Annotated in this window: 52 protein-coding genes and 3 pseudogenes (1 of these 55 cut by a window edge); 39 read left to right on the top strand and 16 right to left on the bottom strand. The window is 58.4% G+C overall.

Going from position 1 to position 56389, the window contains the following annotated elements:
- The 18 genes from L6D74_RS12175 to L6D74_RS30330 form a co-directional block, all read left to right on the top strand.
- A protein-coding gene (locus tag L6D74_RS12175) for a head-tail joining protein (protein WP_236189315.1) crosses the window boundary here: on the top strand, nucleotides 1-82 show its 3' portion. Its footprint begins 251 nt before the window's first position; 82 of the gene's 333 nt are visible here — the last part of the coding sequence; its start codon lies off the left edge, out of view; it ends in the stop codon at nucleotides 80-82.
- A gap of 2 nt (nucleotides 83-84) precedes the next feature.
- Nucleotides 85-639, top strand: a complete 555-nt coding sequence (locus L6D74_RS12170; protein WP_236189314.1) for a hypothetical protein — start codon at nucleotides 85-87, stop codon at nucleotides 637-639.
- Nucleotides 636-830 carry a DUF2635 domain-containing protein gene (locus tag L6D74_RS12165; protein ID WP_236189313.1) on the top strand — a complete coding sequence of 65 codons (195 nt, stop codon included), beginning with the start codon at nucleotides 636-638 and terminating at the stop codon, nucleotides 828-830. Before L6D74_RS12170 ends, L6D74_RS12165 begins: the two co-directional genes overlap by 4 nt.
- Nucleotides 830-2302, top strand: a complete 1473-nt coding sequence (locus L6D74_RS12160) for a phage tail sheath subtilisin-like domain-containing protein (RefSeq protein WP_236189312.1) — start codon at nucleotides 830-832, stop codon at nucleotides 2300-2302. The genes L6D74_RS12165 and L6D74_RS12160 overlap by 1 nt, the downstream gene beginning before the upstream one ends.
- 23 nt (nucleotides 2303-2325) lie before the next feature.
- A complete protein-coding gene (locus L6D74_RS12155; protein WP_134786243.1) occupies nucleotides 2326-2694 on the top strand; it encodes a phage tail tube protein in 369 nt (122 codons plus the stop codon).
- Nucleotides 2694-2996: a hypothetical protein gene (locus tag L6D74_RS12150; RefSeq protein WP_134786244.1), complete on the top strand. Its 303-nt coding sequence runs from the start codon at nucleotides 2694-2696 to the stop codon at nucleotides 2994-2996. The genes L6D74_RS12155 and L6D74_RS12150 overlap by 1 nt, the downstream gene beginning before the upstream one ends.
- A 100-nt stretch (nucleotides 2997-3096) precedes the next feature.
- Complete coding sequence (locus L6D74_RS12145) at nucleotides 3097-4902, top strand: phage tail tape measure protein (RefSeq protein ID WP_236189311.1); 1806 nt, start codon at nucleotides 3097-3099, stop codon at nucleotides 4900-4902.
- Nucleotides 4903-4914: 12 nt separating this feature from the next.
- The gene (locus tag L6D74_RS12140) at nucleotides 4915-6180 is read left to right on the top strand and encodes a DNA circularization protein (protein WP_236189310.1); all 1266 of its coding nucleotides are present in this window, start codon (nucleotides 4915-4917) and stop codon (nucleotides 6178-6180) included.
- Complete coding sequence (locus L6D74_RS12135; protein WP_236189308.1) at nucleotides 6173-7300, top strand: phage baseplate assembly protein; 1128 nt, start codon at nucleotides 6173-6175, stop codon at nucleotides 7298-7300. The genes L6D74_RS12140 and L6D74_RS12135 overlap by 8 nt, the downstream gene beginning before the upstream one ends.
- Nucleotides 7293-7808: a phage baseplate assembly protein V gene (locus tag L6D74_RS12130; protein WP_236189307.1), complete on the top strand. Its 516-nt coding sequence runs from the start codon at nucleotides 7293-7295 to the stop codon at nucleotides 7806-7808. The genes L6D74_RS12135 and L6D74_RS12130 overlap by 8 nt, the downstream gene beginning before the upstream one ends.
- Entirely contained in the window at nucleotides 7808-8275 is a 468-nt protein-coding gene (locus L6D74_RS12125; protein ID WP_236189306.1) for a phage GP46 family protein, read from the top strand. The genes L6D74_RS12130 and L6D74_RS12125 overlap by 1 nt, the downstream gene beginning before the upstream one ends.
- Entirely contained in the window at nucleotides 8275-9339 is a 1065-nt protein-coding gene (locus L6D74_RS12120) for a baseplate J/gp47 family protein (RefSeq protein WP_236189305.1), read from the top strand. Before L6D74_RS12125 ends, L6D74_RS12120 begins: the two co-directional genes overlap by 1 nt.
- A gap of 9 nt (nucleotides 9340-9348) precedes the next feature.
- The gene (locus L6D74_RS12115) at nucleotides 9349-9939 is read left to right on the top strand and encodes a YmfQ family protein (RefSeq protein WP_236189304.1); all 591 of its coding nucleotides are present in this window, start codon (nucleotides 9349-9351) and stop codon (nucleotides 9937-9939) included.
- A 3-nt stretch (nucleotides 9940-9942) separates the two neighbouring features.
- Entirely contained in the window at nucleotides 9943-10884 is a 942-nt protein-coding gene (locus L6D74_RS12110) for a hypothetical protein (protein WP_236189303.1), read from the top strand.
- Nucleotides 10885-10893: 9 nt separating this feature from the next.
- Nucleotides 10894-11124, top strand: a complete 231-nt coding sequence (locus L6D74_RS12105) for a hypothetical protein (RefSeq protein WP_236189302.1) — start codon at nucleotides 10894-10896, stop codon at nucleotides 11122-11124.
- Nucleotides 11125-11217: 93 nt separating this feature from the next.
- On the top strand, nucleotides 11218-12396 hold the full coding sequence (locus tag L6D74_RS12100) for an acyltransferase family protein (RefSeq protein ID WP_236189301.1): 1179 nt from the start codon (nucleotides 11218-11220) through the stop codon (nucleotides 12394-12396).
- Nucleotides 12397-12457: 61 nt separating this feature from the next.
- The gene (locus L6D74_RS12095) at nucleotides 12458-12883 is read left to right on the top strand and encodes a cell wall hydrolase (protein WP_236189300.1); all 426 of its coding nucleotides are present in this window, start codon (nucleotides 12458-12460) and stop codon (nucleotides 12881-12883) included.
- A complete protein-coding gene (locus L6D74_RS30330) occupies nucleotides 12883-13386 on the top strand; it encodes a lysis system i-spanin subunit Rz (RefSeq protein WP_236189298.1) in 504 nt (167 codons plus the stop codon). The genes L6D74_RS12095 and L6D74_RS30330 overlap by 1 nt, the downstream gene beginning before the upstream one ends.
- On the opposite strand, the gene L6D74_RS12085 is transcribed toward L6D74_RS30330, so the two are convergent.
- The 3 genes from L6D74_RS12085 to L6D74_RS12075 all read right to left on the bottom strand — a co-directional run bounded on the left by L6D74_RS12085 (nucleotide 13376) and on the right by L6D74_RS12075 (nucleotide 16269).
- Complete coding sequence (locus L6D74_RS12085) at nucleotides 13376-14059, bottom strand: SOS response-associated peptidase family protein (protein WP_236189296.1); 684 nt, start codon at nucleotides 14057-14059, stop codon at nucleotides 13376-13378. The two genes, L6D74_RS30330 and L6D74_RS12085, sit on opposite strands and share 11 nt — an antisense overlap.
- A 22-nt stretch (nucleotides 14060-14081) precedes the next feature.
- Nucleotides 14082-14807 carry a hypothetical protein gene (locus tag L6D74_RS12080; RefSeq protein ID WP_236189294.1) on the bottom strand — a complete coding sequence of 242 codons (726 nt, stop codon included), beginning with the start codon at nucleotides 14805-14807 and terminating at the stop codon, nucleotides 14082-14084.
- A 556-nt stretch (nucleotides 14808-15363) separates the two neighbouring features.
- Nucleotides 15364-16269 carry a hypothetical protein gene (locus L6D74_RS12075; RefSeq protein WP_236189292.1) on the bottom strand — a complete coding sequence of 302 codons (906 nt, stop codon included), beginning with the start codon at nucleotides 16267-16269 and terminating at the stop codon, nucleotides 15364-15366.
- A gap of 212 nt (nucleotides 16270-16481) precedes the next feature.
- Here L6D74_RS12075 and L6D74_RS12070 point away from each other — a divergent pair, with 212 nt between their 5' ends.
- The 4 genes from L6D74_RS12070 (at nucleotide 16482) to L6D74_RS12055 (ending at nucleotide 24690) form a co-directional block, all read left to right on the top strand.
- Nucleotides 16482-19874 carry a TM0106 family RecB-like putative nuclease gene (locus L6D74_RS12070; protein WP_236189289.1) on the top strand — a complete coding sequence of 1131 codons (3393 nt, stop codon included), beginning with the start codon at nucleotides 16482-16484 and terminating at the stop codon, nucleotides 19872-19874.
- A 360-nt stretch (nucleotides 19875-20234) separates the two neighbouring features.
- Entirely contained in the window at nucleotides 20235-21113 is an 879-nt protein-coding gene (locus L6D74_RS12065) for a TIGR02391 family protein (protein WP_236189288.1), read from the top strand.
- Between the two features lie 102 nt (nucleotides 21114-21215).
- On the top strand, nucleotides 21216-23216 hold the full coding sequence (locus L6D74_RS12060; RefSeq protein ID WP_236189286.1) for a PIN-like domain-containing protein: 2001 nt from the start codon (nucleotides 21216-21218) through the stop codon (nucleotides 23214-23216).
- Nucleotides 23217-23568: 352 nt separating this feature from the next.
- On the top strand, nucleotides 23569-24690 hold the full coding sequence (locus L6D74_RS12055) for a hypothetical protein (RefSeq protein WP_236189284.1): 1122 nt from the start codon (nucleotides 23569-23571) through the stop codon (nucleotides 24688-24690).
- 477 nt (nucleotides 24691-25167) lie between these two features.
- On the opposite strand, the pseudogene L6D74_RS12050 reads toward L6D74_RS12055, so the two are convergent.
- The 3 genes and pseudogenes from L6D74_RS12050 to rtcR form a co-directional block, all read right to left on the bottom strand.
- Nucleotides 25168-25605, bottom strand: a pseudogene (locus tag L6D74_RS12050) (Arm DNA-binding domain-containing protein); the annotation flags it as partial.
- Nucleotides 25606-25898: 293 nt separating this feature from the next.
- Complete coding sequence (locus L6D74_RS12045) at nucleotides 25899-26156, bottom strand: hypothetical protein (RefSeq protein ID WP_236189282.1); 258 nt, start codon at nucleotides 26154-26156, stop codon at nucleotides 25899-25901.
- Between the two features lie 135 nt (nucleotides 26157-26291).
- A complete protein-coding gene (gene rtcR / locus L6D74_RS12040) occupies nucleotides 26292-27893 on the bottom strand; it encodes an RNA repair transcriptional activator RtcR (protein WP_236189279.1) in 1602 nt (533 codons plus the stop codon).
- Between the two features lie 205 nt (nucleotides 27894-28098).
- On the opposite strand from rtcR, the gene L6D74_RS12035 reads away from it, so the two are divergent.
- The 5 genes from L6D74_RS12035 (at nucleotide 28099) to L6D74_RS12015 (ending at nucleotide 33383) form a co-directional block, all read left to right on the top strand.
- Nucleotides 28099-29646, top strand: coding sequence for an RNA-binding protein (locus L6D74_RS12035; protein ID WP_236189277.1), 1548 nt, complete (start codon nucleotides 28099-28101; stop codon nucleotides 29644-29646).
- 238 nt (nucleotides 29647-29884) lie between these two features.
- On the top strand, nucleotides 29885-31111 hold the full coding sequence (locus tag L6D74_RS12030; RefSeq protein WP_236189275.1) for an RtcB family protein: 1227 nt from the start codon (nucleotides 29885-29887) through the stop codon (nucleotides 31109-31111).
- A gap of 39 nt (nucleotides 31112-31150) precedes the next feature.
- Complete coding sequence (locus L6D74_RS12025) at nucleotides 31151-31939, top strand: nucleotidyltransferase domain-containing protein (RefSeq protein WP_236189273.1); 789 nt, start codon at nucleotides 31151-31153, stop codon at nucleotides 31937-31939.
- 8 nt (nucleotides 31940-31947) lie between these two features.
- On the top strand, nucleotides 31948-32979 hold the full coding sequence (gene rtcA, locus L6D74_RS12020; protein ID WP_236189271.1) for an RNA 3'-terminal phosphate cyclase: 1032 nt from the start codon (nucleotides 31948-31950) through the stop codon (nucleotides 32977-32979).
- 74 nt (nucleotides 32980-33053) lie between these two features.
- The gene (locus L6D74_RS12015; protein ID WP_064595090.1) at nucleotides 33054-33383 is read left to right on the top strand and encodes a hypothetical protein; all 330 of its coding nucleotides are present in this window, start codon (nucleotides 33054-33056) and stop codon (nucleotides 33381-33383) included.
- Between the two features lie 195 nt (nucleotides 33384-33578).
- Here the strand turns inward: L6D74_RS12015 and L6D74_RS12010 are convergent, their stop codons facing one another.
- The 3 genes from L6D74_RS12010 to L6D74_RS12000 all read right to left on the bottom strand — a co-directional run bounded on the left by L6D74_RS12010 (nucleotide 33579) and on the right by L6D74_RS12000 (nucleotide 36918).
- Nucleotides 33579-34523 (bottom strand): alpha/beta hydrolase, encoded by a 945-nt coding sequence (locus tag L6D74_RS12010; RefSeq protein ID WP_039771538.1) that lies wholly within the window; start codon nucleotides 34521-34523, stop codon nucleotides 33579-33581.
- A gap of 112 nt (nucleotides 34524-34635) precedes the next feature.
- Nucleotides 34636-35634: an NAD(P)H-quinone oxidoreductase gene (locus L6D74_RS12005; protein WP_236189270.1), complete on the bottom strand. Its 999-nt coding sequence runs from the start codon at nucleotides 35632-35634 to the stop codon at nucleotides 34636-34638.
- A 63-nt stretch (nucleotides 35635-35697) separates the two neighbouring features.
- Nucleotides 35698-36918, bottom strand: coding sequence for a YbfB/YjiJ family MFS transporter (locus L6D74_RS12000; protein WP_236189269.1), 1221 nt, complete (start codon nucleotides 36916-36918; stop codon nucleotides 35698-35700).
- A gap of 111 nt (nucleotides 36919-37029) precedes the next feature.
- Here L6D74_RS12000 and L6D74_RS11995 point away from each other — a divergent pair, with 111 nt between their 5' ends.
- On the top strand, nucleotides 37030-37905 hold the full coding sequence (locus L6D74_RS11995; protein ID WP_236189268.1) for a LysR family transcriptional regulator: 876 nt from the start codon (nucleotides 37030-37032) through the stop codon (nucleotides 37903-37905).
- A gap of 64 nt (nucleotides 37906-37969) precedes the next feature.
- Here L6D74_RS11995 and L6D74_RS11990 read toward each other — a convergent pair whose 3' ends face one another.
- Nucleotides 37970-38692 carry a pirin family protein gene (locus tag L6D74_RS11990; protein ID WP_085612781.1) on the bottom strand — a complete coding sequence of 241 codons (723 nt, stop codon included), beginning with the start codon at nucleotides 38690-38692 and terminating at the stop codon, nucleotides 37970-37972.
- Between the two features lie 211 nt (nucleotides 38693-38903).
- On the opposite strand from L6D74_RS11990, the gene L6D74_RS11985 reads away from it, so the two are divergent.
- Together L6D74_RS11985 and L6D74_RS11980 are read left to right on the top strand one after the other, a co-directional pair.
- Nucleotides 38904-39854: a GlxA family transcriptional regulator gene (locus tag L6D74_RS11985; RefSeq protein ID WP_236189267.1), complete on the top strand. Its 951-nt coding sequence runs from the start codon at nucleotides 38904-38906 to the stop codon at nucleotides 39852-39854.
- 90 nt (nucleotides 39855-39944) lie between these two features.
- On the top strand, nucleotides 39945-41417 hold the full coding sequence (locus L6D74_RS11980; RefSeq protein ID WP_236189266.1) for an ATP-binding protein: 1473 nt from the start codon (nucleotides 39945-39947) through the stop codon (nucleotides 41415-41417).
- Here the strand turns inward: L6D74_RS11980 and L6D74_RS11975 are convergent.
- The gene (locus tag L6D74_RS11975; RefSeq protein ID WP_236189265.1) at nucleotides 41379-44162 is read right to left on the bottom strand and encodes an ATP-binding protein; all 2784 of its coding nucleotides are present in this window, start codon (nucleotides 44160-44162) and stop codon (nucleotides 41379-41381) included. The two genes, L6D74_RS11980 and L6D74_RS11975, sit on opposite strands and share 39 nt — an antisense overlap.
- A gap of 333 nt (nucleotides 44163-44495) precedes the next feature.
- On the opposite strand from L6D74_RS11975, the gene L6D74_RS11970 reads away from it, so the two are divergent.
- On the top strand, nucleotides 44496-45065 hold the full coding sequence (locus tag L6D74_RS11970) for a flavodoxin family protein (RefSeq protein WP_039771521.1): 570 nt from the start codon (nucleotides 44496-44498) through the stop codon (nucleotides 45063-45065).
- A 7-nt stretch (nucleotides 45066-45072) separates the two neighbouring features.
- On the opposite strand, the gene L6D74_RS11965 is transcribed toward L6D74_RS11970, so the two are convergent.
- Complete coding sequence (locus L6D74_RS11965) at nucleotides 45073-45474, bottom strand: helix-turn-helix domain-containing protein (RefSeq protein WP_064595111.1); 402 nt, start codon at nucleotides 45472-45474, stop codon at nucleotides 45073-45075.
- A 248-nt stretch (nucleotides 45475-45722) separates the two neighbouring features.
- Here L6D74_RS11965 and L6D74_RS11960 point away from each other — a divergent pair, with 248 nt between their 5' ends.
- From L6D74_RS11960 to ycaC, 7 genes are all read left to right on the top strand, one after another.
- Nucleotides 45723-46706 (top strand): MBL fold metallo-hydrolase, encoded by a 984-nt coding sequence (locus L6D74_RS11960; RefSeq protein ID WP_236189264.1) that lies wholly within the window; start codon nucleotides 45723-45725, stop codon nucleotides 46704-46706.
- Nucleotides 46707-46751: 45 nt separating this feature from the next.
- Nucleotides 46752-47675, top strand: a complete 924-nt coding sequence (locus L6D74_RS11955) for a LysR family transcriptional regulator (protein WP_011333412.1) — start codon at nucleotides 46752-46754, stop codon at nucleotides 47673-47675.
- Nucleotides 47676-48024: 349 nt separating this feature from the next.
- A complete protein-coding gene (locus tag L6D74_RS11950; protein WP_236189262.1) occupies nucleotides 48025-48402 on the top strand; it encodes a DUF6124 family protein in 378 nt (125 codons plus the stop codon).
- Between the two features lie 232 nt (nucleotides 48403-48634).
- Entirely contained in the window at nucleotides 48635-49051 is a 417-nt protein-coding gene (locus L6D74_RS11945) for a DoxX family protein (RefSeq protein ID WP_236189261.1), read from the top strand.
- The gene (locus L6D74_RS11940; protein ID WP_039771510.1) at nucleotides 49044-49670 is read left to right on the top strand and encodes an antibiotic biosynthesis monooxygenase; all 627 of its coding nucleotides are present in this window, start codon (nucleotides 49044-49046) and stop codon (nucleotides 49668-49670) included. Before L6D74_RS11945 ends, L6D74_RS11940 begins: the two co-directional genes overlap by 8 nt.
- 45 nt (nucleotides 49671-49715) lie before the next feature.
- On the top strand, nucleotides 49716-51554 hold the full coding sequence (locus L6D74_RS11935) for an amidohydrolase (RefSeq protein ID WP_236189260.1): 1839 nt from the start codon (nucleotides 49716-49718) through the stop codon (nucleotides 51552-51554).
- Nucleotides 51555-51624: 70 nt separating this feature from the next.
- Nucleotides 51625-52251, top strand: a complete 627-nt coding sequence (gene ycaC / locus L6D74_RS11930; protein ID WP_039771508.1) for an isochorismate family cysteine hydrolase YcaC — start codon at nucleotides 51625-51627, stop codon at nucleotides 52249-52251.
- Nucleotides 52252-52310: 59 nt separating this feature from the next.
- Here the strand turns inward: ycaC and L6D74_RS11925 are convergent, their stop codons facing one another.
- Complete coding sequence (locus L6D74_RS11925; protein ID WP_236189259.1) at nucleotides 52311-53738, bottom strand: mechanosensitive ion channel family protein; 1428 nt, start codon at nucleotides 53736-53738, stop codon at nucleotides 52311-52313.
- A gap of 63 nt (nucleotides 53739-53801) precedes the next feature.
- Entirely contained in the window at nucleotides 53802-54818 is a 1017-nt protein-coding gene (locus L6D74_RS11920; RefSeq protein ID WP_236189258.1) for an alpha/beta hydrolase, read from the bottom strand.
- A gap of 161 nt (nucleotides 54819-54979) precedes the next feature.
- Between L6D74_RS11920 and L6D74_RS11915 the strand changes: the two genes are divergently transcribed.
- Nucleotides 54980-55879, top strand: a complete 900-nt coding sequence (locus L6D74_RS11915; RefSeq protein ID WP_179695662.1) for a LysR family transcriptional regulator — start codon at nucleotides 54980-54982, stop codon at nucleotides 55877-55879.
- 127 nt (nucleotides 55880-56006) lie between these two features.
- On the opposite strand, the pseudogene L6D74_RS11910 reads toward L6D74_RS11915, so the two are convergent.
- Nucleotides 56007-56288, bottom strand: a pseudogene (locus L6D74_RS11910) (hypothetical protein); the annotation flags it as partial.
- Nucleotides 56263-56389 (bottom strand): annotated as a pseudogene (locus L6D74_RS30110) (condensation domain-containing protein); the annotation flags it as partial. The pseudogenes L6D74_RS11910 and L6D74_RS30110, both read right to left, overlap by 26 nt.

The raw sequence follows: 56389 nt of genomic DNA, 5'->3' as shown, positions 1-56389 counted from the left end.
GGCGCGGGGTGAATTGTTCACGATCAACGATGTTCAGCCCGATGGTGTTGCTGGCGTGACGATCATTCTCCGAAAGGCTTGAACATGGCCCATCCACGCGAACTCATCCGCAAGCAGGCCGTTGCGATGCTGCTGAATGCCACCAATGCAGGTGCAAGCGTTTACGCCAGCCGCGTGGCGCCGCTGATTTCCAACGGCTGGCAAAGCGAGCTTCCTGCGATCATTGTTTACACGATGGACGAGTCGGGCGAGATCTTTAACCAAGCGCCGCGAGAGTACCGGCGGCGGGTGGAGTTGGTGGTTGAGATCCACGCTGAAGGCAACGTAGCACTGGACGACACCCTCGACACACTGGCACGACAAGTCGAACGCCTGCTGCTCATGGACGACACCCTCGGCGGGACCGCCAACGATCTGCAGTATGTGCGTTCGCGCATGGTGTTGCTCGATCAGTCGGAGCAACTGACTGGCGCGTGCCGCCTCATCTTCGAGGCGGAGTACTTCGACCGCCACCCTGACGACTTATTCAACGAAAGCCTGCCCGATCTGGACACGGTCACTACCGAGTACAGCTTGGACAACGCCCAACCCAATCCGGCGGATCGTGCAAAAACGATCATTGAGGACCTGAACCCATGACCACCCGAGTGCTGGTTAAACCTGTCGAGGGACGCCTGGTGCGGATCCCCGGCAACTATGAGGCGCTGCCTGCTGAGGGCAAGACGCTGGAAATCAACAGCTACTGGATTCGCAAGGCTGCGGCCGGTGATGTCGTGATCGAAACAGAACAGCCTGTGGTTCAGGCCCAAACCCCAAAAGGTGAGAAATAATGGCTATCGGATTCGACACCATTCCAGGGCCTGGATCGCTTCGCAAGCCGGGCGCCTACAGCGAGATCGACAACAGCCAGGCTGTACGAGGCCCGCAGTCGGTTACTTATCGACGCCTGCTTATCGGACAGAAACTGTCCGGTGGTACCGCCATGGCAAACGCCCTGGTTCGTGTGACCAGTGCAGCGCAGGCCGATACGCTGTTCGGTGCTGGCTCAATGCTTGCCGGCATGGTGCGCGCGGCGCTGGCCATCGACACCTACACCGAGTTGCAGGTGATGCCGGTGGTCGACAACGCAGCCGGCGCTGCCGCTACAGGTACTATCGTCTTCACCGGCCCTGCCACTGCTTCTGGCACCATTGAACTGCTGATTGCAGGACGCCGCGTGTCGGTGGGTGTCATCAGTGGCGACACTGCTACCGCCATCGGCACCGCTGCCGCCGCAGCAATCACGGCTGCTGCCGACATGCCGGTGACCGCGGCTGCCACCACTGGCACTGTGACGCTGACCAGTCGACACAAGGGCGAGACGGGCAACAGCTTGAGCGCCATGGTCAACTACTACACGGGGCAGGTTCTGCCTGCCGGAGTGGGCGTTACCTTCACCGCGTTTTCCGGTGGCTCTGGCAACCCTGCTCTGGGTAGCGCCCTGGCCGCCCTTGGTGATGAGTGGCTGCAAACGTGGGGTGTGCCGTACTCCGATTCCGCGAGTCTGGCCACCATCAAGACCGAGTTGTCCAGCCGCTTCGCCTGGAATCGCGAGATCGAGGCGCATGCTTTCGTGGCTGCGCGCGGTACTCAGGGCACGCTGGGGGCAATCGGTGATAGCCACAACAGCCAGCACCTGACGATCATCATGGCCAACGATGAACCGATGCCTGCTTATGAAAAGGCGGCAGAGACCATGGCCATTGCGGCTTATTACGCGGCCATTGACCCGGCCCGCCCAATTCAAAATTTGGCCTACACCTGGTGCCTGCCGCCAGTAGCGGCTGATCGCTTCACCAACGAAGAGCGAAATCTGCTGCTGTTTGATGGCATCGCCACGAGCAAGGTGGCCACCGACGGCACGATGCAGGTTGAGCGGCTGATCACCACCTATAAAACCAATGCCGCCGGCGGCTCCGACATCAGCTACCTCGACAGTGAAACTCTGCTCACCCTGATGTTCCTGCGCCATGACTGGCGTGACTACATCCTGCGCAAGTACCCGCGTCACAAACTGGCGAACGACGGTACGCGCTACGGCGCTGGCCAGCCTGTAGTGACTCCAGTGGTGATGAAGGCAGAGGCCATCTCGAAGTTTCGCGAGTGGGAGCGCCTGGGTCTGGTCGAGAACATGGCTGACTTCAAGGCCAACCTCATCAGCGAGCGAAACGCGAGTGACCCGAACCGGCTCGACATGTTGCTGCCGCCGGACCTGGTCAACCAGTTTCGCATCGTCGGTTCCAAAATTCAGTTCCGCCTGTAACGGCGATCGCCAGGAGATAACACATGGCAGGCAAAAACCGTATCGGGGGAACCATCGCCCTGAAGGTCAATGGCGACATCTACTTCGCCAAAGGCAGTTTCACCTACAACCTCGGCAAACCGAAACGCGAAGGCGTGGTCGGCGCCGACGTTGTTCACGGCTACAAGGAAACGCCTCAGGTTCCCTTTATTGAAGGGGAAATCACTGATCGTAACGAGCTGAGTCTCGAGGATCTGGTCACGCTCGATGAGGCGACCATCACGCTGGAACTTGCAAACGGCAAGGTTATCGCGCTGAGCGATGCCTGGTACGCGGGCGAGGGCACCGGCAACACCGAGGAAGGCAACATTGCCTGCCGATTTGAAGGCATGTCCTGCGAGGAAGTGAAGTAATGGCAAAGGAAAAAACGCTACCCCTGACTGAACCGGTCACGTTCGGCAAAGACACATTCACCGAACTGACGGTCACCCGCAAGCTGAAATACCTGCGTGGTCACGCCTTGCGCATTACCTCTGATGGCAAGGGCAACGGCGGCGCCGACATGGACTTCGCCACGCTGATCGACCTCGGCGCCAAGATGGTTGGCCATCCTCCTTCATTGCTCGACGAGCTGAGCGAGGACGATCAAGCCGCCGTCATCGGCGAGGCGCGCGATTTTTTGCTGAAGCACCTCGGGGGTGGGAAGGAGGCGTAACCGTCGTCGTCAAAGTTATGAGCGTCCAGCCATCGGAAGTCATGGAAATGGACTTCGAGGAACTGAACTGGTGGCTTGAACGCACCGAGGAGTGGGTAGGATGGCAGACAAAGGATACTCCTTAAGCCTGATCATTAAGGCCGTCGACCGCGTGACCGCTCCGTTGCGGGGAATCTTCGGCAAGGTCAGGGCGGCTAGCGCGGGCATAACCGGAGCGCTCGATCGAGTAGGTTTGCCGGTATTCACCAATAGCCTCAAAGGGGTAGGTGGAGCGGTTGCTGGCATTGGCAAGGCCGTGGACTCGAGTGCCCGGCGATTGCTTGGGCTCGGCGCCACCCTGGGCATTACCGGCGCAGCGTTGAACCTGTTCTTCCAAGGGTTCGCCGATGCAACCGGGGCGATCGGCGATACGGCTGAGCGTACCGGAATCAGTCGTGAGCGATTCCAGGAGCTGGGCTTTGCGGCGAAGCTGACGGGTTCTTCAGCAGAAACGCTGGGCGGCGCCCTGCAGAAGATGCAGCTCAACGTTGGCGCGGCCACGGCCGGCTCGAAAGAACTCAAGGAAATGTTCAAGGGCCTGGGCATCAACATCAAGGACGCATCAGGCAAGCTGAAAAGCTCGGATGCGCTGTTCGATACTTTCGTCGACCGAATTTCGAAGATCAAAGATCCGTCGCTGCAGGCCCAGGCCGCTGTGAAGATTTTCGGCAAGAGCGCCACTGAATTGCTGCCGCTGATCCGTGGCGGTAGCGCCGGGCTCAAGGAAATGTCCGACGAGGCTCGCCGTCTGGGGCTGGTCATTTCCGACGACGCGGTGCGGGAAGGTGAGGCGTTCGGCGATACGCTCGACACGATCCATGCCGCGCTGAGTGGCGTGGGCAATACGATCGGCAGTGCCCTCGTGCCGCAACTCAATAAGCTCGGCACTCAGCTGATTGAGACGATCGTCAAATACCGGCCTCAGATTGAAGCGTTTGCGACGTCATTCGCAGCGAATCTGCCAGGCAATATCGAGAAGATTACCGGTCTGCTCGGCGACCTTTATGACGGAGTTAAACCCGTTATAGATATTTTCGGTTCGCTCTCGGACACTTTTGGTGCTGCCAACTTGGTCTTCACTGCGCTCGGCCTGTACATCGGCGGTGGTCTGGTCATGGCTGTACTGAATCTCGCAGTGGCGCTGAAGGGGCTTGGCGTAGCAATTACCCTCACCCCGGTCGGCTGGTTCCTGGCTGCGGTCGCGGCAATCGGCGCTGCGGCGTTCATCGTTTACCGAAACTGGGACGCCATCGCCAAATTCTTTGAAGAAAAGTGGGCGAGCGTCAAAGCCGCGTTTGCGGACGGGATCATCAATGGGATTGTGAAGCTCTGGATGGAGTACAACCCAGTCACGCTGATGATGGAGGCATTCAACGGCTTAATCAAATACCTGACTGGATGGGATATTGCCGCGATCATTGGAGAAAAAATCTCCGGCATTGTTTCTATTTGGGCTGGTCTGAACCCGGTCACGCTGATGATGGATGCCTTCGCGGCGCTGATCAAATACCTGACCGGTTGGGACCTGGGGGCAATTCTGGGTTCCAAAATCGCTGATGCTGTTGTTGCCATCAAGAACGGTTTGCCGGACTGGGCAAAAAAACTCCTCGGCATTGATGGTGCCGTCGTGAGTGGTGGCGCGGAAGGCACCGCTCCGGCGGCCGGAACCTATGCGGCTGATACCGATCTCGGCCGTCGGGCCGCGCAGATTGGCCAGGAAGCCGCGCAGCAACTCGCGCAGCCGCCGCAGGCGGTGAAGGTGCAGGTTGACCTGAACAACGTCCCGCCGGGCTCCAAGGTGAAAACCGAGGGCAGCCAGGGCGCGACGTTCGACACCGACATCGGCTTCTCAATGATGGCCCCATAACTGGAGCTCCCCATGGCTTGGCGAGACAACTACCGCGCCGCGACCTTTCGCGGCGTGGGCTTTTTTGTGGCCACGGCAGACAGCAGTCACGGCCGTCGCCAGGCGGTTCACGAAACAGCGCAGCGCGATATCCCGTTCGTCGAGGACCTTGGCCGCAAGGCTAGAGAGTTCAGCATCACCGGGTATCTGCTGGGCAAGGAATACGACGTCGCCCGGGAAGATCTGATCAAGGCGTGCGAAAAGGAAGGCCCTGGCGTGCTGGTTCATCCATACCGTGGAGAGCTGAACGTGGTTTGCCGCGGCCTGACCGTCAGCGAATCGTCGGATGAAGGCGGCAAATGCACAATCTCGATGACGTTCCTCGAGGCGGGCGAGGCTTCGTACCCATCGGCGAAGGTCGATAGCGTCAATGCGATCAGCGAAAAGGGTAACGAAGTCACGGATGCCGCCAAGGAAAGCTTTGTCTCCGACTTCCTTACGAAAGGCTACCCGTCGTTTGTGGCTGATGCCGCGACTGCGCAAATCAAGGATTTGAGTGATTTCCTGAGCTCGCCAGAATTCATCGTTTCCAGCGATATACAGGCGGTCTCGGACTTCTACGATAAGGTCAAAAGCATCGGTTCCGATGCATTCGACCTGATCCAGTCGCCGTTCGATTTCGCCGAAAGTGTCGTCGACGCGATCGGTAGTATCCGCTCGGCGTTCGGTGGTAGCGCTTTCAAGATGCTGACCAGTCTTTACGATCGGTATTTTTCGAGCGGTGACGATGGTGATGTACCGGTTGTGGTGGCGAACACCACGCCGAGCAGGAAGCAGGTCGCGAAGAACTCCAGAGCCATCTCAGCGCTTGTGCGGCAATCAGCTATTTCGCAGGCGGCATCTGCCGCAGTGGTCACGCAGACCACGGAAGAGGTTTCGAACGGGGGTACGAAGACGGTGTCGTCCCCGACTAAATACGACAGCTATGAATCGGCGATCGCTGTGCGCACGGAACTCGCGGATCGTCTGGATGTGGAGAGTGAATCTACGAGTGATGATCTGGTGTACGTCGCGCTCACGGATTTGAGAACGGCCGTCGTACAGGCGGTACCTGATCCCGATCAGGATCTGCCTCGGCTTGCGAAGTTCTCCCCGCGCCAGACGCTGCCTTCTTTGGTTGTTGCCTACCAGCTTTATGGGGACGCAGGACGGGCTGATGACATCATTGCGCGCAATGATCCCCGACGGCCTGGTTTTTTGACTGGCGGTCAATCGCTTGAGGTGCTTGTAAATGGATGACCTTGAGTTGCTGGTCAATGGAATGAATTACGCCGGCTGGACCCAGGTCGGCGTTACCCGGGCCGTGGATGCTTCTTCGGGGGCGTTCACGGTTACGCTGACAGAGCGTTGGGAAGGGCAGGATGGCTTGGCTGCGCAAACTGAGCCCTGGCCAATTCTTCCAGGTGACCGGTGTGAGGTCAGATTGGGCGGTGTACCGATGGTGATCGGGTACGTAGACATCTTCAAGCCTTCGTTCAGTGCGAACGATCACACCATCAACATTCAGGGGCGGGATCGAACTGCCGACCTGATCGATTGCAGTGCTGTGCACACCCCGGACGAGTGGAAAAACATCGACTTGCTGCGGTTTGCCCAGATCCTGGCAAAGCCGTTTGGTGTCGGGGTGTCGGCCGACGTACCGGTGGGTGACCCGTTTCCCGTGTGCAAGCTGCAACAGGGTGAGACGGCCTTCGAGGCGATCGAGCGATATGCGCGGCAACGCCGTCTGTTGCTCATGCCTGACGGTGCCGGCGGATTGTTGATCACCCGGGCGGGTAACAGACGAGCGTCGGTTGGATTGGTGCAGGGAGAAAACATTCTCAGTGCGTCGGGCAGCATCGATCACAGTCAGCGCTTCAGCAATTACGTGGTAAAGGGACAGGCGGCTTACGACCCAACCAGTGAAGGTGAGACCGAGGCACACATTGAGGCTGGTGCCAGTGACAGTGGGGTCAGGCGCTACCGACCAATGCTGGTCGTCGCCGAGTCGGGAAGCACGAGCGGCAGCGCCCAGGAGCGCGCAACGTGGGAGGCCAACAGCCGGTTGGGTAAGTCGGCCTCGGCAAGTATCACGGTGCAGGGCTGGCGGCAGCGCCCCGGCGGCCCGCTATGGGAGCCGGGCATGCTGGTGCAGGTCAAGTCTCCGTGGCTACGGATGGATGGGCAAATGATCATCCGCCAGGTCACATACGAGCGCGGCGAGGGTGGCACCACCACCAAGCTTGACATCGTGAGCCCGCAGGCCTTTTCGCCAGAACCGCCGGACTCCAAGAAGGGATCAAAGGGAAAGACCGCCAAGAAGGGCGGCCGAAACATTTGGGCTGAGGCCATAGGGGAAGAGGACAAGAAAGATGGGTAACCCAGTTCGAGACCTTGGCAACCGCGTGATGATGATGTTCGGTCGTGGCGTTCTGCGCGGTGTAAATGACGCGAACGGTAGGCAGCAAGTGCAGGTCGAGCTTTTGAAGAACGAACTGCGTGACGGCGTTGAGCACATGCAGAACTACGGCTTCACCAGCCACCCCACTGGCGGCGATGTTGCCGTGGCGTTCCTCGGTGGCAATCGGGAGCAGGGGATTGTGCTCGTTATCGACGACCGTCGGTTCCGCATTCCGCTGCAGGCTGGCGAGGTTGCCATATACGACGATCAGGGAAACAAAATCGAACTGCTGCGCGACATGGTGAAAGTCACCGCCATTCAGCACGTCGAAGTGGTGGCGCCGACGATCAAACTGGTCGGCGACCTGGAGGTAGTCGGCAACATCACCACCACCGGTACCGTCACCAATAACGGCAAGGACATAGGCAGCACCCACCGGCATGGCAACGTGACCGTTGGCAGTGCGAACTCAGGAGTGCCCATTTGATGGCCGACGCAGCGATGGTAATGACCGAGTTCGGCGGCGACCTGGTGCTGTTTGGGTTCGACCTTGAGCGTGACGATGGCCTGGAAACGGCAGTCATCATCAGCCTGTTCACCGACCGGCGCGCGAGCGCAGAACAAATTCCCCCTGAATACCCGCAAGACGATCTGCGCGGTTACTGGGGCGACATCACCAACGCATCTGCTACTGACCAGACAGGTTCCCTGCTCTGGCTGCTGGCGCGCGAAAAACAACTTCCGCAAACCCTGAGCCGCGCCGAGCAGTACTGCCGCGAGGCTCTGGCCTGGATGATCGACGACCTGGTATCGACAAGGATCGATGTAGTCGCGTCATACATATCGCAGGGCTGGATGCTGCTGGTGGTCGATATCTACCGGCCTACCGGGCAAGCGGTCCGCTTCCAGTACAACTACGAATGGTCGGCTCAGGCCGGCAAGAGGGCTGCCTGATGCCATTTGCAAGACCGACACTTCCGGAGCTCATCGACCGGGTTACAACCGATATCAGTGGGCGGGTTACTGGCGTTCAAAGCGCGGTACTTCGCCGATCACTGCTTGGCATCCTGGCTCGTTCAGAGGCCGGCGCCGTGCACATGCTGTACGGGTTCCTTGAATGGGCCGCGAAACAAGCGATCATCGATACTGCCGAAAAGGAATACCTTGAGCGATGGGCCGCCATTTGGAAGGTATTTCGCAAGTCCGCCGATTATGCGACGGGCGCGGCGCTGCTCTCCGGCGCAATTGGTTCCACGGTTCTGGCCGGAACGATCCTCCAGCGGCAGGATGGAGTGCAGTACCGTGTTTTGGCTGATGGGACATTCACCGATACGACGTTGCAGCTGACGATCGTGGCAGTGGAGGCCGGTGCCGCGGGCGACACTCCGGCAGGCACGCCGCTATTTTTGCTGTCACCAGTGGCTGGCGTTCAATCGACTGGGGCTGCCGCAAGCGACATAGAAGGTGGGCTCGATGTTGAGACGGATCCACAGCTTCTCAGTCGATTGCTGAAGCGAATCCAGAAACCACCGCACGGCGGGGCAGAGGCTGATTACGAGCTGTGGGCCCTTGAAGTTCCGGGGGTTACCCGGGTGTGGGTTTACCCGCTCCAAATGGGCGCCGGCACCGTGACGGTTCTGTTCGTGTGCGATGGCGAGACGGACATAATCCCGACACCGGCCAAGGTTGCTGAGGTTCAAGACTACATCGATGACGGAACCCGGCGCCCGGTTACGGCCGAGGTGTTTGTGGCTGCTCCAATCGCCGATCCGCTCAATATGACCGTGAAGCTGTCGCCAAACACTGCCGCAGTCCAGGCAGCAGTGAGAGCTGAAGTCGCAGACCTGATCGTTCGCGACTCCAAACCCGGGTCCCCAATCCTGATAAGTCGATTGCGTGAGGCTGTTTCGATTGCGGCAGGTGAGGCTGATAACGCCATCGTCACCCCGACCGCCGACGTCGCGCACGGCGCTGGGCACATGGCGATCCCCGGAACCATAACCTTCTCCAGCTTTTAAGGAGGCGTAATGCCGACAGCTGCCGACTATCTGGAGCAGCTGAAAGCGCTGCTGCCGCCTGGTCAGGCGTTCCCGCGGGAATCCGATACCACCTTGCATGATCTTCTGGACGGCATGTCAATCGAGCTTGCTCGAGTAGACGGTCGCGGCGAAGCGCTACCCCTTGAGGCGAACCCTGCCAGCACCAACGAGCTATTGACTGACTGGGAGCGGGTCGCGGGTCTGCCAGATAAGTGCTCAGGCGTTCTGGAGGAAACCCTGCAGGGCCGCAAGAGCGCACTTTTAGCAAAACTCACCAGTACCGGTGGGCAATCGCCCGCCTATTTCATTCAGCTCGCCGCCTCACTTGGGTACACGGTGACCATTGAGGAATACAGGCCTTTCAGGGCCGGTCACTCAAGCGCGGGAGATCCACTGACTAATGGTCCGTGGATTTTTACTTGGCTTATCAGGGCGCCCGAAGTAAGCGTCACGGACTTTCGGGCCGGTCGATCTGCTGCTGGTGAGCGATTGCGGACATGGGGCAATGACACCCTCGAATGCAAATTAAATCAATTGAAGCCTGCGCACACGATTGCGCTCTTCGCATATGGAGCATGACACATGCACAGAATTGATGGCCCTGGCGCTACGGTCGACAAAAAGTTTACCGATGGCGATCCAGTTGGAGGTGTGCCAGCCACAGTTGTAACAGACGAGTGGCTGAATGATGTTCAGGAAAACATCATGGCGGTACTCTCTGCTGGTGGTGTAGCTCCAACTAAGGGGCGAGCAGCAGATCTTCTTGATTCTATAAGGAAGATTGGAGTTGGCGTTGTGGGGGCTGTTCGAAATGCGAAAATGTCCCTTACGACGGCGAGCTCTTCTGCAACGTTTACAGCTGATGAAGTCGTTGTAGAAACTGCAATCGGCGGTCTGCAATATCGGCTTTCAAGCTTTAACAAAACCATCAATGTCAGCACGGTCGGTGCTGGAGGCATGGATACTGGCGCTCCTTCGCCTAGTGGGTTTGTCTCTATTTATGCGATCTATAATCCAACTACACAAGCGTCTGCGCTGCTTGCTTGCATTCAGACGGTGTCCAACGGTTCGATATACACTGGCGCAAACATGCCTTCGGGCTATACGGCGTCTGCGCTCGTTGCTAGCTGGCCAATTACAGCAGCGTCGATTCTGTCTGTTGGCTTCTTGAGCGACAGGACTGTGGCAATTCCGGCAGTCTCCGTACTTAATAGCTCGGCTATTGTCAGCTCTCAAGCATCTCTTTCAATTTCTAATGCCGTTCCTTCCAATGCCAGATCGATTAACGGCTACGTTTCTGTAAGTTCTACCTCTGCCTCCAATCTTGGCGTAACGCTTTTTTCTTCATCATCAGTAACCGGTGGCGCGCAGCCTTTCATCTGGGGGTCTTGCCCGCCAAACGCGCTTCAGCAGGGTGGATTCTCTGGATTGCAAATCGCTGTGCCGAGCGTTATCGGCTATACCACGGCATCTACCGTAGGCACTCCAAATTTCCAAATCAACATCAACTCGTATTCTTTCTGAGGATAAAAAATGGAATCTGTATTTGTTCAGTTTTCAGACTCCGAGGAAGCAGTTGTGCTTTCTGTTTTTGGGTGCCCACAAGATCCTTCCGAGTACCCGAATCAGCAGGAGATTAGTGTTGAAGATCCACGATATTTGAAATTTATCAGCCCACCGATCACCGAACCAGCCACCGATCCTCTCGAGAAACTGAAGGCTTTTTTGGCGGCGAATCCTGACGTGGCGGCCATCTTGGGCTAGTGGAGTAAATGGCGGGCCAGGGTCTCGGATAGGGCTCCGACGCCCTAAGGCCACGTGTTATGATGGTGGCGTCTGATTTTTTGGTTTGCCCTGATGAGTAGCAAGAAAACAAACGCTCAAAGTTCTCGAATGGAATCACTTGATGGGCTGCGAGGGATCGCAGCGCTGATCGTTGTGTTTGCCCACTCGATGGTTTCTCAGCCGTTCTATTGGAATCTTCGTTTTGTTCAGTCTGAAGATTCAAAAAACATAGGTGATTTACTTCTTCTTTATTCTCCGCTCAGGATTTTTTATTCCGGAGATAAAGCAGTTATCCTGTTTTTTCTTCTCAGTGGGTTTGTTCTTTCGCTACCGTGGATAAATTCTCGGCAGTTATCATATGGCGGTTTTTTAGTGTCGCGTGTGTGCAGGATCTATTTGCCATACTGCGCCGCAATGGCGCTTGCTGCTGTATTAGCCTTCATTTTTGGAGGGGCGCCGATACCTGGCGCTGGGGATTGGGTTAATGTTTATGGTTGGGTAAATGATTTTTCAATAATGAATTTGCCCAGCATTATTTTAGTTCTTGGGAATGGCTTCAGTTCTTGGATAAATAACCCAACGTGGTCGCTTGTCTGGGAAATGCGCGTATCGTTGTTGTTTCCTTTGCTGATTGTTCCAGTTATTCGGTGGAGACTTTGGGGAGCGTTTTTTGTTGCTCTAGTCCTTTATGGGCTGTATTGCCTGGGGTCTTTTTTTGCTGGTGAATATTCGGAGGCTGCTGGTTTTCTTGGTCAGCCTCAGGATACGTTCTATTTTGCTGGTTATTTTCTCGCTGGTATTGTTTTGGCTATTTATCGCGAATTCTTTATGGCTCTCGCGTCAAAAGGTAAAGGTATCGGCGCGTTGGCGTTTCTCGTTTCTGGTTGCGCTGTATGGATTGCCAGCCCGATTTCTGATAATAATTTTTTCAAGGCATTAGGCGGCGCGCTGGTTATTGTTGCTGCAATATCTGAAGGGGCGCCACGTGGATGGCTTAATAAGGCTGTAGTCCAATGGCTCGGGCGAGTGTCCTATAGTCTATATCTTGTACATGTGCCGACCATTCTTGCTTTTCACTATATTCTTTATGGCATTGTTCCATATGCTGTTATTAGCGTTATTGCAATTCCTATTTCTTTGGTCGTGGCGGAGTTGTTTTATAGAGTTGTTGAGAGGCCGTCGCATGACCTCGGCCGAAGTCTTGTTAAGCGAATGTCGATAAGAGCAAGTATGGAAGCCAAACCGATCTAACTTTTAAAACTAACTCTCAGTCCCCGCCAAGTGCGGGGATTTTTTTGCCTGGAGAAAAGTGATGGGTGTATCTGAGAAGGACCGCGACATCCTCGCGCGCACGCTGTGGGGGGAGGCTCGCGGTGAATCGCTGGCTGGGCAGATTGCCGTGGCTTGGACTATTCGCAACCGTGTGTTCGATGGAAAGGAGAAGTCGTGGTGGGGTGAGGGATGCGCCGGCGTGTGCCAGGCGAAGTACCAGTTCAGTTGCTGGAACAAGAACGACCCGAATTTCCCATTCCTGAGCGGTGCACGTCAGATCCCGTTCCGCGAACTGGCGCAGTGCCGGATTGCTGCTGACCAGGTAATCGACGGCAAGGTGCTGGATCCTACTGGCGGTGCCACGCATTACTACGCGCTCAGCATGAAGACTCCGCCAGCCTGGGCGGCGAAGGCCAAGCAGACCCTGAAGCTTGGCGGGCACGTGTTCTTCCGGGACGTGCCGTGATGGTTGTGCCGTGGAAGGGCGTCGGCGCGGTGGTGCTGGTGTTGATCGGCGCCGGTAGCGCGTGGCAGTTCCAGGACTGGCGCTACGGTGAGCAACTGGCCGAGCAGGCCCGACTGCACACCGAAACCCTCAATCAGTTTACCATGGCGGCCGCCACCGCGCAGCAGGCCGAGCAGGACAAGCGGCTGGCGCTCGAGCAGCGACTGGCGGTCAGTGACAAAACCCACTCCGAGAAAATGACCAATGCCCAAAAAGACCAGGCTGTTCTGCGCGATCGCCTTGCCACTTCTGATCTGCGGCTGTCAGTCCTCCTCGACGCGGGTGCAACCGGTGGCTGTTCAGTGCCTACCACCGCCGGCGCCGGCGGCGTGGATCATGCAGCCGTACGCGCCCAACTTGACCCAGCGCATGCTCAACGAATTGTCGCCATCACCGACGAAGGTGACCGGGGATTGATTGCACTCCAGGCCTGCCAAGCGTACGTGCGAGAAATCACGCGCTGATGGGGCGGATCAGGTCGGGGCCTTGGTTGCGGACATTGCCGACGGCGCGGTCGACCTTGAACCATTCGAAAACCTCGGATGGCTCGCCCTGGTGCAGCACCATCTGCTCGGCGCGCTCTTTCGGTGTCGCTGGGTCCAGCCATTCGCGGGCAAGCTCTGGCGAGAGAACTACCGGCCGCCGGTCATGAATGTCGACCATGCCGCCCACGCTGTCGGCGGTGATGATGACAAAGCCGTCATGCTCGCCTGGATCATGCTCATCGTTCGGATATTGGCCGATCGCGGCGCAGAGGATTGGCGACTGGTCCCGATGCCGGATCAGGTATGGCTGCTTCTTCGGGCCACCCTCGTCAACCCACTCGAACCAGTTGTTGATCGCAATGATCGCCCGGTTCGGCCAGATGGCGCGGAAGAATGGACCGTGGGCGACTTTTTCGACCCTGGCGTTGATCGGTGCGGCGCGATCCTTGGCCCAGTGCGGACGCCATCCCCAGCGGACCATGTCGGCGTGCAGGAACTGACCTTCCTGATGGAAGAGGGCAAGCTGGGCGGTCGGCGCGGCGTTGTACCGCCCCAGAGGCTGCTCGCCGGTTGAGTTGATCAGGGCGTTCGGCATGCTGAGCGCTGCCACGAAGTCGTGAATGCCGCTGTATTGGGAGAGTCGTCCGCACATTGCCAGATCCTCGCATGAGCTTTCAGCGTAGACCTGCTGGAGCTGGCTTCGTCACAAAACCTTTTCCGGCGCAGGTCTGGCAGTCATCGCGCGCGCCAAATCGGTCAAGGCACACAGGGCAGGTGCAGAACGCCGCTGATTCAATGTGTGGTCGCACCTTTTCAAAAGTACGCAGATCGCGCTCTTCCTTTGCGACTTGGCCAGCATCGACCAGCGCGCGGTAAGTGTCTGGGTCGTCGATGGGGCTGTAGTCGACGCCACCGATTACTCGCTCAGTTTCGACCAACTGGTATTGCTGCCCATACATGGCCAGGATCAGTCCGGAAATTTTGCCAATGTTCCTGGAGAGCCCCAGGTTGAGATGTACGCCTTCTGGACCAGAGTAAACCTTCCCGTCGTACGCGAATGACGCGCCTCGCGGCGTGGCAGATGCGAAGTTGAATATGGACCGGCTGATGGTGCCCAGCAGCTTTCCGTTGTCGATCTGCACGACCCTGTAGGTCGACGCACCGCGGTAATGGCCCGGCGAATTCTGCAGCTCCTCGACGGCGTGCCAGTAAGCAGCGTCTGCCACCTCGTTCATTTCGAACTGTTCAAGCTGGTCGATCAGTCCCTCTGTTTGCAGCGTCGCTGACATCTCATGAAGGGTTTCGCGGTGCCCCTCTGGGTTTTGCATGCGGAAATCTTGATCATCGAGAGTTGAGCGCCATCGCTGGAGTCGGAGGGCTTTCGCCTGGTCGAAATTCATGGGAACGGATTCACTGTACAAATGCTGTATGCATGTACAGTAATCGAGTCGCGCAAGGTGGGCGAGGGTGAGGCGACGAGCTGTAGGATTGGGGATTGTGTTCGGTCGGCAGAACGCCGGTGATGGGTGCGCAAAACCTCCCTTGGAGGCCGCGTATTTACGTTTGCATAAGCACAAAAAAATGGATGTTTTGCAACCTGTGAAACTGGCTATATTCCTTTTAAATCAATAGTTTGCGTTTCTTCACGCACCAGCATGGGGTGCTAGGGGTCGAGTGTTCGAATCACTCCGTCCCGACCATATTTTACAAAGGGTTGCGAGATTTTATCTCGCGACCCTTTTTTATTTCTCTTCGTTTTTACCCCTACAAAACCACTGGCTCTGGGTGGAATCCTCACGGCTTCCGCGTGGGCGGACGCAGGCTTTGGCGCTCACGCGTGGTCTCTTTACCAATGTTGATTGGTCTTTTTCTTCAGGTCCTGACGTTTTTGACTGTTTAAGACTATTTTCCTGCGTATTGAGAACTACATACAGGTCAACCATCAGCTTGAATATCTCAGGTCGCTCGGGTCATCCTACGTACCCGGTAGTTAGGCTTGGGCGGCACTGGGATCGTATAGCCGTCGGGGACTAGACTGCGTAGGTCATAGCCCATCATGAATAATCCAGCTTCAAAGGCGTGGCAGCGGTCTACCAGCTGAGGCTGCTTGGCGAATAGTTCGGACCCTTCTAGTACCGCGCGGATGATCCAACCTAATTGGAGCTGGTGCCGTGCCCAAAGGTGGCGACTGGTGGTGGAGAGTTGCGGTGTACCGTTGTAGCCAAGCTTTAAGTGTTTTGGGTTTCGAATCTGGTCGCCGATCCCTGGCCCCCAGGCGAAGTCCAGTGCCTGCGGCGCAGTGGTGCCGGTGCCTTGGCGGTAAAGGCGGTAGAGCAGCGCGATGGCGGCACCGACCCGGCCGTCATAGATGGGAGAGCCAGTGGTATCGAGCAGGGCATGGATCTTAGTCATGCCCGAGTCGAATCTTAGGATGTTCTGCTTGGTGAGGTGGTTGAGCTGCTGCTTGCGGTCCAGCGCGAGAAGCGCCTGGCACTGCTTTAGGTAATTCACCAAGTTCTTGTTGTGCATTTGCTCTTTGAGGAATCCGACGGCGCCATCGACATTTCCCCACGCTAGGATCGCTTCGCAGGCCCCATGCGTGGCGAACTCATCGCGGGCTCGAACCGCAAGGCGCAAGCGAATGCGCAGCCGGCGCAGCTCCGCCTTTACCGTCTCCCAGTTCCCGCCCCACTGGTATTCCGCCTGAACCGCTTCGATACCTTGAACCTTGCAGTCGATCGCTCTGCGCACGAACCTGCTGCGCGAGACCTTCAGATGCACTGGCAGAGTGGGGAGGTTTTCGATTAGCCACTGGATGAGGCCGAGCACGTCCGGTTGCTCGAGAAACTGCTTGCGATTCATTCCATGGTTCCTAGTCGCGTCGTGATGAGGATCAAGCTCTAAGGTAGCGCGACGGGGTATGTTTGAGTGCCTGTTTTTCGATCCACAGTGGATCTTTCACTATTGACTACACTCGACGAGCGGGCATTCGCTTTGGCTAATCCTAAAAGTCACTTGAGCTGGCATTTGGACGACAGAGCATCTGAATGGACTTTTGATGAGGTCGGAATCAAATGCAAAGGCAAGGCGATTCGATTTTTCTTAGTGCTTCTGACTTGGTTGGACATCTTAACTGCCGGCACTTAACGAGCCTTGACTTGGCGGTGGCGAATGGCGAGCTAGAACGCCCTGCTATCTGGGACCCATTGCTGCAGATTCTATGGGAGCGTGGCACGCGACATGAACAAGGCTTTGTCGAGCACCTACGATCCCAGGGTCTATCCGTGACAATCATTGACGGTATCGGAGTTGATGACGAATCGGTTGAGCGCACAAGGAGCGCCATGCTCGCTGGGGATGAGATCATAGTACAAGGCGCGTTTCGCGCGAATGGTTGGGTGGGTCGCACGGATGTCCTCAGGCGAGTAGAGGCCGAGAGCAATCTTGGAGCATGGTCTTATGAGGTGATCGATACCAAGCTTGCTCGTGAGACGAAAGGTGGAACTGTCTTGCAGCTTTGCTTGTACGCCGATCTAGTCGGCACCATCCAAGGGGGTTGCCCGACACATAGCTATGTAGTTGCCCCATGGTCCGGGTATGAGCCTCAGATGTATCGAATGGACGATTACGCAGCGTACTTCCGACGAGTCAAAAGCAGTCTTGTAGCTGCTATCGAGCACGCGGGGGAGGTGATCTATCCTGAACCGAAGGAGCATTGCGACATCTGTCGTTGGCAGAGTCGTTGCGACCGGAAACGTCGAGAGGATGACCATCTCTCGCTTGTGGCCGGGATTACCAAAGTCCATATCGATGAGTTAAGACGGCACGGCATAGAAACTATGACGGATCTAGCAGCAATGCCGGTTCCGCTTCCATGGAGGCCCTCGCGCGGGGCAGTACATTCGTACGAGCGGGTACGAGAGCAGGCGCGCATTCAGGTCGAGGGACGCGAAGCAGGGAGCGTGCTTCACGAACTTTTACCTGTTACGGAGGGATTCGGTTTAGCGAGCTTACCCGAACCTTCAGTCGGGGATATCTTCTTCGATCTGGAGGGCGACCCATTTGCTGGGGAGGGCGGCCTTGAGTACTTGTTTGGTTATACTTTTATTGATGGTAACAATGGCATCGCTTATACGGCTGACTGGGCGCTATCTCGTGAGGAGGAAAAACTGAATTTCGAGCGTTTCATCGATTTCGTCGTCGCTCGACAGGAGCAATACCCGGATCTGCACATTTACCATTTCGCACCCTATGAGCCGGCTGCTCTAAAACGGTTGATGGGGCGTCATGCAAGTCGTGAAGAAGAGATTGATGCTCTTCTGCGCTCTAAAAGTTTTGTTGACCTTTACAGCGTGATACAAAATGGTCTGCGAGCGAGCGTGGAAAGTTACTCGATCAAAAAGCTTGAGCCCTTATACGATTTCAGCCGAGATACAGAACTTTCAGAAGCAAACAAGGCGCTTGCTAAGGTTCAAGCATGCCTTGAGCTGGGAGATTTAGCGTTCATCAATGATGTTGATCGTTCTGTTGTGACTGGATACAACCGAGATGATTGCGTATCTACCTGGCGACTTCGGGACTGGCTAGAAATACAGCGCACCAACTTGATCAACGTTGGCAATATCATTCCTCGACCGGAAGTCCCTGGGAGCGTGCCAAGCGAGGCACTTGGTGAATGGCAAGAGAAGATCATTGGGCTTATCGAACGGTTGACGGACGGGGTTCCTACTGATGCGGCGGAGCGCACGGCCGAGGAGCATGCTCGATGGATTCTCGCGCATTCGCTCGACTGGCACCGGCGAGAACAGAAGGCGCTTTGGTGGGAGTATTTCCGTCTTTCCGACCTCATGGCAGAAGATTTGCTCGACGAGCGAGCTGGACTTTCAGGTCTAACATTTGTAGGCGTGAATGGGGGAACCGCTAAGGCACCCATTCATCGCTACAGCTTCCCTCCTCAAGAAACGGAGATGCGCGGCAGTGAGGATTTGCACACTTTGGGAGGCAGGAAGCTAGGCAGCGTCGACGCAATTTCTCTGGATGAACGTTGGGTCGATATTAAGAAAAGAGGGGACAGTGCAAATATTCATCCTGAGGCAGTTTTTTCCCACACAGTTATTAATACGACTGTCCTCGCCAATGCGCTTGTTCGCATCGGCGAACATGTCGTTGCTCATGGGATGGAGGGAGGCGGACCCTTTCAGGCCGCTCGTGATCTTCTGATGCGTCTGCCCCCTCGTATAGGCAATCAACCGATCCAGCATGAAGGTGAGCCTGCCCTAGATGCCGCACTCCGTGTTGCGGCACATATCGAAAGTGGACTGCTTCCAATTCAAGGGCCGCCAGGTGCCGGCAAGACGCACACAGGCTCACGTATGATCTGTTCTCTCGTGCAAGCCGGGAAGACTGTTGGAGTAACTGCCAATAGCCACAAGGTCATCCGCAACCTTCTCGATGGAGTTGTGAAGGCTTCTGAAGAAATGGGAATTGATGTTTGCTGCTTTCAAAAACCTTCGGAGATGGAACCAGATCAGCAGCGATTGCGATTTGTAAAAAGTAATGCTGATTTGCTAAACGCCATCGGCAGCAGAGCAAATGTGGCAGGAGGGACTGCTTGGCTGTGGGCGTCGCCTGATGCAGCGCACTCCGTGGATGTGCTGTTTATTGATGAAGCGGCGCAAATGGCGCTTGCGAATGTAATTGCTGTATCACAAGCGGCGAATAGCGTTGTGTTGCTAGGCGATCCGCAACAACTCGATCAGCCGATGCAGGGTAGTCATCCAGAAGGCACTGATGTTTCAGCTCTGCATCATATTCTTGGTGAAGAGCAGACGATTGCGTCTGACCGAGGACTTTTTCTTGCGGAGACATGGCGTCTTCATCCGGACATCTGCTCCTATACGTCCGAACTATTCTACGAGGGGCGTCTTCATCCTCGCCCAGGATTGGAGGCTCAAGCAATTCGCTCACCCGGACGCCTCAATGGTTCAGGCCTCCGCTATGTTGCAGTCGTTTCTGAAGGCAATCAGAGTTCATCGCCGGAAGAGGCTGATTGCGTTCGAATGCTCGTGGAGGAAATCCTTGCGTCAGGCACTACTTGGATCGACAGACATGGTGTTGAGCGACTGATATCGCTTCAAGATATATTAATCATTGCTCCCTACAATGCGCAGGTGTTCGAGCTACAGGACCGCATTTCGGGAGCTCGGATCGGAACGGTCGACAAATTCCAAGGACAGGAAGCACCGATCGTTATTTACTCGATGACAACATCAAGCTACGTCGATGCACCGCGTGGAATGGAGTTTCTCTACAGCCTAAACCGACTGAATGTCGCTACATCACGTGCGAAATGTGTTTGTGTACTCTTTGCGTCGCCTACATTGTTTGAGGCTCAATGCCGAACACCCCGCCAGATGCAACTCGCCAATGCTTTCTGTCGGTACGATGAACTTGCGATAAGAATATGAGATGAGCGTACTAACCCTGACTTCTGAGGGGCACGCCGCGCAAGGTAATGGATACGGTGGTCAAGTTATTTTGAACGCTGGCTTGGGTTTATCCGGCCAGTGATTCAGCCTCTGCTGACGTCCTATATTGTGGGCAAAAATCTTCGGGACAGTAGATGTCATATTGGAGGGCGGTGATGCTATGCGGATAGCCACTTCATCATTAAAGGTGAGCAATTCGAGACGTATAGAATGTTTGCGGGTAACGCCTCGTTGCCGATGATGATGCGGTACTCTCATCTCTCGCCTGACTATTTACAGGGAACCATCAGTTCGGTCCGGCACTGCAATAAGCTAAATTCCAATTGTCAGGGAGCGAAAATGAGGAAAACGGTAGATATCAGCAAAGTTGCCGGGATTGAGTATCACGGTAGTTCTGGAGTTACTCAGAATTCCATCGGCGCCATCGTGAATATCATCAACTCTGGCGAGAAGATCAAGTCAGCCTGGATTTTATCTTGGTTCGATGGAAGCATTGGTGAGCATAGTTTTTTACTAAGTATATACCCTGCGCGACAGGTGCTTATAAAGACAGGCTTCACGTCGGGGTATTCAGGAGAGGGACCGAGTGGGCTTTCCACCGCTCTTAAGATCCTACAACTGCATAGAGTAGAGATTGAAGAGTACGACATCGATCGAGCGGAGCAGCAACGGATTGAGGCAGGATGCCTACTTTCATCTGATTTGGAAAGACTGGAAAAATCTCGCCCTATTCGTCCAACTAGATTCTACGACTACATCCTACGACAACCAAATTTTCCACGAGAAACTGACGTCCGTGATGTTCAGCAATGCTTTCCTGCTGCTATCAATTTAGGGCTTCTCGACGAGAGACTTGTAGAGTTGGCGATCAGCCTCCTTGAGAGTCCGGACTTAGCGATTAATACCGCCTTTCGTCGATTAGAAGACATTGTCAGAGATAGAGTAGGCATTTACGACAAGAGTGGCACTCATCTGTTCAAGAAAGCTTTTGAGGGCGACAAGTCCCTGCTCCACTGGAACGATCTGGACGGCGGCGAACAGGCAGGAAAAGCGGGACTGTTCGTGGCGGTTTTTCTTACCTACCGTAATCCCCGGGCTCACCGTGAAATCCTCTGCAATCCCCAGGAAGCCGTGCGCGAGTTCATGCTGATCAACCAGCTCTATCTCTTGGAAGCATCGGCGGTGGAGCGGATCACCAACGTCGTCTCCTCTGAATGAGGAGCGGAGTAAGCGCTTTTGATTTTTGCAGCTGCCTGCTATGGATATGAGTCGGTAGTAGCGCTAAGCTCGTGCAATCATTAACATGCCAAGGAATAAGCTATGCAGCTGGGGCTCAATCTTCTAAAGAAAACCAAGGATGAATTTCTCACTGAGCTCGCCAATTTGGCCAAGGCGAAAGAGACCCTCATATTCATTGATACCAATATTTTGGCGTACCTATTCAAGCTCCATTCTGCTGCGAGGCAGGAGTTTTTTGACTGGGCAGTGGTGGCGATCAACGAAAATCGGCTTTGTCTACCTGCATGGTGCGCAGGCGAATATCTGGCAAGAGTCAGAGATAACCAACTTCACACTTACACTCCAAAAAGCAAGGGTGACGACCAACCGAGGAAGGCTCTTGAGGCTATGCTCGATACTGCTTCACTGTTCGTGGATGATGCCGTCCTCAGATCTACAACCTATTCTGGCTCCCGAGCAGCATATTTAGCGGGGTTTCGGGCGGCTATAGACGAACTCAAGCAATACACCCAAGCATTTAAGCACCAATTTGATCCCGACAAAATCCACGCTGAAATTGAGGAACATCTGGGGGCAGCGGTACTTGATTCTCCTATTGCCAATCTTTGTGATAGAGCAGCCAAAGAAGGGCCGTCGCGGATTGAGCATCGGTTGCCTCCCGGCTTTCGTGACGAAGGGAAGCCTGAAAATCGCTTGGGCGATTTGATAATTTGGCTGGAAATTCTTGAATATAGTCTTAAGCGAAAAGACGATTTTACTCACGTGTTGTTTTTGACTAATGACGAAAAATCGGATTGGGTGTATTCGCCAGCTAAACGATTGGATATTAAAGGTGCCAACCTCAAACCTGTACCTAACAATAACCCAAATCTGAAGATCATCGATCCTCGTTTGGTTTCGGAGTTCAAGCAGGCGATCGGCCATTCGAATGTCTCGATTTGTACCCTATCTACGCTTGTGCAGGGTTTCTCCAAAACTGACCCTACTACGGTTGCTCAGCTCGCAGCCGCAATCCAAATCGAACTGGTATCAAGCGAAGGGGGAGCGAATGGTACAAGCGCGAATGCGCAGGAACAACCAAACGCGGAAATTGAAGTGGGGGTGGCCACGGATGTAGAGGCTGTGCCAGAAGCTGATCTACGAGTAGATCCCACAGTTGATGAGCGTCCGAGCGAAGAGGCCAATAGCGCGTCTGGAGTAGCGTCGGAGGATTCTAACCAAGTCCATCAGCCCGTCCCTGTTGATCTCGATCTCGATCTCGATTCCGAAGACGAAATTGCCGAGGTCATCCAGTTGGAGGGCTATCGAGATTCAACCTATCAATCAGATGCACCAGGTGAGCTCAATGAGATTATCACCTCGCTCAGATCACATAACTGGTATGTTCAAAACCCCGCTATAGAAAAATTAAGATCGATAAGCGTTGAATACTCCACCCCCACTTCATGGTTTGTTTTAGGTCGCAATATCTATCAAGCTGCGTGCGGGAACGCACAGAAGGCTATGGATTTCCTATCTAACCTAGATTCTCGTCTTAAGTGGTTCGCCGAGAATATTTCGAAATATGTATTGGCGGGTATAGTATACGAAATATATTTTGATAGTAACGGCGTATTGCGCGATTCGCCAAAAGCTGGTTACTTAGGTAAGCCACTATCCCTTCTCGCTAAGCCGGACTACCCTGAAGTCAGCGAATTCATCAGATCTAAGCTTGAGTCAGCTGGTGCGAATCTCTACTTTTATCCTGGGGATGATCGACAGCACACGGTAGTCGTTCAGTCGGAACCAATTGAAAGTGGTGACGTTTTTGATACAAAACGCAGTAAGTTGATTTCGATTACCATCGATGGGCGACAAATCCTAGCTGATGTGGCGCCGGAGGAAGATCGGTGGCTGACTCGCTATAGAGTTTCCTACAGCACTACCGATATTTTGGAGGACATTTCCACGAGCCTTTCGATTCCTCGTTGGGCACTTGCCTTGGTACTTAACCCCGAAGTTGATGCGAGCGTGAGATTCGTGGTCCCAGAAAATCGATGGTTTCAACCCCGTATTGCTCTTGCACCCAATGCTACAGATTGAATATTTTTTACAAGTGCATAGGCCTGAAGCCGGGGGCTTAGTAAGACTCCGGCTGTCAACTACCAACGCGATTTCGATATTTCACATCGGAACGCCCAGAGGTTGCTCATTTTGCCAAAATGATCTTGGGGTTGGATTAAAAGCTAGTTTGAGCGCGCCTTATTAAAAATCTCCTTGAGTTTTTCTGAATGCCCCCATAGGACAACTCGGGTCGGAGCAAAATCTTTAGATGGATTTTATGCGTGTAAAAGAAAAAATATCTAGCTGTGATGCCAGAATGGCGAAATGCGATAGATCTAGGTTGATGGCATACGCTTAAAGTTGCCCAGGCCGTAAAATTGAGGAGCATCTTATGAGTGAATTGCCAAAAGAGGTCGCGGTAATTTTTGAGTGTAATCCCGAGATTAAAAGGTTGATGCCCAATCCGTTGTTAGTAAATGATTCTGAGTTGCTGGCCTCGCTCACACAACAGTTCAACAAAAACCTAGGTGGAACTCGGTCAGGTGAGCTGCATAGAATCACTTTCAAAAAAGATTCGTCTCGAGAGCTTATGACTATACAGAGTAAAGAGTTGGCAGGACTCTTAACGACTACAGTTGTTGAGCGTGGAAGACTTGACAGTGTTGCTGAGTTAAAAGTCCTGCCCGCGCTCTTTGATGGTGCAATACTGCCGAGCCTGCTTTCTTTGGCCGTTTTTCGGTTGTTAAGAAAAGAGCTTTCTTATATTTCACGTATTGGTGAAGAAAAGGGAAATCACCAGCCTCAGGTTGACCGAGCGCGTTTCGAACGCATTACGAAAGTAATCGTTGATTGTTTTGAGTGTATTCCGTTGGTGTCCATTGATAGCGCTCTTAGAGATATTCATCTTGCGCGGCTCATAAGGTCGAATGATGAGTGTTATGAACTCTTTGTTTCAGAGCGATGCAGTTTTCAGAAGTTGTTATCGGGCTGGCCTGCTGGGTACTATGTCTACTATCAAAGCAATCAATATTACAATCCTCAGCAGTTAGATGTTCGATTGTTTTTAGATCGTCAGATTATGCAGCACCCAGTGTTTCTTTTGTTTGAAAGCTTGGTGGCCGGGCGAATATGTGAAGTATTGTTGAGTGGGAATTATTCGGAGTTGAATATTCATCGTCAGCGCCGCTCGCTTGGTAAGGCTATCAATGAATTGCGAAGCTGTTTGGATGATGTCTTCAGAACCTTGGAAAATGGTAGTGAACAGCTTAAGAAAGAGATGGATAATCGGGATATTACACGCCGAGAGTATGACGAAATAAAAGTATTCCTTCAACAGCACGACGCTGGTAGGGAATTACTGGAGAGTAGGCTTTCTGCAGCTCTAGATCAGAAACTTGATGGCCTCGATCTCCTGGAGCGAATAACTTGGAAGGAGAAGATTGAATTGTATTTGGTCAACGGCGCCTTGGTGATTAATGATGATTATGTAGAAGATCGGAGTAGGGTAGAGTAGAGAGCTAAATAATTCCCTGGAATAATTCTGGCTTTTCCGTTGGTATAGATATGCAGCTTTTGGTCCTGTCGGTGGTTTAAGGGCAAAAGCTGCAGTTCATGATTTATCGCTATATCTACTTTTTAATGGCGGTTAAGTTATTATCCAGTAGCGCCATTAAATGGATTTCCCTCGATAAATCGACTGGATAACTTCCACTCCAGTCTTTGGGCAAGCTTTTCAGCTGTTCCAGGCACCAAGAAGGCAAAGATTAGGTTGTAGCTGCGATCCTGACGGTAATCCTCACTCTGACGCTCAAAGTTTTCCCTGATTGTTTCTCGCCGTTTAGCCCACGTACCTTATGCATCCTGATCTTTCACGAGGTCATCGTGGTGGAAGGCCTTGAGCGTCCAACCAAACGCCAGTAGATACGTTTTGTAGGAATCAAATGTTGTGTTTGTCACGTTGAGTAATCGTTCAAGTATTGCAAATCGCGAATAGGTCCTTGTTAAAACGGTGCTGCAATTCAGCATTGCCATCTTTGCGCGTCACGCCATCCAACGGCCACGCCTTGGCCAGATCCTGGGCGGTCAGCGTTTGCACTTTCGTCGCTTTTACTTGGTCAGCCTCTACGTTAGCAGCGGCGTATGCCTGTGCCTTGGCGGTTTTCTTTTGCTCGTTGGGATTGATTTGCTCATCGATGAGCGCCCGGGCCTGGTTGCGTGCTTTACGGATGTCCGTGAGGGATTTGCGCGGCCATGACCCGCAGGAGTACTCTTTGTTCTGGTCGCCCCACCGATACCGATAGAAAAAGCTGACCGACACACCGTCCTTGCGGACTGTGATTCGACCGGCCAGATTGCCGTCCTCCCTGAGGATTTTGCCGGCATCGTTGGCGGTCAGTGACTCAAGTTCTTTGATGGTGATTTTGGCCATGGAACGGACTCCCCCTACTTTAACCCCCACAAAAACGTCGGCTCTTGATGGACATTACTGGACTCTCGTAGAGCAGAACACCGCTGGAGCTCAAGTAAATACTAGCTTAGAAAAATCCAGAGTAAAATTTTGGAAGCTATCAAGAAGTATGAAAAAGGAGATGGGGTGCTAGGGGTCGAGTGTTCGAATCACTCCGTCACGACCATAATTCCTGAGTAGAATCAGACACTTAAGCCGATCACCTTGATCGGCTTTTTTGTGCCCGCGAAAAACTGCTGTTGCAGTAAAACCGTTCAAGGTTTCTTTTCTTCAACTCCATCCTTCGATCCGCTGGATGTTTGCGCATCCTTCTCGGTTTCATGGGACTCTGCACCGGAGTTCGACCCCGAGGCTTCTTCACCCTTTTTGTCGGCCTTGTCTTCCTTGGATTCGGTGCCTCCCTGATTGACCCCGGGAATACCCGTAGGCGGAACGGTGCTTCCCGCCATCGACAGCGGTGCGGTGGCAGATAAAAGACTTCCAAGCATGAGGGCTGCAATGGTTCTGTTCATCGTCGGGCTTCCGCGTCAGGTGGATAGACGTTGGAAGTTCTGACGCGGGGTAAAGTGCCGGTCAACTGACGGGCGGGTACCGTATCGCGATGCGGCGCAGTTTATCTCAACGGTACAGATAATTACGGCCATGCTTCACTGCTCTCGCAACTGGCTCCACTCAATGCCGAACCGTCCGAGGTACTTCCTCAATCGGTCCGCATCGTTGGGCTGCGCCTTGGCCTGTCGCGACACACCGAACAGTCGCCTGCCGGCATCCGACAAGCTGTCTGCCTGTCTGCAAACCTCGAGCACCGCCTTCAATTGCAGCCGATCGAACAGGTCCAGCGTCTGCGCATCGCCCGGCAGATCATTCGTCATCCCGGCCGGTTGCGCCAGGCCCCACGCATACCGCAGCCGATCAATTTCCTCCTCGACCTGCGCTTCATCGATTCGCCCGCTGTCGGCCAGCGTCGCCATGCGCGTGATCGAGGCCGAAAGCTCGCGGAAATTGCCCAGCCACGCAGCTTCCCGTGAGCTGGCGAAACTCAAGTAGCGCCGTCGAGCTTCAAGGTTGAAGCGCACCAGTTGGCCGTGTTCGCGAGCATGGCGTTCGAGCTCGAAATCGATGTTGGGTTCGATGTCTTCGCGGCGACCCGCCAGGCCTGGCAGGTCGAACGTCCAGAGGTTGATCCGTGCGTAGAGATCTTCCCTGAACAGACCTTCGGCGACGCGACTGCGCAGGTCGCGGTGGGTGCCGGCGATGATCAGGAAGTCGCTGTCGACCTCCTTGTCCGAGCCCAGCGGGAAGAAGCGCTTCTCTTCGATGGCCTTGAGCAGCATGGCTTGTTCGTCCGCGCCCAGCTCGCCGATCTCGTCGAGAAACAACATGCCGCCGTCAGCCGCTCGCAGCAGACCATCGCGGGCGTTTTGCGCGCCGGTAAAGGCGCCTTTGACGTGGCCGAACAGCGCGGACATTGCCCCATCGCCACGCAGGGTCGCGCAGTTCACTTCAACGAAACGCCCCTGCATTTGATGGCGACTGCGTTTGAGCTCGTAGATACGTCGGGCGAGAAAGGATTTGCCGGCGCCAGTCGGGCCGATCAGCAGCATCGGCGCTTTGGAGCGCACGGCCACGCGTTCGATTTGCTCGATCGAGCGGTTGAACGCTGTATTGCGGGTGGCGATGCCGGACTTGAGAAATTCCAGGCCTTCCAGACGTTTGTGGGTGAAGCGTGAGGCAATCCGGTCGTAGCGCGACAGATCCAGGTCGATCAGGGCGTGGGTGCCGGTGGCTGGTTCTTCTTCGCTCTGGCGGCGGGCGGGAGAGGTCTGGATCAGGCGCGCGGGCAGGTAGCGCGCCTCGGTCAGCAAGAACCAGCAGATCTGCGCGACGTGGGTCCCCGTGGTGATGTGCACCAGATAGTCCTCACGCTCGGTATCGAAGGTGTACTCGGAGGTGAAGTCGTGAAGTGCGCCGTAGACCTCCTCGAAATCCCAGGGGTTGCGCAACGCCATCGGGTGCAGGCGCACTTCCGTGCCCGGCGACACCTGACGGATGTCCTCGCGAATGCGTTCGGCCAGGCTCGCGTCCCGGGCGTCCGTGCCGTGTATCAGTTCCAAGCGATGGATCAATACGTCCGGTTGCTGGCACAGGCTCACGCTAGGTCGCCAATGGTTCCAGCGATTGGCGCCTTTGCCTACGCGATCGAGGGTGGCGCCGATGAAACCGATGGCGACGGTGCGCTTGCTGGACATTGATTATCCTGAAAGATAAATGACGATAGCCAATGATAGTCTTCGAGGGTGTTATCTGTCGTGACGAAAATTCAGGAATGCTCGTTCTTAAAATAAAACTCTTTAAAATCAAATAGATAAAAATAATTCACGAACGTTTTCAAAAACTGGCACAGCGGCTGCAATACCTCTCGCAACGAACAGGACAACACAGCGAGACGCCACGATGGCCAACTTCAACCTCTTCAATACGCAATCGAAAACCCTGCCGGCGTGCGACACCTTGAATGCTTCCGGAGCCGCGGCTTATGCCTATACGCCCAAGCATCAACTGGCACAGTTGGCAGTCACCGGTTGCCTGAATTCCACCTTTTACGCATCCGCACAAAGTCAGTTGGATCAGGTGTTGAAGCTGGTGGCGGAACTGGACAGCCGCTTCGTGGCGAATGCCGCTCTCTACGCCCGTCAAAAGGGTCATATGAAAGACATGCCAGCGTTGTTGCTGGCGGCGCTGACGGCTCAGCGTTCGGCTTTGGTGCCAGAGGTGTTCGGGCAGGTCGTGGACAGCGGCAAGATGCTGCGCAACTTCGTGCAGATCCTGCGCAGTGGCGCCACCGGTCGCCGCTCCCTCGGCTCCCAACCCAAGCGTCTGGTGCAGAACTGGCTGAACAGTGCAACCGAGCGACAGTTGTTGCAGGCATCGATCGGCAATCAGCCTTCGCTGGCGGATGTGGTGAAGATGGTTCACCCAAAACCGTCCGAGGCTTGGCGCGAAGCGTTTTTTGCCTGGGTGATCGGTAAACCGATGGATGCACAGGCGCTGCCCGCACTGACTCGCGATTTGCTGGCCTTTCGCAGCGGTGCGAGTGATCAAGTGCCTGAAGTGCCGTTTCAATTGCTCGGTAACGAAACCTTGAGCAAGGAACAATGGGCAGCTCAGGCGCGGAACATGGGCTGGCAGGGCCTGCGCATCAACCTCAATACGCTGGCGCGCCACGGCGCTTTTGAAGTACCGGGTTGCACCGAATACGTGGCCGCGCGGTTGGCGGATCCTGAAGCGGTCGCTAAAGCGCGGGTGTATCCGTACCAGTTGCTGGCGGCGTACCGGATGGTTGGCGATGAAGTGCCGGCGCTGATTCGTGAGGCTTTGCAGGATGCGCTGGAGCTGTCGTTGACCAATGTGCCGAAGCTTCAGGGTGCGGTGGTAATTTGCCCGGATGTTTCCGGCTCGATGGGTAGCCCGCTGACCGGTTACCGTCAGGGCGCGACCACCGCGGTGCGCTGCATCGATGTGGCGGCGTTGATCACGGCGGCGGTGTTGCGTAAACAGCCGACGGCGCGGGTGATGCCGTTCGAATGGAAGGTGGTGGATATCACCCTCAACCCGCGCGACAGTGTGATCAGCAATGCTGAAAAGCTTGCGGGCATTTTCGGCGGCGGAACCTGCTGCTCGGCGCCGTTGAAGAAACTGGCGGACAGCAAGGCCAGGGTCGATACGCTGATCATGGTGTCGGACAACGAATCCTGGATCGATGCGCGACGCCAGGGCGCCAGCGAGACGATGCTGCAATGGGAACGGATCAAGCGGATCAACCCTCAGGCACGCCTGATTTGCATTGACCTGCAACCGGGTTGGGCGACACCAGCGGCGGATCGTGACGACATCCTGAATGTCGGCGGTTTCAGTGACGCGGTGTTCGATGTGATCGAGCAGTTCACTGCCGGCCTGTACGGACCGCAGCACTGGGTCGAAGCGATTGAAAGCATGGGATGAGGCGATGAGCCGCCCAATGAATTGATTTGTCACGGGCACTGAATGCCGGTGGGACTACATCCAAGACGTCTCACCAACCCCTTGTCAGTGCTCGTGACGGCACGAATGCCGATGGCTGTACATCTGAGGCCGGCTAACCCCGGTGCGCGGCAACGCGCAACAGTCATCAACCTTTGTCGTGCCACCTTTTTTGAATCTGCCGGCGAACGCCGGTGGAACTACCTGAAGAATCGAGATGATGAAAGAACACACTTACCAACTGCTGGAAGTCGCCAACGGCAAGCCGATCAAGCTCTGGACCGAAGGCGTCCCGGTGGAAAGCGAAGCGCGCGAGCAGTTGATGAACACGGCGAAGATGCCCTTCATCTTCAAACATCTGGCGGTCATGCCGGACGTCCATCTGGGCAAGGGCTCGACCATCGGCAGCGTGATTCCCACGGTCGGCGCGATCATCCCGGCTGCGGTCGGGGTGGACATCGGTTGCGGCATGATTGCCGCGCGAACTTCGCTGACGGCGGCCGATCTGCCGGACAACCTGCACGGGCTGCGCAGTGCCATCGAACAAGCGGTGCCCCATGGCCGCAGTTCGACCCGGTCGCGCCGTGACAAAGGCGCCTGGGACGAGATTCCGCAACAGGCCGATCAGGCCTGGGCGTCGCTGAATCCACGGTTCAAGGCGATCACCGACAAGTACCCGAAACTGGCCAACACCAACAACCGCGGGCACCTCGGAACATTGGGCAGCGGTAACCACTTCATCGAAGTGTGCCTGGATGAGGCCAACCGGGTCTGGTTCATGTTGCACAGCGGCTCGCGCGGTGTCGGCAACGCCATCGGCAACCTGTTCATCCAGATGGCCCAGGCGGATATGCGTCAGCACATCGCCAACCTGCCGGATCGTGACCTGGCGTACTTCGAAGAAGGCAGCCGGCATTTTGATGACTACGTGGAGGCGGTGGGCTGGACCCAGGATTTCGCCAAACAGAACCGTGCGCTGATGATGCAAGCGGTGATTCAGGCCACGCGGCAGATCATCCGCAAGCCATTCGACGTCGCGCTGGAAGCGGTGAACTGCCACCACAACTACGTGCAGAAAGAGCGGCATTTCGGCGAGGACATTCTGGTCACCCGCAAAGGCGCGGTGTCGGCGAAAAAGGGCGAGTTGGGGATCATTCCCGGTTCGATGGGCGCCAAGAGTTTCATCGTGCGCGGGCTGGGTAACGAGGAATCGTTTTGCTCCTGCAGCCACGGTGCCGGTCGGACCATGAGCCGTACCAAGGCCAAAAACACCTTTACCGTCGAAGATCAGATCCGTGCCACCGCGCACGTTGAATGCCGCAAGGACGCTGCGGTGATCGATGAAATTCCGATGGCCTACAAGGACATCGACAAAGTCATGCACGCCCAGCGTGAGCTGGTTGAGGTGTTGCATACCCTGCGTCAGGTGGTGTGCGTCAAGGGATAACGCGTGCCGCAAGGCACGCCGGAACAAGGATTAAAGGACATGAAATTCGAAGAACGTCACCCGCTGTGCAGCGCCATGCGCGCCCGGGTGCTGGAAGAACTGGCGCGCATAGAACGCGAACGCAATGTCACGGTGCTGTATGCCTGCGAATCGGGCAGCCGGGCCTGGGGTTTTGCCTCGCCGGACAGTGATTACGATGTGCGCTTCGTTTATGTGGAGAAACCGGAGTGGTTCGTCCAGGTCGATGCGCCGAGTGATGTGATCGAGCGACCGCTGGATGACGAGCTGGATGTCAGTGGCTGGGAGCTGCGCAAAACCCTCGGGCTGTTGCGCAAATCCAACCCGACCTTGCTCGAATGGCTCGACTCCCCGCTGGTTTATCGCAGCGAGACTGCAGCGGTTTCTCAGCTGCGGGCACTGGCCGAGGCGTTCTACAGCCCGCCAGCCGCGCGCAATCACTACCTGTCGATGGCGAAGAAGAACTTCCGTGGTTATCTGCAAGGCGAAAGCGTGCGGTTCAAGAAGTACTTCTATGTACTGCGGCCCCTGCTGGCGGTGCGCTGGATCGATCAGGGACGGGGTCGGCCGCCGATGACGTTCAGCGATCTGCTGAGCACCGTCGATGACCGGGCATTGCTCAATGAGGTCGACGAACTGCTCGCGCTCAAGCGCAATGCCGACGAGAGCGCCTACGGTCCTCGTCGTCCGGCGCTGCATGCATTCATCGAGGCGGAACTTGAGCGAGCGGTACCGGCACTGCCCCGAACCCGGGAGGATTCGCGCCAGCTCGATCAATACCTGCGGGAAACCGTTGGTTTGTACGCATAAGGAAAAAAATGAAACAGGACGTTATTGAACTGGACGGCGCCATCGGCGGTGGCCAGGTGTTGCGCAGTGCGCTGAGTCTGTCGATGGTGACGGGCCAGGCGTTTCGCATTGAGCGGATTCGGGCCCGGCGCAGTCGTCCGGGCCTGTTGCGCCAGCACCTGACCGCCGTGATGGCGGCGGCGCAGGTCTGCGGTGCGAAGGTCCAGGGGGCGGAACTGGGCTCGCAGACATTGAGCTTCGAGCCGGGACCGATTCGCGGCGGCGATTATCGCTTTGCCATTGGCACCGCCGGCAGTAGCACGCTGGTGTTGCAGACCTTGCTGCCCGGGTTGTTGCTGGCGCCGCAAGCCAGCCGCGTGCGGATCAGCGGCGGCACGCATAATCCGCTGGCACCACCGACCGATTTTCTCAGCCGCAGCTGGTTGCCGTTGCTGCGACGCATGGGCGCGGAGGTTGAACTGACGTTGCTGCGCCACGGGTTCGTACCGGCAGGGGGCGGTGAAATCGACGTCAGGGTGCAACCATCGAAATTGTCAGCACTGCACTTGTGTGAGCGCGGCTTGCCGCTTTCGCAACAGGCGTTTGCGCTGACGGCGGGACTGGCGCCGAGTGTCGGTGTCCGCGAGCTCGAAAGGGTGGCCCAGCGATTGAACATGGCATCGGCGGAGTTGAACGCGGTCATCGTTGATCCGGCCTGTGGACCGGGCAACGTGTTGCTGCTGGAGTATGCGTTTGAACACGTCACCGAGGTTTTCAGCGCTTTCGGTCAAGCCTCACTGCGTTCGGAGAAGGTGGCGGACGCCGCGATCGATCAAGCGACCGATTGGTTGCACAGCGGTGCGGCGGTAGCGGAGCATCTGGCTGATCAACTGCTGTTGCCGATGGTGCTGGCCGGAGGTGGATCGTTTACCACGCCCAGGATGACCGAGCATTTGCACAGCAACATCTCGGTGATCGAGCGGTTTGTACCGATCCACATCCAGTGCCAGGAAGAAGGCGCAGACCGGTTAAAGGTTGAAGTTCGCGCTCGGGAGCAATAGGCGGCAAATTGCTGGCCCCCGAAAGCTTTCAGTCCCGGCAAACTCGCCTTTTTTCAAAAGGTTAGGTGGGCTATATGCGGACGATTGTCATCACCGTAGCAACGCTTTCCCTCGCTCTGTTCGCGTTGGAGGCCCAGGCCAGGGAGCTGAGCAAGAGCCATCGTTTTGCGTGTACCTGGGGTTCGGAAATTGCCGCCGGTGCGCAACAATCGAAGCTTTCGGGCATTTCTCTTTATGGTGCGCGCAAGCGCTTGCAGGCGCGCAAGTTCCAGCAACCGTGGATGCGCATGACCGCCATGGGCATTACCGAGCAGACCTACGACAGCGCGTCGCGACTCAAGCCGGCGGCCGTCAAGCAAACCTACTACGAGCAGTGCGTTCGCCATGAACTGGCCCAGCGTTGAACGAAAAAGCCCGACCTGAAGAGGTCGGGCTTTTTCATGTCCGCTGCAATGACAGCGTCACTTGTCAGTTTCGCAATTGACCATCCACGACACGCCAAAGCGATCCACCAGCATGCCAAAACGTAGAACGCCGGATTGCCAGCCAATGCTGCAACAATTTCCTTTCCGGGTGACCGATGGTCGGCGGGGAGGGCGTCAGGAGTCGCGCGGGTTCTTCTGCACCGCAGCGCCCGCCACCCGAGCGGCAGGTCGGGTTTGCATCAGCGCATCGATCGCCTTGCGATAGTTCTGTCCCCCGAGCGCCATGCTGTTGTTGTGGGTTGCGCCGGGCACCAGCAGCAGGCGTTTCGGCTGCCGGGCGGCGGCGAACAGTTGTTCGCTGAAGCGTGACGGCACGAATGCGTCGGCCAGTCCGTGCACCACCAGCAACGGCATATGGATTTCGGCAATCTTGTCGATGGAGTCGAATTTCTGCGACAGCAACCAGCGCACCGGAAGAGAGGTGTTGGCCACGGCTGCCGCAACATCCGCCAGGGAGGTGAATGTGGATTCGATGACCAGCCCGCGCACTGGCAGTGGGGTGTGATTTCTGGCGGCATCGCGACCGAGCTCGGCAGCCAGGTCAATGGCGACCGCGCCGCCCAGCGAGTGCCCGTAGATCAGGCGTTTGTTCGGGTCGGGCTGCAACAGCTGGAAGCGTTCCCACGCCACCCTGGCATCCTCGTACACCGTGCTTTCCGACGGCAGGTCGCCGTGGCTCTGGCCGAAGCCGCGATAGTCGATGGCCAGTACCGAATAACCTGCTGCGCGCAATTGTTCGATACGAAACAGCTGCCCGGTGAGGTTCCAGCGCACGCCGTGCAGATAGAGGATGGCCGGTGCATCGGCACGCTCCGCCGGCCACCACCAGGCGTGAATGTTCTGCCCGGCCTTGAAGCTTTTCGGTTGCAGGTCGAGTTCCTGCACGCTGCCGGGCAAGCCGTGATACCAGCCGGCGGTGCCCGGTTCGATGCGAAACAGCAGCTTGCGCTCGGTGTGTTCCAGCACGGCACAACTCGCCGGCACGCCGATGATCAGGGCGGCCATGCAGGCGAACGCCAGACGGCGGCGTCGAAGTCGGGTCATGAAGGCAAGGAACATTAAACGTTTCACCAAGGCGCGGACAAAGAACGCTTTTTACCAGATGCCTTGACCCGCGCGTGACATTTTCGACCACCGCACGCCTGCAACGATTACAAAATGCTGCAACGGCTCAGTCGATCTTCAGCACGATCTTGCCGATGTGGTCGCCCGCTTCCATGTGCGCATGGGCCTTGGCTGCGTCGGCGAGCGGGTAGACCTTGTCGATGATCGGCAGGCAACGCCCGGCAGCCAGCGCCGGCCAGACGTGTTCGCGCAATTGATCGGCGATGGCGGCTTTTTCCGCCGAGGTACGGGCGCGAAGCAGGGAACCGGTGACCACCGCACGCTTGCCGAGGATGGCCAGCAGATCGATGTCATTGGCCCGCGCGCCGCCGAGGAAGCCGATCATTACCAACCGCCCATCCATTCCCAAGGCGCTGATGTTCCCGTTGAGGTACGAGCCGCCCATGATGTCGAGGATCACATTGACGCCTTGGCCGGCGGTTTTTTCGGCGATGACCGCGGCGAACTCCTGTTCCCGGTAGTTGATCGCGTCGCCGCCCAGATTGCGGATTGCTGCACATTTGTCGGCGCTGCCGGCGGTGGCGAAAGCTTCAATGCCAAACTCGCGGCACAGCATTAACGCGGTGGTGCCGATGCCGCTGGTGCCGCCGTGGATCAAGGCGCGCTGACCTCGGCTGGCGCCGCCGAGGCCGAACAGGTTGGCCCATACGGTGAAAAAGGTTTCCGGAATGGCCGCTGCCTGGATCCAGTCCAGTCCATCGGGGATCGGCAAGACCTGGCCCGCCGGAACCGTGCAGTATTCGGCGTAACCGCCGCCATTGGTCAGCGCACACACCCGGTCACCGACCGCGAATGTGCTGACACCGCCGCCGATCGCCACGACCTCGCCGGCCACTTCAAGGCCCGGAATCGGGTTCATGCCGGGCTTCATCGGGTATTTGCCGGCGCGTTGCAGGGCGTCCGGGCGATTGACGCCGGCGGCGTGCACGCGGATCAGCACTTCGCCTTCTGCGACGAACGGCAGCGGCACGCGTCGGGATTGCAGAACCTCGGGCCCACCCGGTTCGGTGATTTCGATTCGGGTCATTTCAGTGGGCAACGTCATTTTCGATTCCTCTTGAAAAAGTGATCAGTAGATGGGAACGCAGTCAGGGCGCAATGATTCCCGTCATTCGGCGCAGCAGCGTTGTTCGACGGAGGAGGGCAGCCATTTCATGGCGTGCTCAAGTATCAGCGCGATCACGATGGCACCGCCGGCAATCACGAAGAGCGGCGCATGTTGTCCGCCCGTGGCGTTGAACAGCGCCGAATAGGCGAAGCCCGCCAGCGCCTGAAACGTGGCGAACGACACCGTGGCCCGGCTCCACGCCACCTGTTGGCGATGGTGATCCGGCACCAGCTCATGCACCCGGGCCAATGCCAGCGGGACAATGCCTGGCGGAAATGAACCAAGGACCACCGCCAGCAGCGCCAACGCCAGGAACGAATGCGAAACCGCCAGCAAACCCAGGGTGATCGCCTGCACCACCAGCACCAGACGAATGCCGGTCCGCGCGCCGAGATGATCAGCGAGAAAGCCATAACTTACCGGGCCGACGATGGCACCCAGACCGTACATGACCCAGATCAGCGCGCCGACGTGCGACCCGGCGCCCAGGCCACGGGCGACGTAATCCACCAGGAAAACCATGGCCGGCACCAGCCCGGCGGCCATGAACGCGTACTGGGCAAACAGCAGATAAACAGCAGGCGGTGTCGGCTCGACCGGATCCAACTGAGCCGTTGCGGTGGTTGCGTGGGTCAGCTCCGAAGGCCAGCCGAACCAGCTCAACGCCGTCAGTGCCAGCGACAAAGCGCCCAATCCCAGCCAGGTCGCCTGCAGGCCCAGCCCCAACAGCAACGGAACAATCGTTCCGGAGCCGGCGATGCCCAGACCGATGCCGAGGAAAATCGCCCCACTGGCCAGGCCCTTGCGTGCGGCGGGTACATGGGGCAGTACGGTCGCGGCTACCAGCACCATGATCGCGCCGCCGGCAATTCCCGACAGCAGGCGCCAGCCGAAATACCAGCTCACCGACACGGGGTACGCACAGGCAAAAAACGCCACGGTCACCGCCAGCATCATCAGGCGCAGAGCGTTTCTCTGGGTGAGCCGGCGTGCCAGCGGTCGGCCGAGGAGGGCGCCGATCAGGTAACCGACCAGGTTGGCAGCGCCGAGATAGACCACATCATGGGCGGAAAACCACTGCGCCTGAATCAGCGAAGGGATCAGCGGTGTGTAGGCGAAACGCGCCAGACCGATGCTGACCAGGCTGGCGCAGAGGCCGGCGAAGATCGCCAGCCAGACACTTGTGTCCGGACGTTCGGGCGAAGCAGTTGAAGTGTGCATGACGGCAATCCTTTGAAAGGTTTATGGCGCCCAGCATATCGGCTATCGTTGCTGCGTTAATGCAGCGAGTTTGCGTGATAGTGATGCGTTTATGCATCAATGGAGAACGCTATGAACTGGGATGATGCAAGGGTGTTTCTAGCGGTCTGCCGCGAGTCGACATTGCGCGGCGCCGCGCGTGTACTGGGCGTGGATCAGGCGACGGTCGGGCGCCGCATCACGGCACTGGAAAAGTCGCTGGGCGCGACCTTGTTCCTGCGCACCTCCGAGGGCTATGCACTGACGGCCGTCGGCGAAGCCGCGCTCAAGTCGGTGGAAAAAATGGAGTATTCGGCGCTGGAGCTGGAGCGGCGTATCCAGGGCCTGGACGATCGTCTGACCGGTAGCGTGCGGGTCAGCACCACCGATTCGCTGGCCATCGATTTCCTGATCCCGGCCATCGCGCAGTTGCACGAGCAGCATCCGAATGTGCGCGTGCAACTGGACGCCTCCACGCAAATCCTCAGCCTGGCCAAACGTGAGGCGGACATCGCTGTGCGCAACACCCGTCCGGACAATCCGGACCTGATCGCCCGGCGCATCGCGCGTTGGCCGGTGGGATTGTTTGCCTCGCAGGCCTATGTCGACAGCCATGGGGTGCCGGCGCCGGGCAGTGCGTTCGAGGGCCATGATCTGGTGGTGTACCAGCCGTATCTGCAGGGCAACAAGGATCTGACCCTCGTGTCGGAACCCATGACTCGCGGGCGGATCGTCGCCGGTCTTAGCTCCAGCCTGTTGGTACGCCGCTCGATTGCCGCCGGGTTGGGGGTAGGAGAAATCCCGGTCTACATGGGCGAGCGCGATGGTCTGGTCAGGTTGTGGCCGGAGCGCACGCGGCCGTTGCCTTATGAAGTGTGGCTGGTGACCCATGCGGATTTACGCCACACCGCGCGGGTCAGAGCGGTGATCGAACACATTGTCGAAGCGTTTGTGCTGGAAAACGAATAGTTGTTCTGCAAAAAAAAACGGCCTTCATTGAAGGCCGTTTTCTGTGAGCGTTGAAACCGCTGCCTCATGGCATTTCCGGCAGTTCCTGCGGGCGCAGATCAAACACCAGGACTTCGGCATCCTGGCCATTGCTCAGGGTCAGCGCCTGTTCTTCACGAACCCGCACGCCGTCGCCTTCCTTCAACTGCACGCCGTTCAGTTCAACGCTGCCGCGAGCAACGTGCACATAGGCGTAGCGGTTGGCGGGCAGTGCGAGTGTCGCACTCTCCTGGCCATCGAACAGTCCGGCATACACCCGCGCATCCTGGCGCACTTTCAGCGAGCCGTGGCTGCCTTCGGGCGAAATGATCAGTTGCAGGCGACCGCGTTTTTTCTGTTCGCTGAAGTGTTCTTGCTGGTAGCGCGGTTTGGCGCCGCTGACATCCGGCACGATCCAGATCTGCAGGAAGTGCACAGGCTTGCTCGCCGAGTGGTTGAACTCGCTGTGAGCCACGCCGCTGCCGGCGCTCATCAGTTGCACATCGCCTGGGCGGATCACCGAACCGGTGCCGAGGGTGTCCTTGTGTTCAAGGGCGCCTTCGAGCACATAGGAGAAAATCTCCATGTCACGGTGCGGGTGCTGGCCAAAGCCTTTGCCGGCGGCGACGCGGTCATCGTTGATCACCAGCAGGTCGGAGAAACCCTGTTCACGCGGGTCACGGTAGCTGGCGAAGGAAAAGGTGTGGAACGACTTCAACCAGCCATGATTGGCAAGACCACGGTCGGAAGCTTTACGAAGGGTCAGCATGATGAAATCTCCTTTCAGGACGTTGATTCGTCCGAGTGAGGAGAAGGTTACTGGTTACCCCGCGATGCAATAAGTAGATGAAAACTGAAATACTGTCCCGTTCTGGTTGACAGTTGTGTGCACTGGATCACGCATTCTTTTCCAACGTTTTCACCGTATCTGGCCATAATGCGCAGACTTATGACTTTGCTTGGATTTTGGTGATGCCCACATGAAGACCGTGGCAATGGTGCTGTTTCCGGATTTTCTGCTGCTCGACATGGCCGGGCCGCTGGAAGTCTTTTCGGTTGCCAACCGCTACCTGAAACCGCAAGACCACTATCACCTGACCACCCTGGGCACCGAGCGCGCGCCGTTGCGTGCGTCCAATGGCGTCCTCGTGCACACCGATCGGCATATGGACGAAGCCGATGAGCGCTACGACTTGCTGCTGGTGCCGGGCGGTCCCGGCGCCTACAACGAAAAACACCCGCCGTTGCTCGCCTGGCTGCAAGGTGCGGTGACTCGTGCCGGGCAGTACGGTTCGATCTGCACCGGCGCTTTCGTACTTGGCCATGCCGGGTTGCTCGATGGCTATCGTGTGACTACCCACTGGAATTACACCGAACGCTTGATCAAGGGCTTTCCGAAGGCAAACGTCGCGACCGACCAGATTTTTATTGAGGATCGCAACCTGATCACCTCCGGAGGTGTCACGGCCGGTATCGATATGGCATTGGCGGTGGTCGCTCGCGATCATGGCAAAAAGATTGCCCAGGACGTGGCCAAGGTGCTGCTGGTGGTCATGAAGCGCCAGGGCGGGCAAGCGCAGTTCAGCCCGTTGATGGCAGCGGTGGCGCCCCAGGAAACGCCGATTACCCGGGTGCAGAATCATGTGCTGGAACACCTGGAGGAAGCTTTCACCGTCGAGCGCATGGCAGGGCTTGCGAACATGAGTGCACGGCATTTTGCCCGGGTGTTCGCTCGCGAGGTCAACATGACGCCCATGGAATTCCTGCAAAGCGCGCGCATCGATTGCGCGCGTAACCTGCTGGAAACCAGCGATCTGCCGCTGAAGACCGTGGCCTACAAAAGCGGTTTCGGCAGCGTGCGGCACATGCGGTTTCTGTTCGGCGAAAAGCTCGGGCTGACCCCCACGCAGTATCGCGAACAGTTCAGCTAGAGCGGTTCTGTCCGTTCCGGGCATCCGGATGTCCGTGCTGGACCCCGCGTGGTGGTTGTACCGTCATCGAGGCCTGCGAAGATAACGGACATGAACAGCCTCGACGAATTGAACTCGGCGTCGGTCCTGCGTTTCGGGCCGTACGCGTTCCATTTGCGCCAGCGGCTGATCCTCGAAGGGGATCGGCAATTGCGCATGGGCGGGCGTGCGCTGGACATTCTGCAAGTACTGGTCGAGCGCGCCGGCCAGGTGGTCAGCAAAGAGCAACTGATTGCGCTGGTGTGGCCGACCTCGGTGGTCGAGGAGATCAACCTGCGGGTGCACATCGCCGCGCTGCGCCGGGCCCTTGGCGACGGCGAAAAAGGCCAGCGCTACATCGTCAATGTGCCGCAACGCGGGTACAGCTTCGTGGCACCGGTGCAGGGCGACAGCGCCGCCCACGTGGTGTTCGAAAACCTGCAAGCGCCCCAACACAATTTGCCCGCACGACTGTCGCCGGTCACCGGGCGCGATTCACTGGTCGGCGGTCTGGTGCGGCAACTGCCGCTGTCCCGGCTCATGACGGTGACGGGGCCTGCCGGTGTCGGCAAAAGCACCGTGGCACTGCGCGCAGCGGAGCTGTTGCTGCAACATTTTCGCGACGGTGTGTGGCAGGTGGATCTGTCGCTGGTCGGCGATGACATCCCGCTCCTCGATCACCTGTTCAAAACCCTCGACACTGATTTCCCCACCCTCGCAGCGCGTCACGCCTTGCTGGTGCTGGACAACTGCGAGCATCTGCACGAAGCCTGCCGGAACCTGGTGCAAAAACTCCTCGACGCCGCGCCCCGTCTTTCGATCCTGGCCACCAGCCGCGAACCGTTGCGTCTCGGTCTGGAAGTCCTCCAGCCACTGCCGCCCCTGACCCTTCCCAAAGCCTCGGCCCTCAACAGTGTCGCCGAGGTCATGAGCTATTCGGCGGTGCAGCTGTTTGTCAGTCGTGCCCGCGCCCGTCAACACGGCTTCAGTCTGCGTGAGCAGGATCTGGAAACGGTGCGCGATATCTGTCGGCGGCTCGACGGTCTGCCATTGGCGATCGAACTGGCAGCCGCGCAGATCGATGCCTTGGCGCTGGTCGGCCTTCAGACGCAACTGGATCAAGGCCTGCAAGTCCTGAGTCACGGTCGCCGCACCGCCGTGCCACGCCATCAGTCGATGAAAGCCGCACTGGACTGGAGCTATCAGCGCTTGAGCGAGCAGGAACAACGCGTGCTGCAACGCTTGTCGGTGTTCAAGATGGCATTCACTCTCGACGCCGCCATCGGCGTGATCAGTTGCGCGCAACTGCCACCCTCGACGCTGGTGGCAGTGGTTGAGCAATTGGCGGTCAAATCGTTACTGACATCGGACCGATCCAGCGGAACGCTGCGCTATCGAATGCTCAACACCACGCGCCGCTATGCCCGCGAACAGCTGGAGCAGGGCGGCGAACTGAGTGATGTCGAGCGTCGGCACACGCGTTACCTGGGCCGCACCCGGCCGGCCTCAAGCGGCCGACTGAGCGCGCAGTTCGTCGAGCAGTAGACGTACCTTGCGCAAGTCCGGGGTGGCATAACCTTCGGTAAAGCGCTGATAGATCGGTGTCAGCAATTGGAGCGCCTCGCGATAGCGCGACTGGTGCTGCCACAAGCGAGCCAGCGACGTTGCGCTGCGCAATTCCCAGGCCAGCGCGCCTTGTGTCCGCGCAATCTCGAGCGATTGTTGCAAGGCGCTTTCGACCGTGTGGTGACAGGGCGATTCAGCCGCCAGCAATCGCTCGGCCCGGGCCCGCAAAATCTCCGCAGTACTCCAGCCCGCCGCGCCGCTTTGTGCTCGTTCGAGCAAAGCTTCATCAACGAAACCCGGGTCCAGCGTGACCATGATTTCCCTGACCAGACCGCTGTCGGCCGGCGGGATGGCGGCGGCTTTGTCAGCATCGATCACCTGCGCGTAGTGCCGTGCCCAGGTGTAGAACAGCAGCACCGAATGCTTCTGCGCCTGTTCGAGCAGCAGTTGCAGCAACGCGCGTGCGTTCTGCACGTCGCCGTTGTAATGGGCGATCAGGCACGAGGCGAGTGCCAGGGTGTAGCAGATCGAGGTGCCGTGGTTGATCTGCACCGCGATGTCCAGTGCCTGCCGCGCCGTGCGCCAAGCCTGCTCGGGAAAACCTTGCAACCACAACACCCGGGCGAGGACCGTCAGCGAGGCGACGCTCTGATCGTATTGCACGCCGAAACCGTGAGTGAAGCGATTGAGGTGGCCGCTGTGGGCCATGCGCTGAATGACCTGTTCGGCATGGATTCGCGCCTGATGCTGATCGCCGGCGTAATGCAGCGCGAGCACCCGCAAGCGATGGGTACTCAAGGACAACTGCGCATCGCCGTGCACCCCGAGGCTTTCGAATTGCTCGCTCTGCTCCAGCGCCATCTGGTAATGCCCGCAACTGAGATTGACCGCCATGTGCCCCGACACCGCGCGCAACTGGCCGGCCATGTCGTCGTGCCGTTGCGCCAGCAACCGCGCACTGACGAAGGCTTCGATGGTTTCCGGCGTGCCGCCCCAGGTGTGGTAGCAGGCGCTGCCGAGGGCCAGTTTCAAGGCGATTTCCAGGCGCGGGCAGGGCTCGTCGGATGACGCCAGCAACGCCAGTGCCCGGCGCACATGAACGCCGTACTCCTTGAGCAGGGACAGTTCCTGCCACAACGGTGCCGAGGTCGCCGTCAGGCTTACGCCGAGCGCGCGCGAGCCTTGGTCATTCAGCGTCCACTCAAGCGCCGCGCGCAGGTCTTCAAGGCCCCGGGCGTAACGCTCGATCCAGACTTCGGTCGCCGTGTTCTCCCAATCGGCCTGGGCCTGATGCATCAGCGCCAGGCTGCGTTCGGCATGGCGCTCGCGGGTTTCGCCGAGTTCGGCGGCCTGGTCGAGCTTTTCCAATGCATAGCGGCGAGTTGTGTCGAGCAGGCGATAAAACACTTCTTCATCGCCGACCTCGACGTTGAGCAGCGACTTGGCGACCAGTTGCGTGATCGAGGCAAACACTTCGTTCGACTCGATGTGCTGACCGACGATAACCGCCGCGGCAGATTCCAGCGTGAACGCGCCACGGAACACGCCGAGTCGGCGCAGGCCGGTCTGTTCGCAGGCGTTGAGAAGGTTGAAGCTCCAGTCCAGCGTAGCGCGCAGGGTTTCATGCCGGCCGAGGCGCGTCTGATTGCCCGTCGGCAAATGCCCCTGAAGCTGACTCAGCAAACCCTCCAGCCCAAGACCCGCGACCTGCGCAGCGGCCAGTTCCAGTGCCAGCGGGATGCCGTCCAGCCGCCGACAGATTTCGATGATCAAGGGCAGGTCGGCGTTGCCCGGCTCAAAGTGTTCGTGGGCCGCCATCGCCCGTTCGACGAACAGTTGCAGCGCAGAAAACCCCATCGCCTGATCGCGGTCGAGCACTGCAATCGGTGGCGGGCAATCGAGGGATTCCAGACGCTGCACATATTCGCCCTCGGCGCGCAGGCTTTCGCGGCTGGTGGCCAGAATATGTACCTGCGGCGCGCCACGCAGAATGCTTTCACTGAGCAGCGCGACGGCGTCGATCAAGTGCTCGCAGTTATCGATCACCAGTAGCATCTGCCGCTCGCGCAGGCTGTTGATCAGGCAGGCCATCGGCTCGCTGTCATGCAGCGAAAGGTCCAGCAGGGCGGCGAGGTGCGAGCAGATCGAGCCCGGATCGTTGAGTGGCGCCAGATCCAGCAGACGAATCCCGTCGCGATAACGGCCGATCAACTGTTCGGCGACCCGCAGGGCCACGGTGGTCTTACCGATGCCGCCGGGGCCGACCAGAGTGATGCAGCGCTGGCGCGGCAGTTGCGTCATCAGGCTGTCGACCACCGACTGGCGCCCGATCATCCGCGTGCGCCGCAATGGCAGGTTATGTCGACCGAGGTGGGCGGCGGGGCGTTGTTCGATGGATTGCAGCACGACCGGCGCGACGAAACTGTAACCACGCTGCGCCACGGTGACGATGTAGCGCTGCCCGGCCTGACCGTCACCGAGCGCCTTGCGCAGTGCGGCCATGTGCACCCGCAGGTTGATGTCTTCCACCACGCTGTCCGGCCAGACCCCGGCGATCAACTGCTGCTTGCTCACCACCTCGCCGGCGTTGGCCAGCAGGATCAGCAGAATGTCCATGGCGCGGCGGCCCAGGCGCAAAGGCTGGTCGCCTTCAAGCACCAGCCGCTGGCCGGGGTGGATCCGATAGGGGCCGAAACCGATGGCCTGATTCGGGGAAAGACTCAACCGCTCACTCCTTCGACGTTTTTTATGATCCTGGTCCGCCTCGGTGAAGAGTCCGTGACGGGCAGGGCGGATGGCGACTTGAGGGGCACGCAAGCCGTCTGATCCGCAGTATCCGGGCATATTCCTCAGGATTTGGCGCCAGCGCAACTTACGCGCAAGGCTTGGGCCTTCGCATCGCTCGGCATTCAGTACCGTCACCACTGTATTCAAGGGCCGGAACCCGTGGCGGTTTGCCCGACAGCCGGGAAAAATTAACAACGATTAACTCGTCCGCGCCCGCTTCAGAGCCAAAACTCCGGGGCAATGGAATGCATACGTCCGGAGGACGCTGCGATGAGCAAGGTAGTGGTGGTCTATCACAGTGGCTACGGGCACACCCGCGTCATTGCGCAGGCAGTGGCCCAAGGTGTGGAACGCCATTTGGGCAGCACCTGCCTGTTGCTGGCGGTCGAAGACGTGGAAGCCCACTGGGATGACCTGCACCGCGCCGACGCCATCATTTTCGGCGCGCCGACCTACATGGGCAGCGCGTCGGCGGCGTTCAAGCAATTCATGGAGGCCACGGCCTCGTTCTACCTCGCCCGGCCGTGGCGCGACAAACTCGCAGCGGGCTTCACCAATTCCGGCAGCCTGTGCGGCGACAAGCTCAATACCCTGCTGCAAATGGCAGTGTTTGCGGCCCAGCATTCGATGATCTGGGTCGGGCTCGATCTGTTGCCGGCGCGTGCGTGCGAAGGTGTGTTCGACGGCCAATTGAATCGCCTCGGCAGCTCCCTCGGCGCCATGTCCCAATCCTGTGTCGAACAACCGCCCGAGCAGGCCCCCCCGCTGGAAGATCAACAAACCGCCGCGCACCTGGGCGAGCGGGTGGCGCGACTGGCGCAGCGGATGGCTCGCGGATGAAACCGCCTCAGCGGTTTTTCATGACCTGACAACGCCACGCAAACGGATTGATCCCTTCGCTGCGGGTGAAGATATGGCAGAAGTGCGCCTGATCGCAGAAGCCGCATTCCAGGCTGATCTGCGTGAGGCTGTGGTTGGTCTGCTGGATCAACAGCTTGGCACGGGCAATGCGCTGGGTACGGATCCAGTCTTGCGGCGAGTACCCGGTGCTGCACTTGAACGCCCGGGAAAAATGACTGCGTGACAGTGAGCAGGCGCTGGCCAGCTCGGTGACTTCAAGGCTGTCGCCGAGGCGTTCGAGGATCAGTTGTTTCACCAGCCGCTCGCGCTGCGGGCTGAGGCCGCCGGTGCTGGTCTTGCGGGGTTCGCTGGCAGGGGCGCGGGCGACGGTTTGCTGTAAGTGAGCCATGGCCTAGGTCCGTGTCGGGGGGGAACGCACGGTCAGCGCTTTCCCTCAGGTCAAAAAAACAACGCTGCGCAGAGGGATTCATTGTTTGGTGAAGGGCGAGTGCTGACGAGTTAAACGTTGTTAATTCCGCTGTCGGCTGCAACTCAGCACACCGTTGCAAGTCGCCATGACGGGAACCGGGCAGGATGGCGAAGATTGGGGGCGGGCCATAAGGGGCCGCAGAATCGGGCTCGGGCGAGAGGATGCATATGAAAGGTTTGTTCAACGGCGTAATCGGCATGGCGGTGGTCGGTGTGATGTCCAGCGCCATGGCGCAGGCACCGCAGGTCGGCACGCAGGCGCCGGGTTATTTCCGGCTGGCGCTGGGCGATTACGAGGTGACGGCGCTGTTCGACGGCTACAACGATTTGTCGCCGAAGCTGTTGCAGGGCATGAGTCAGAGCCAGATTCGCGCGCTGCTGGCCCGTCGCTCGATTGAAACGCCGGGCGTGCAGACTGCGTTCAATGCGTTCCTGGTCAATACCGGCAAACAACTGATTCTGGTGGATACCGGCGCGGGCCAGTGCATCGGCGCCACTGCCGGCCAGCTCTCGGCGAACATGCAAGCAGCGGGTTACAAACCTGAGCAGGTCGACGCGATTCTGCTGACGCACCTGCACCTGGATCACGTCTGTGGGCTGGTTGACGGCCAGCAGCGGCCGATCTTTGCCAATGCCACGGTTTACGCCGCCAAGGCCGAAGCCGATTACTGGCTCGATCCGCAGGCCGAGGCCAAGGCGCCGGCCGGTGCCCGGGAGTTCTTCAAGATCGCCCAGGACTCCACTGCGCCTTACGTGGCGGCCGGGCGCTTCAAGACGTTCGCAGAGGGCCAGTCGCCTTTGCCGGGTGTGGTCGAAGCGACACTGGAAGCCGGGCACACGCCGGGCAGTACCACCTACCGTTTCACCTCACAGAACCAGAGCATCGTGTTCATGGGCGACCTGGTGCACAACCTGGCGGTGCAGTTCGATCATCCTGACGTGTCGATCCGCTTCGACGTCAACGGTCAGCAAGCGATCAAGAGTCGTAACGCCGTGTTCAGTGCAGCGGCGGCCAGCAAGACCTGGGTCACGGCTGCGCACTTGCCGTTCCCGGGCATCGGCCACATCACGGCAGTCGACAAGCACTTCCAGTGGGTACCGGTTGAATACGGCCCCTACAAACGCGCGGCCAAAGTGCCGCTGATCGAGTAAAGTGCGCAGCTCCCACGTCAGGCTCAAACAAGGAAAACGTGCCCCATGAACCGTAACGATCTGCGTCGCGTCGACATGAACCTGCTGGTGATTTTCGAAGCGCTGATGTTCGAAAAGAACCTGACCCGCGTCGCCGAAAAACTGTTCATGGGGCAGCCTGCGGTGAGCGCCGCGCTGGGGCGTCTGCGCGATCTGTTCGATGATCCGCTGTTGCTGCGCAATGGCCGGGGCATGGAGCCGACGGCGCGGGCGCTGGCGATTCTCCAGGAACTGCAACCGGCGATGGATGTGATTTCCGGTGCGGTCAGCCGGGCCAAGGAATTCGATCCGGCGACCAGTTGTGACGTGTTTCGCATCGGCTTGTCGGACGATGCCGAATTCGGTCTGTTCCCGCCGCTGCTGCGCCAGTTGCAGGAAGAAGCGCCGGGGATTGTCGTGGTGGTTCGTCGCGCCAATTACCTGCTGATGCCGGGATTGCTGGCATCGGGAGAAATTTCTGTCGGCGTGAGCTACACCACCGATCTGCCGGCCAACGCCAAGCGCAAGAAACTGCGCGACATTCCCTGCAAGGTCTTGCGCGGTGACAACCGCCCGGGCCCGTTGACTCTCGACGAATACTGCGAGCGGCCTCATGCGATGGTGTCGTTCTCCGGAGACCTGAGCGGCAACATCGACATGGACCTGGCCAAGGTCGGTCGCAGCCGCCGGGTGGTGCTCGGTGTGCCGCAGTTCAGCGGCTTGCGCGCGCTGCTGGCCGGCACCGAGATGATCGCCACCGTGCCGGATTACGCGGCGTGTGCATTGGTCGAAGGCTGTGCGTTGCGGGCTGAAGATCCGCCGTTTCCGATTGATGCGGCGCAACTGTCGATGGCGTGGAGCGGGGTGCATGACAACGATCCGGCGGAGAAATGGCTGCGTTCGCGGATCAGTCAGTTCATGTCGGTGACGCTGGATATTCCGGCGGTTTAGCGCGGTGTTGAAAGGTGTTTAGCGTTACTTCCGGTAAGCTACAACGCCTTGCGCCTTTGCCTACGTGTACGCCAGAATCCGCCGGCTTGTGCGCCTCTGGGGCGGGTTCTATTGTTTGCCGGTCGCTGAAAAACAGCGATCGGGTTTAGCAGCCCGGATCTACTCTAGACGCACAATGCCGTTCGTTCGTGATCAGGCTCACGCCTGACCGTCCACGTTATGGCGGCTTTGCGTGGGGCACTTCGGTGCGCCGGGTTCTAGAGTCCTGGTCTGCTAACCCGCGTACGGCCGCCACCTCTTTCGTTTAGCAGCGAAGCGTGGCGCCTCCACTACTCTAGAGGCTTTATCCATGATCAAACCCACGCCAAACCCGCCTGAAACCGACCCCACCTCGCCCTACGAAACACTCGATTCCAAGAAATTCCACGAAGCCGCCGAACGCGCCCTCGATCACTACCTCAATCCGCTGCTCCCCCGCAAACCGCTGCTCAAACCCAACACCCGCTACCTCATCGCGCCCGGTATCGACAGTGAAGAACTGCTGGCCGACGCCTGCGAAACCCTGACCTCGGCCAAGGTCATGGCCAATGACTTCGCCGGGCTGGTGGACGGCCCGCAGCGGCATGTACTGTTGGGGATTGCGCAGTTGATCATGCTGGGGGAACTGGCGGTGAATCGAGTGCTGGATAATCTGGAATTGAAGACTGAGGCGTCCGCTGCAGCCTGATCGCCTGCTCACCTGATCGTTCCCACGTCGAACCGTCCGCGTGGGAATGCCTCTATGGACGCTCTGCGTCCGCTCTTTGGGACGCGGAGCGTCCCGGGCTGCATTCCCACGCAGAGCGTGGGAAGGATTTACGCGGGCACGATCGTTCAAGAGCAAAGAGAGCACACCCATCCAATTTCCCCCCGGTCAATCGTTGCACCATGGCCTGCAATGATTGATCAAGGGTGGGGCCATGAACGCTGTAAAACGCAATGACCAGGCGCAAGATCTCGGCCTGCTGTTCCTGCGGGTCGCCGGCGGACTGTTTCTGCTGTTCGTCCACGGCTTGCCCAAGCTGCTGGACTTCACCGCGCAGCTGCAACTGATCGAAGACCCGTTCCACCTCGGTGCCCACCTCACTTTGATTCTGGCGATCTTCGCCGAAGTCCTCTGTCCGCTGCTGATCGTCGCCGGGGTGCTGGCGCGTCTGGCGTGCTTGCCTATTCTCTTTGTGCTGCTGGTGGCGCTGCTGCTTGTGCATCCGCAATGGAGTGTGGCCGAAGGGCAGTTCGGCTGGTTGCTGTTGATCCTCTTCACCACTGTTCTGATCGCCGGGCCCGGACGGCTGGCGCTCAATGTTCGTTTGCCCGGAGTACTCCGTTATGCCTGATGCCCAGACCCTGAAAAAACCGGGACCCGAAGAAACCGTGACGCTGATCGTCAAGCACCGGGTCAAGGCCGGTTTTGAGCAGCCTTACGAAGCCTGGCTGCGCAACATCGTCAGCGTGGCGGGGCGCGAAGAAGGGCACTTGGGCGTGGACGTGATGCGCAGCCAGCAGGGCGGGCTCGCACTGTTCACCTGCGTGCTGCGTTATTGCTCGACCGAGGCGATGCAGCGCTGGCTCGACTCACCGCAGCGTCAGAAACTGATCGACGAAGCTGCACCGATGCTCGCCGACGGCGACCAGACCGAAGTCAATGCGGCCAACGAATTCTGGTTCACGCCGCTGGCCGAGGCCGGCTCACCGCCACCGCGCTGGAAGCAGGCTGTAGTGACGCTGCTGGTGATCCTGCCGCACACCTTGCTGGTGCCGCTGATCTGGGGGCCGCTGCTGCAACTCAATGCCTTCCTGTCCAACTACGTGGTCGCCACGTTCCTGATCACCCTGACCATCGTGGTGTCGGTGGTCTACGTGTTCATGCCGCCCGTGACCCGTCTGTTCGCGCCGTGGCTGGAAGCCGGTCAGTCACACAAACACCTCGAATCCAATGCCAACCCGCCGCGCTGAAGCGCTGGGTCCGGGCTCCGTTTCACTTATCTCGAAGGAACTGCGATGAACGCCGATCTGATTCTGTTCAATGGCCAATTTCATACGGTAGACCGCGAAAAACCCCTCGCCAGTGCCGTGGCGATCAAGGACGGTCGTTTCGTCGCCGTCGGTAACGATGCCGAGGCGATGGCCCTCAAGGGCGCCGGCACTCAAGTGGTCGACCTCAAGGGCCGCTGCGTGATTCCCGGCCTCAATGACTCGCACTTGCACTTGATCCGTGGCGGTCTGAACTACAACCTCGAACTGCGTTGGGAAGGCGTGCCGTCGCTGGCCGATGCGCTGCGCATGCTCAAGGATCAGGCCGACCGCACGCCGACCCCGCAATGGGTGCGCGTGGTCGGTGGCTGGAACGAATTCCAGTTCGCCGAAAAACGCATGCCGACCCTCGAAGAAATCAACCAGGCGGCGCCGGACACCCCGGTGTTCATTCTGCACCTGTACGACCGTGCGTTGCTCAACCGCGCTGCGTTGCGCGTCGCCGGTTACACCCGCGACACGCCGAACCCGCCGGGCGGCGAGATCGTGCGCGATGCCAACGGCAACCCGACCGGCATGCTGGTGGCGCGGCCGAACGCGATGATTCTGTACTCGACGCTGGCCAAGGGGCCGAAGCTGCCGCTGGAATATCAGGTCAACTCGACCCGCCAATTCATGCGCGAACTCAATCGCCTCGGCCTGACCAGCGCCATTGATGCCGGCGGCGGTTTCCAGAACTACCCGGACGATTATCAGGTGATCGAACAACTGGCCAAAGACGACCAGCTGACCGTGCGCATCGCCTACAACCTGTTCACCCAGAAGCCGAAAGAAGAGCTGACCGACTTCCAGAACTGGACCGGCAGCGTCAAGTTGCATCAGGGTGATGACTTCCTGCGTCACAACGGCGCCGGGGAAATGCTGGTGTTCTCGGCAGCCGACTTCGAAGACTTCCTCGAACCGCGCCCGGACCTGCCGCAAACCATGGAACAGGAACTGGAGCCGGTGGTGCGCCACCTGGTCGAACAGCGCTGGCCGTTCCGTCTGCACGCCACTTACAACGAATCGATCAGCCGCATGCTCGACGTGTTCGAGAAGGTCAACCGCGACATTCCGTTCAACGGTCTGCCGTGGTTCTTCGACCACGCCGAAACCATCACCCCGCAGAACATCGAGCGGGTGAAGGCACTGGGCGGTGGCATCGCGATTCAGGATCGCATGGCGTTCCAGGGCGAATACTTCGTTGACCGTTACGGCAAACAAGCCGCCGAAGCCACCCCACCGATCAAGCGCATGCTCGCCGAAGGCGTACCGGTCGGCGCGGGCACCGATGCCACCCGGGTGTCGAGCTACAACCCGTGGACTTCGCTGTACTGGATGGTCAGCGGTCGCACCGTTGGCGGTCTGGCGCTGTACGAAGAGGGTCTGCCACGCAGCACCGCGCTGGAACTGTTCACCCATGGCAGCGCCTGGTTCTCGTCCGAGCAGGGCAAGAAAGGCCAGATCAAGGTCGGGCAACTGGCGGACCTGGCAGCGCTGAGTGCGGATTTCTTCAGCGTCGAGGAAGAAGCGATCAAGTGGATCGAGTCGGTGCTGACCGTGGTTGGCGGCAAGATTGTGTACGCCGCCGGCGACTTTGAAGACCTCGGCCCGCGTTCACTGCCGGTGCTGCCGGACTGGTCGCCGGTGGTGAAAGTCCCGGGCCACTGGCGCCCGAATTCGCCATTGCAGGCCCAGGTGCACCAGTGCAGCGGACCGTGCGCAGTGCATACCCACAGCCACGAAAAAGCGCGGATGTCGAATGCGCCGGTCAGCGATTTCGCCGGTTTCTGGGGCGCGTTCGGCTGCTCCTGCTTCGCGTTCTGATCCTATTGAAAAAAGCGTCGCTCTATGTGAGCGGCGCTCCCCGCAATAACCATCCATCGAGGAGTTTCACATGAGCAACGTTCCTTACAGCCGCCTGAACAAAGACGATGCCGTTGTGCTGTTGGTCGACCACCAGACCGGTCTGATCTCGCTGGTACAGGATTTCTCGCCGAACGAGTTCAAGAACAACGTGCTGGCACTGGGCGACATCGCCAAGTTCTTCAACCTGCCAACCATCCTCACCACCAGCTTCGATTCCGGCCCGAACGGCCCGATCGTGCCTGAGCTGAAAGAGCAATTCCCGGACGCGCCGTTCATTGCCCGCCCTGGCCAGATCAACGCCTGGGACAACGAAGATTTCGTCAAGGCCATCAAGGCTACCGGCCGCAAGCAACTGATCATCGCCGGTGTGGTGACTGACGTGTGCGTGGCGTTCCCGACGTTGTCGGCTATCGCTGAAGGCTTCGAAGTGTTCGTGGTCACCGACGCTTCCGGCACCTTCAACACCACCGTGCAACAAGCGGCGTGGGCGCGCATGTCGGCTGCCGGTGCACACCTGCTGAACTGGTTCGCTGTGGCTTGTGAGCTGCAAGTCGACTGGCGCAATGACATGGAAGGCCTGGCGAATCTGCTGTCGCAGCGTCTGCCTAACTACCGCAACCTGATCAACAGCTATACCAAGTTCACTGCCCAGTAATTGGTAGAAAGAGAGATGCCCGCTGAAGAGCGGGCATTTTTTCGTCTGTAGCAAAGGGCTCAGCGCTTCTGCAACCACCCCAGAAAACCACCCTTGCGAACCGGCACAGGCTTGGCCATCAACGCCAACCGACTGTTCTGCTGCCGTACCGCCTGCAACTTGTTCAACGCCTGACCCACTTCGCTGCGCTGCTCCATGCACTGGCGAGTCAGGTTCTTGTCGAGGCGATAAATGATCGAAGACGTCAGCGCGGTGAACGTCGCCTGCGAAGGTGTGTCAGCCAGAATGCTCTGCTCACCCATGACCTCGCTCGGCCCCATGCGCCCGGCCTCGGTGAAGCCGTTGCCGTCCGGCACGCTGGCGCTGACCACGCCGGTGGCGATCACGAACAGGCTGTCCGGGACTTCCTCCAGATTGAGCACCACCTGCCCGGCGCTGTACTGCTGCGCGACCATCGACTCGGCGAGGCGATCGCGTTCCTCATGGCTCAGCGAGCGGAAGATTTTCACTTCATCGAGCAACGCGCGGGCGCGGGTCGAAGGTTCGATCACGCCGTCCGGGTGCCGCGAAATGCCGGCGGCTTCGAGGTGGCGGTGGGCGAGGTCGAACAATTGATTGCGCACGTCGCTTTTCTTGCCCAGTTCGGCGATGAAACCGCTGGCCACGTATTCCGACATTTCTTCGCCGGCTTCTTTCAGTACGGCTTTCGGCGCAGGTGTCAGCAACAGGCTGCTGCTGCCTTGCAGGGTGCGGTCGAGGGCGTCGAGCACCCGGCGCGGGCGGATGTGGTTCGGCACCTTGATGCTGATCGACACGCCGTGCAGGTTGTTCGGCCGGCTGAGGTTGACGATCTTGGCCTTGGCCGCCACCGAGTTCGGCACCACGGCCAGAGTGCCGCTGCTGGACAGCAGGTGCGTGGCGCGCCAGTTGATGTCGAGCACCTTGCCCTCGACGCCGTCGATGACCACCAGATCATCCACCTGATACGGCTTGGTGGTGTTGAGCACGATGCCGGAAAACACATCGGCCAAGGTGCTTTGCAGCGCCAGACCGATGACGATCGCCACCACGCCGGAGGTCGCAAGCAGGCCTTTGACCGGCAGATCCAGCACATAACCGGCCGCCGCGACGATGGCCGCCAGAAACACCAGCGCACCGATCACGTCCTGCAACAGCCGGCCGCTGTGGCCGATGCGACGCATCAGGATCAGGCCGATGACTTCGGTCAGCACCCGCGCGGCGTACAGCCACCAGAGAATCCCCAGCGCTGTCGCCCCGAGTTGCGCCACCGGGTCATCGGCAAACAATGGTGCCTGCAACGGGCTGACGCCGGCGTTGATGGCCAGCGCGCTGAATGCCAGAAACAGCACCAGCCGCACACCGACCCGCGGGGCACGGTGTTTGAACGGCGCCAGATGCCAGAGCAAGGCGTCGAGCGCCAGCAGCAGGGCGCTCCAGGACAGCAGATGGGCAGAAAAAAGGCTCATGAGTCGAACTCCGGCGGGCACAAAAGAAAACGCCACACCCGAAGGTGTGGCGAGGGGTTGCACTCAGTTCAGATGGGTCTTGAGTTCTGCCGCTGCCTGGCGCACGGCGGCTTTGACTTCAGGAATCCCGTTCAGCGGGTTGAGCAGACCGAAGTCATGAATCATCCCGTTGTAACGCACCGAGGTCACCGCTACACCGGCCGCGTCGAGGTGGCGGGCGTAGCCTTCGCCTTCGTCACGCAGCACGTCGAACTCGGCGGTCTGCACCAGCGCGGCGGGCAGGCCCTTGAGCTGTTCGGTGCTGGCGTTGAGCGGCGAGGCATGGATCTGTGCACGCTCGGCCGGGTTGGTGGTGTAGTTGTCCCAGAACCATTGCATCATGCCCTTGGTCAGGAAGTGGCCCTCGGCGAATTGCTGGTACGAGCCGTTATCGAACCCGGCGTTGGTCACCGGCCACATCAGCAACTGGAAGCGCAGCGCCGGGGTTTTCTGTTCCTTGGCCATCAACGCCACGACCGCCGCCATGTTGCCGCCGACGCTGTTGCCGGCCACCGCCAGACGCTTGCCGTCGACACCGATTTGCTTGCCGTGCTCGGCCACCCATTTGGTTGCCGCGTAAGCCTGATTGATCGCAGTCGGGTACTGCGCTTCCGGCGACGGCGTGTAGTCGACATACACCGCGACCGCGCCAGAACCCACCACCAGATCACGAATCAGGCGTTGGTGCGTCGGGAAGTCGCCCAGCACCCAGCCGCCACCGTGGAAGAACATGAACACCGGCAGCTCGCCCTTGGTCTTGGCCGGACGCACCACTTTCAGGTTGATCGTCTGGCCGTCGACCTTGATCGCCTTGTCGCTGACTTCAACACCGGACAGGTCAACCTTCACCGAAGCCTGGGCGCCGGTCAGCACCGCACGGGCGTCTTTCGGGCTCAGTTGTTCAAGTGGTTTGCCACCGCCGGCGGCGAGGGCGTCGAGGAAGGCCTGAGTGTTGTGTTCGACGCCAGTGCTTTCGGCGGCGAAGGCGTTGCCGATGGACAGGGCGAGGAGGGAAGCGGCGAGGGTTTTCTTGATGTTCATGTGCAAATCCTTTTTAAGTCGTTTGAGTTTTTGTATGCCTTGGGATGGGCTGCTGTGGCGCTGGGCTCCAGGCCTCAGCAACACCGTGAGCACAGATTAATGAGGTGCCGGGAAGTGAAAAAGCGGCTATAAAGCGTTTAACTGTCCACCAGAGAGTGACAATGAACCCGTTCGAAGACATGCGTATTTTTTGCCAGGTCATGGACTCCGGCAGCTTCACGGCGGCGGCCGATCAGTTGGGCCTGTCCAAGCAGTTCGTCAGCCGTCGGTTGATGCAACTGGAGGAGCGCCTCGGCGTGCGATTGCTCAACCGCTCGACCCGGCGCCTGGACGTGACGCCGCTGGGCCAGAGCTATTACGAATCGGCGCTGCGCTTGCTCGGCGAAGTCGAATCGGTGGAGCAGGGCATCGCCGGACAGACCGCCGAGCCGCGGGGGGCGATTCGCGTGAGTGCGCCGCTGTCGTTTGCGCTGGCCCATCTGGGCTGTCTGCTGCCGCCGTTTCTGCAGCGTTATCGCGAGGTCACGGTTGAGGTGGATCTGAGTGATCGGCCGGTGGATCTGCTCGGTGAGGGTTACGACCTGGCGCTGCGTATCGGCGTGCTGGAAGACTCGACCCTGATCGCCCGACGCATCGCGTCAATCGAGCGGGTGTACTGCGCCAGTCCTGCGTATCTGGCCGAACGCGGTACGCCGGTCAAACCGGAAGATCTGCTGGGCCACGACTGTCTGCCTTACGGCCACGGGCGTTCGGTGCAGTGGCGGTTCAACGCGGGGCAGGGCAAACCGCTGCTGGTGAATGTCACCGGGCGGATGCGCGTCAACAACGGTGAGTTGCTGCGCGATGCGGCGGTGGCGGGGATGGGGATTACCTATCTGCCGACGTTCATCGTTGGGGCGGCGCTGAAGGATGGGCGGCTGGTGCCGGTGCTGGATGAATTTCGGCCGGAACCGCTGACGCTGTCGGCGGTGTACCCGCAGCATCGCCAGGCGTCGCGGCCGGTGCAGGCGTTGATCGAGTTTTTGCGCGAGCGGCTGGATAAGGCACATGCGATTTTGTAGCCGATGAAAAAATTGTGGGAGCTAGCCTGCTAGCGATTGCGGTGGGGCAGTCAATGAAGAAGGTGACTGGAATATCGCAATCGCTAGCAGGCTAGCTCCCACAGGGGGGAACGTATTTCAGGCTGAATCAGTTGGCGCGCTTGTCATCGCCAGGCTCGCCGCCGACATGCACACCGCGATCATCGCCCGGTTGGCCGGCTGCATGCAGGCCATGGTCATCACCGATTTCACCGGCACGATGTACGCCATGGTCGTCACCGATTTCGCCAGCGCGGTGCACGCCGTGGTCATCACCGATTTCGCCAGCGCGATGCACGCCATGGTCATCACCAATCTCTCCGGACCGATGCACACCATGGTCGTCGCCGGGTTCAGAATGCGTGGCCCATCGACCAGCCGTCGGCGATGATGTGATGCACGCTGTAAAGCCACAGGTATTCATCGTCGGCCACGCGCAGCAACGACGCCCGCAGCAGCGGCCCGCTGGCCAGATCGAACGGCGCCCGGGCA

The sequence above is a fragment of the Pseudomonas pharyngis genome, from assembly GCF_021602345.1.
GTDB classification, from domain to species: Bacteria; Pseudomonadota; Gammaproteobacteria; order Pseudomonadales; family Pseudomonadaceae; genus Aquipseudomonas; species Aquipseudomonas pharyngis.
Note: the sequence above shows the minus strand (reverse complement) of the source record. Positions and strands in the feature narration are given on the sequence as shown.

What these genes read in the sequence shown, in the direction of transcription:
- L6D74_RS12120 (WP_236189305.1), top strand. Translation starts at nt 8,275, where the DNA reads ATGCCATTTGCAAGACCGACACTTCCGGAGCTCATCGACCGGGTTACA.
- L6D74_RS12155 (WP_134786243.1), top strand. Translation starts at nt 2,326, where the DNA reads ATGGCAGGCAAAAACCGTATCGGGGGAACCATCGCCCTGAAGGTCAAT.
- L6D74_RS12005 (WP_236189270.1), bottom strand. Translation starts at nt 35,634, where the DNA reads ATGACGTTGCCCACTGAAATGACCCGAATCGAAATCACCGAACCGGGT.
- L6D74_RS12135 (WP_236189308.1), top strand. Translation starts at nt 6,173, where the DNA reads ATGGATGACCTTGAGTTGCTGGTCAATGGAATGAATTACGCCGGCTGG.
- L6D74_RS12165 (WP_236189313.1), top strand. Translation starts at nt 636, where the DNA reads ATGACCACCCGAGTGCTGGTTAAACCTGTCGAGGGACGCCTGGTGCGG.
- L6D74_RS12080 (WP_236189294.1), bottom strand. Translation starts at nt 14,807, where the DNA reads ATGAATTTCGACCAGGCGAAAGCCCTCCGACTCCAGCGATGGCGCTCA.
- L6D74_RS11970 (WP_039771521.1), top strand. Translation starts at nt 44,496, where the DNA reads ATGAGCAAGGTAGTGGTGGTCTATCACAGTGGCTACGGGCACACCCGC.
- L6D74_RS12075 (WP_236189292.1), bottom strand. Translation starts at nt 16,269, where the DNA reads ATGAATCGCAAGCAGTTTCTCGAGCAACCGGACGTGCTCGGCCTCATC.
- L6D74_RS11985 (WP_236189267.1), top strand. Translation starts at nt 38,904, where the DNA reads ATGAAGACCGTGGCAATGGTGCTGTTTCCGGATTTTCTGCTGCTCGAC.
- L6D74_RS11980 (WP_236189266.1), top strand. Translation starts at nt 39,945, where the DNA reads ATGAACAGCCTCGACGAATTGAACTCGGCGTCGGTCCTGCGTTTCGGG.
- L6D74_RS11920 (WP_236189258.1), bottom strand. Translation starts at nt 54,818, where the DNA reads ATGAACATCAAGAAAACCCTCGCCGCTTCCCTCCTCGCCCTGTCCATC.
- L6D74_RS12015 (WP_064595090.1), top strand. Translation starts at nt 33,054, where the DNA reads ATGCGGACGATTGTCATCACCGTAGCAACGCTTTCCCTCGCTCTGTTC.
- L6D74_RS12105 (WP_236189302.1), top strand. Translation starts at nt 10,894, where the DNA reads ATGGAATCTGTATTTGTTCAGTTTTCAGACTCCGAGGAAGCAGTTGTG.
- L6D74_RS11940 (WP_039771510.1), top strand. Translation starts at nt 49,044, where the DNA reads ATGCCTGATGCCCAGACCCTGAAAAAACCGGGACCCGAAGAAACCGTG.
- L6D74_RS30330 (WP_236189298.1), top strand. Translation starts at nt 12,883, where the DNA reads ATGGTTGTGCCGTGGAAGGGCGTCGGCGCGGTGGTGCTGGTGTTGATC.
- L6D74_RS12070 (WP_236189289.1), top strand. Translation starts at nt 16,482, where the DNA reads ATGCAAAGGCAAGGCGATTCGATTTTTCTTAGTGCTTCTGACTTGGTT.
- L6D74_RS12130 (WP_236189307.1), top strand. Translation starts at nt 7,293, where the DNA reads ATGGGTAACCCAGTTCGAGACCTTGGCAACCGCGTGATGATGATGTTC.
- L6D74_RS12025 (WP_236189273.1), top strand. Translation starts at nt 31,151, where the DNA reads ATGAAATTCGAAGAACGTCACCCGCTGTGCAGCGCCATGCGCGCCCGG.
- L6D74_RS12000 (WP_236189269.1), bottom strand. Translation starts at nt 36,918, where the DNA reads ATGCACACTTCAACTGCTTCGCCCGAACGTCCGGACACAAGTGTCTGG.
- L6D74_RS11955 (WP_011333412.1), top strand. Translation starts at nt 46,752, where the DNA reads ATGAACCGTAACGATCTGCGTCGCGTCGACATGAACCTGCTGGTGATT.
- ycaC (WP_039771508.1), top strand. Translation starts at nt 51,625, where the DNA reads ATGAGCAACGTTCCTTACAGCCGCCTGAACAAAGACGATGCCGTTGTG.
- L6D74_RS12060 (WP_236189286.1), top strand. Translation starts at nt 21,216, where the DNA reads ATGCAGCTGGGGCTCAATCTTCTAAAGAAAACCAAGGATGAATTTCTC.
- L6D74_RS12030 (WP_236189275.1), top strand. Translation starts at nt 29,885, where the DNA reads ATGAAAGAACACACTTACCAACTGCTGGAAGTCGCCAACGGCAAGCCG.
- L6D74_RS11995 (WP_236189268.1), top strand. Translation starts at nt 37,030, where the DNA reads ATGAACTGGGATGATGCAAGGGTGTTTCTAGCGGTCTGCCGCGAGTCG.
- rtcA (WP_236189271.1), top strand. Translation starts at nt 31,948, where the DNA reads ATGAAACAGGACGTTATTGAACTGGACGGCGCCATCGGCGGTGGCCAG.
- L6D74_RS12150 (WP_134786244.1), top strand. Translation starts at nt 2,694, where the DNA reads ATGGCAAAGGAAAAAACGCTACCCCTGACTGAACCGGTCACGTTCGGC.
- L6D74_RS11945 (WP_236189261.1), top strand. Translation starts at nt 48,635, where the DNA reads ATGAACGCTGTAAAACGCAATGACCAGGCGCAAGATCTCGGCCTGCTG.
- L6D74_RS12140 (WP_236189310.1), top strand. Translation starts at nt 4,915, where the DNA reads ATGGCTTGGCGAGACAACTACCGCGCCGCGACCTTTCGCGGCGTGGGC.
- L6D74_RS12110 (WP_236189303.1), top strand. Translation starts at nt 9,943, where the DNA reads ATGCACAGAATTGATGGCCCTGGCGCTACGGTCGACAAAAAGTTTACC.
- L6D74_RS11925 (WP_236189259.1), bottom strand. Translation starts at nt 53,738, where the DNA reads ATGAGCCTTTTTTCTGCCCATCTGCTGTCCTGGAGCGCCCTGCTGCTG.
- L6D74_RS11950 (WP_236189262.1), top strand. Translation starts at nt 48,025, where the DNA reads ATGATCAAACCCACGCCAAACCCGCCTGAAACCGACCCCACCTCGCCC.
- L6D74_RS11915 (WP_179695662.1), top strand. Translation starts at nt 54,980, where the DNA reads ATGAACCCGTTCGAAGACATGCGTATTTTTTGCCAGGTCATGGACTCC.
- L6D74_RS11960 (WP_236189264.1), top strand. Translation starts at nt 45,723, where the DNA reads ATGAAAGGTTTGTTCAACGGCGTAATCGGCATGGCGGTGGTCGGTGTG.
- L6D74_RS12115 (WP_236189304.1), top strand. Translation starts at nt 9,349, where the DNA reads ATGCCGACAGCTGCCGACTATCTGGAGCAGCTGAAAGCGCTGCTGCCG.
- L6D74_RS12160 (WP_236189312.1), top strand. Translation starts at nt 830, where the DNA reads ATGGCTATCGGATTCGACACCATTCCAGGGCCTGGATCGCTTCGCAAG.
- L6D74_RS12125 (WP_236189306.1), top strand. Translation starts at nt 7,808, where the DNA reads ATGGCCGACGCAGCGATGGTAATGACCGAGTTCGGCGGCGACCTGGTG.
- L6D74_RS12085 (WP_236189296.1), bottom strand. Translation starts at nt 14,059, where the DNA reads ATGTGCGGACGACTCTCCCAATACAGCGGCATTCACGACTTCGTGGCA.
- L6D74_RS11965 (WP_064595111.1), bottom strand. Translation starts at nt 45,474, where the DNA reads ATGGCTCACTTACAGCAAACCGTCGCCCGCGCCCCTGCCAGCGAACCC.
- L6D74_RS12095 (WP_236189300.1), top strand. Translation starts at nt 12,458, where the DNA reads ATGGGTGTATCTGAGAAGGACCGCGACATCCTCGCGCGCACGCTGTGG.
- L6D74_RS12170 (WP_236189314.1), top strand. Translation starts at nt 85, where the DNA reads ATGGCCCATCCACGCGAACTCATCCGCAAGCAGGCCGTTGCGATGCTG.
- L6D74_RS11990 (WP_085612781.1), bottom strand. Translation starts at nt 38,692, where the DNA reads ATGCTGACCCTTCGTAAAGCTTCCGACCGTGGTCTTGCCAATCATGGC.
- L6D74_RS12100 (WP_236189301.1), top strand. Translation starts at nt 11,218, where the DNA reads ATGAGTAGCAAGAAAACAAACGCTCAAAGTTCTCGAATGGAATCACTT.
- rtcR (WP_236189279.1), bottom strand. Translation starts at nt 27,893, where the DNA reads ATGTCCAGCAAGCGCACCGTCGCCATCGGTTTCATCGGCGCCACCCTC.
- L6D74_RS12010 (WP_039771538.1), bottom strand. Translation starts at nt 34,523, where the DNA reads ATGTTCCTTGCCTTCATGACCCGACTTCGACGCCGCCGTCTGGCGTTC.
- L6D74_RS12045 (WP_236189282.1), bottom strand. Translation starts at nt 26,156, where the DNA reads ATGAACAGAACCATTGCAGCCCTCATGCTTGGAAGTCTTTTATCTGCC.
- L6D74_RS11935 (WP_236189260.1), top strand. Translation starts at nt 49,716, where the DNA reads ATGAACGCCGATCTGATTCTGTTCAATGGCCAATTTCATACGGTAGAC.
- L6D74_RS12055 (WP_236189284.1), top strand. Translation starts at nt 23,569, where the DNA reads ATGAGTGAATTGCCAAAAGAGGTCGCGGTAATTTTTGAGTGTAATCCC.
- L6D74_RS12065 (WP_236189288.1), top strand. Translation starts at nt 20,235, where the DNA reads ATGAGGAAAACGGTAGATATCAGCAAAGTTGCCGGGATTGAGTATCAC.
- L6D74_RS12035 (WP_236189277.1), top strand. Translation starts at nt 28,099, where the DNA reads ATGGCCAACTTCAACCTCTTCAATACGCAATCGAAAACCCTGCCGGCG.
- L6D74_RS12145 (WP_236189311.1), top strand. Translation starts at nt 3,097, where the DNA reads ATGGCAGACAAAGGATACTCCTTAAGCCTGATCATTAAGGCCGTCGAC.